Origin of the sequence: Sphingomonas sp. SRS2, from assembly GCF_000971055.1 — a bacterium.
GTDB lineage: Bacteria > Pseudomonadota > Alphaproteobacteria > Sphingomonadales > Sphingomonadaceae > Rhizorhabdus.
Window position 1 is genome coordinate 1 of sequence record NZ_LARW01000116.1, and the last position, 41,415, is coordinate 41,415.

The window sequence follows — 41,415 nt, forward strand, 5'->3', positions numbered from 1 at the left end:
GGCGTGGCCGCTGCGGTGGGGGGAGCGGGGGTGGCGGGGGCCGGGTCGCCGGGCGTGGCGCTGCTCGCCAAAGCGGCTTCGACCGCCAGCGAGAGTTCGATATCGGCGTCGGACTCGGCCACCGTCTCCGGCACTTCGGTCTTGGGCTGGAGCGCGGCGATCAGCAGATGGTCGTCGGCGTCGGAAATGACGTGGCCAGTCTCGATCGCGTCGGTCAGCTCGGATATCCGGTCGAGCATGGCAAGGACCGCGCTGACCAGCCGGGAATCGGGCCGGCGACGATCGGCGCGAACGTCGGCCAGCACATCCTCGGCGGCATGGCTGAGCTTCTCGAGTCGGGGAAGGTCGAGAAAGCCGCAGCTTCCCTTCACCGTGTGGACGAAACGGAAGATGGCATCCAGCCGTGAGCGATCCTCGGGCGCGGCTTCCCACGCGACGATTTCGCCGGCCAGAGCTTCGAGCGTCTCGCGTGTTTCCGCGACGAAATCGCCGAGCAGATCGTCCATCTCATCCTTCCCGAACCCAAAGTCGGAGAAGTCATGGCATCGATATGGTTAAGAGCGCGTATACGAGGCCCGGCAAAGGGCGGAAAGTTCACACGCCGGGCAGGTTGGCCCCGATCATCAGCACGCCCTCTTCCGGCTGCGACAGCTGGACGCTGCCGCCATGATCGCTGACCATCAGATGGACGAGCCAGCCAGCCGCCGCACGCGGGCTGATCATGTCGGGGTCGGTCTCGCCAAGCAACGCGTTCCTGATCTCCGTATCGAGGATCAGGCGCGGCCCCTCGGCACGGATGACGATCTCGCCGCCCTCGGCCCCGATATCGAGCTGCCCGCCGCGCACCAGCGCGTCGCCCGCGATCAGCGCGAGATTGAGCAGCACTTTGAGCGCGACCTTGGGCAAGGTCGGCGCCTCGACCATCCAGCCCAGCTTGACCTTGCCACCCGCTCCATGCAGCCCCTCGAGCGCGGTCAGCGCCTCGCGGCTGTCGACCTGCTCGGCGAAGCCACCGGCCGCCCCAAAGGCCAGCCGGAAGAATTTGAGCTTGTTCGCCGAAGTCCGCGCGCTTTCCGCGAGCAATTCCATGCAACGTTCGCGCATCTCGGGATCGGTCTCGTCCGCCAGCAGCTCGATGCCATTGTTGAGGGCGCCGATCGGCGACAGCAGATCGTGGCACAGCCGCGAACAGAGCAGGCTCGCAAACTCGGCCGAACGATTGACCATGAACACTTCCTTATACGCGGCGGGTCGGGTCTTTTGGCAAGCGCCGGGGAATAGCGCAATCAGCGATTACCGGGTGAAATGATGGTCATGGGGACGAAGCGCCCCGCTTCTGCGGCGAACCAGCCGCGCAGATCGTCGCCGGCCGTTATGATCCAGCAGCTGCCCGCTTCGGCCGCCTCGGCATCGCGCGCCGATGGCGTCGCGAGCCCGCGGGGATGCGAATGATAATGGCCGATTATGGCCGGCCCGCCGGCTCGCGCGGCACGATGCGCGGCTATCAGCGCGGCGGGATCGATCTCGAAACTGTCTTGTGGCGCAGGCGCGACATTGGCGCAGGGCAACACCGCCTCGACCACCCTGCCCCGCCCCAGCAAAAGCCCGCAAATCTCAAGGTTGGGGCTTACGGCAGCCGCCTGTCGTATTTCCTTCTGCAAGGCTCTTGATATCGTCAGTTCCATCGCCACATCGCTACAGGATGACCGGGGGGAAATCGACATTGCAGGCGATCATGCCTCAGGACGCGCAAGGCTGGCGGCTCGACCGCGCCCTCGCGGTCGCCATCCCCACCCTGTCGCGCGAACGGCTGAAGGCGCTGATCTCGTCGGGTCAGGTCAGTAACGAAAGCGGCGCGCTGGCTCGCGATCCGGCCATGAAAGTCACGCCCGGCGCGCGCTTCGTCGTGGTCGTGCCCGATCCTACGCCGGCCCATAATGAAGCCCAGGATATCCCGCTCGTCATCGCTTATGAGGACGAGCATCTGATCGTCGTCGACAAGCCCGCCGGGCTGGTCGTCCATCCGGCGGCAGGCAATTTCGACGGCACGCTGGTCAACGCCCTGCTCCACCATTGCAAGGGCAGCCTTTCCGGCATCGGCGGAGTCGAGCGGCCCGGGATCGTCCACCGCATCGACAAAGACACATCTGGCCTGATGATCGCGGCGAAAACCGATCCGGCGCATGTCGGCCTCGCCGCGCAATTCGCCAGGCACAGCATAGATCGGCGCTACAAGGCGATCGTCGCGGGCCAGCCCCGCCCCGCCGAGGGTGTGGTCGACGCCCCGCTCGCGCGTTCCAGCGCCAACCGCAAGAAGATCGCGATCGTCGCCGACGGGCGCGGAAAACGCGCGGTGACGCATTACAGCACGATCGAACGACTCAGGGCCGCCGCACTGGTCGAATGCCGGCTGGAGACGGGACGTACCCATCAGGTGCGGGTCCATATGGCCTCGCTGGGACATCCATTACTGGGTGATCCGGTTTATGGGCGCCCTCGTCCGGAACACCGTGAGCTCCTCAACCGTTTGAATTTCAAGCGCCAGGCGCTGCACGCCGCCCGTCTGGGGTTCATTCACCCGGTGACAAGCGCGGCTTTATGTTTCGAAAGCGAAATTCCGCCGGATATGTACGAATTGTTCAGCGAACTGACAATTTCGGTGGTATAGATGTTACAGATCGGTACGGGATGATTCTCCGCACCGATATGGCAAAGGTTCCGATGCCAATCCGGGCATCGGTTTGGAAGGTTCGGATGCCCATGCCGGGTATCCAGATGGGAGTAGATGATCATGGCAAGCGGAAAGAACGTGCCCGCCACGATTCCCGCGCTGGGCGGGGAGCAGAGCCTCAACCGCTATCTGGCCGAGATCCGGAAGTTTCCGCTGTTGAAGCCGGAAGAGGAATATATGCTCGCCAAGCGCTTTCAGGAGCATGGCGATCCCGAGGCGGCGACCCGCCTCGTTACCTCGCACCTCCGCCTCGTCGCGAAGATAGCCATGGGCTATCGCGGCTATGGCCTGCCGGCGAGCGAGCTTATCTCCGAAGGCAATATCGGCCTGATGCAGGGCGTTAAGAAGTTCGAACCCGATCGCGGCTTCCGCCTCGCCACCTATGCGATGTGGTGGATCAAGGCGTCGATCCAGGAATATATCCTGCGTTCGTGGAGCCTCGTGAAGATGGGCACGACCGCGGCGCAAAAGAAGCTGTTCTTCAACCTGCGGCGGATGAAGTCGAAGCTCGACGCGTTCGAGGACGGTGACCTTACGCCCGAAAATCTTCGCAAGATCGCCACGGACCTAGGCGTTTCCGAGGAAGAAGTGACCAATATGAACCGCCGCATGTCGATGGGCGGCGATGCGTCGCTCAACGTCTCGATGCGCGAAGATGGCGAAGGCGAATGGCAGGACGCTCTGGTCGATCAGGGCGCGCTCCAGGACGAACGGATTGCCGAGGCCGAAGAAAAGAGCGTGCGTCACAACATGCTCAACGAGGCGCTTGCCGCGCTGAACGACCGGGAAAAGCATATTCTGGTCGAGCGGCGGCTGGTCGATGATCCCAAGACGCTCGAGGAACTGAGTCAGGTCTATGGCGTCAGCCGCGAGCGCGTGCGCCAGATCGAGGTGCGAGCCTTCGACAAGCTGCAAAAGGCGATGATGCGGATCGCCGGCGAACGGCGCTTGCTACCTGCCGCCTGATCGACGGGCGCTGCCTCGGGGCGGCGCCCTTCTTTCTTTTCAGCCCCATTGTGACGAGCACCACTGACAGCCGTGTTTCGCGCTGTTAGGGTGCCTGGCATGACGGGGGTCAAAAACACGCGGGTGGGGCCGCGATCATTGGGTAGAGGTGCGCCAATCGCGCTTGCGATTGTCTGCGCGGTGCTTGTCGCTTCGGCGCTGATCACGGGGCCCTCACTCGACGATTTCTGGACCTTGTATCTCTCGGATTCGACGCGCGGATGGCCGGCGCTGGCGGGGGGGCGTTGGGTCAAGGACATCCACCCACCCCTGTTCAACGGATGGGCGACGCTGCTGTCGATGGCCGGAATAAGCTCGGCGCCGATTGCCCGGCTGCTCTCGAATCTCCCGGCGCTGCTCTTACTGCTGTACACGGCCAAGCTGTTTCGCAGGCGGTTGCCCGACGAAGCACCCTTCTACACGATATTCCTGCTGCTGATGTTGTCCGCCCCGGCGACGATCACGGCCTTCGGCATATATCGCGGCGATTTCTGGCAGCTCGCGGCGTTCGCGATCCAGATGATGCTCGCCCGGCACATCATCTTCGTACAGCAGGACTATCGCAGCAGTCGCGACGGCATCCTCTTACTGATCACCATGCTGGCCGTGATCGTTTCGATCACGCTGGATTATGGCGGCGCGTTGTTCGGCGGCATCGTCGCGATGGCGACGATGCTCGCTGCGATCGCGCGCGGCCTGCGCCGCTGGGCCCGGTCGCTGTTCATCGCGCTGGCGATTTCGGTGACGGCGGTGGTCTATGTCATCTCCTGGCAGGCGCCGGCCTGGAACGAGATGTTTGATCTCTATCAGAACTGGATAGAGATGGGCGACGCCACGGCCGGCGGCATCCTGTTCGGGCTGGTGTTCAGCACGCTGTTCCACAATCCGATCGCGGTCGCCGGCGGCTATCTGGGCCGTCAAAAGTGGAACAAGAGCGACAGCGCCTTCGCCGCGATGACGGGAGCGACGCTGCTCGCCGCGCTTGTCGCGATCAGCCAGATCGACGCACAGCGGCGGCTGATCACCGACAGCAACACCGCCGATATCGCCGTCATGGTCACTGCGCTGATGGCAGCCGCCGGCGCAAAGATTGCCAACCGGCGACTATGGATGAACGCACTCGCCGCCATGGCCGTGCTGTCCGGCGTCATCGCATTGGTCGTGATCAACCTCCACGGGGGCTGGCAAACGGCGGGCAAGAAAATCGCGCGCACCATTCAAGACTGTCCCTCCACCAGGGTTTATGCCGCCTCGGGCTGGCGGCTCGATGACGGCGCAAGTTCGAATGCGGCGCGCCGCGAGGAGCCAGTGTTCGCGCTGGGCTACCGGCGGGTCGGCAGCGCGCACGGCTTCAATCCGCCAATGGTCAGCACCGAGAAGCCGGTCAGGTTGATCCGCAACCAATGCCCTGTGCTGTTATGGATCGAGCAGGTTCCCGCCCGGAAGGTGGTCAAGCCGGCGATGGCGGTGAAAGCCGCCGGGCTTCAGGGCCTCGAAGCGGCGCGGTGGAGCGTCGTCCGCACCGAAACGGGGCTTATCCTGCGCGCCGCCCCCTGATATCGCCAGGACATCATGGCCAAACAGACCTTCGCCCGCCGCGCCGCCCGCTGGTTCATCAAGTCACTCGTAATCTTCGTCGTCGGCTCGGTGATCTGGGTCGGTCTTTACCGGTTCCTGCCTCCGCCGATCACTGTCACGATGATCGCCAACGCCGTCGACGGGCGCGGCATCACCAAGGACTGGATGGCGCTGGACGATATGTCGCCCAATATGGCGCGCGCGGCCATCGCGGCGGAAGACGGCAATTTTTGCAGCCACTTCGGCTTTGATTTCAAAGCGATGCAAAAAGCCTTCAAGAGCAATTTACAGGGTGAGCGGCGCATCCGCGGCGGCTCCACAATCAGCCAGCAAACCGCCAAAAATGCCTTCCTGTGGCAGAATGGCGGCTATCTCCGCAAAGGGCTCGAAGCCTGGTTCACCCTTCTGATCGAGGTGATGTGGCCCAAGAAGCGGATCATGGAAGTCTATCTGAACGTCGCCGAGACCGGGTTGGGCACCTATGGCGCCAACGCCGGATCGATGCGCTACTTCGGTCACGACGCCTCTCGCCTGAGCCGCGCCGAGGCGGCGCGGATCGCGGCAGTCCTCCCGCTTCCCAAGAAACGCGAAGCGGTTGCGCCGACCGGACAGACGAGACGCTATGGCAACACGATCCAGCGGCGCGTGGGACAGGTCAGCCGCTACGGGCTGGATAGCTGTCTGAAGTGATCAGCTGAACGGTAGCTTGAAGCCCGCCGGTAGCGGCAGGCCCTGCGTCATCTTCTGCATTTCCGCGTTCGAGGCGGCATCGGCCTTGGCGCGGCAATCGTTGATCGCGGCGGCGATCAGATCCTCCAGCATCTGCTTTTCCGACACGGCCATCAGCGAATCGTCGATCGCGACGCCGAGGATGCGGCCCTTGGCGGTCGCCCGGATCTTCACGAGCCCACCGCCGGCGGCGCCCTCGACCTCGATCTTGTCGAGGCCTGCCTGCGCCTGTTCCATCTGTGTCTGGATCGTCTGCGCAGCATTCTGCGCGGCGGCGATCATTTCCTCAAGGCTTTTCATGATGCGAGACTCCGTGGTTCGGGCGCGCTGTAGCTGATCAGCTCGGCATCGGGAAAGGCCTCGCGAGCAGCCTTGATCAGCGGCGAGTTGAGAATGGCGGACTTGGCGGCGTCTTCCCCGGCGAGCTCCTGATCGCGCAACGACGGAGCGCCCGTTTCCGGCACAGCCCCAACCGTCCAGCGTTCACCGGTGATATCCTTCAACGCGGCAACGAGATTGCTGTAGAAATCCGGCTTCAGCTTGTCGGTTTCGGCGATCAGCAGCTCGGTCCCGGTCAACCTGACCAGCCGGGCATGATCGTGCAGCTGAAGAGCAAGCAGGGCCGACTTCGGCTTGAGCAACTCATGAAGCGCCTCGATGCTGTCGGGCAAAGCGAGCGGCGCGGGCGGTGCCTCGATCGCTGGCGGCGCGGCGGGCTGGACCTGCGCGACCGCGGGCGCCGCGGATGGAGCAGCCGGGGCCGAGGCCGGAGCACCTGCGCCGATACTGATCTCGCCTGAAGCCAATTTTCGCGCCAGTTCGCCGGGATCGGGTAGCTGGCTGGCATGGACGACGCGGAGCAGCGCCATCTCGGCGGCTTCGATCGGCATCGCTGCGGTCTGCACCTCGCCATGACCCTTGAGCAGAAGCTGCCACAGCCGGTGAAGCGTCGCAAAGCCGAGCTTGCCCGACCATTCTGCAAACGCCTCCCGTTCCTCCGCCGAAAGCGCGGGGTCACCGGTGCCCGCGACCTTGGCGCGGGTCACGCCATGGCAGGTTTCCAGCAATCCGTGGAGCATCGCGGCGGGTTCGACCCCCAGGTCATATTGGCCGCGCACACCCGCCAGAACCGCCGACGCGTCGCCCTTGAGCAATTCACCGAACAGCCTCCGGATCGCACCACGGTCGGACAGGCCCAGCATGTCGCGCACCTGTGCCGCATCGACCTGGCCGGATCCGTGGGCGATCGCCTGGTCGAGGATCGAAAGGCCATCGCGCGCCGACCCTTCGGCGGCGCGGGCGATCAGAGCCAACGCTTCGGGCTCGGCCTCGACGCCTTCGGCAGCGACTACCGACGTGAAATGCGCGGCGAGCTTGTCGGCCGGAATGCGGCGCAGGTCGAATCGCTGGCAGCGCGACAGCACCGTGATCGGCACCTTGTTCACCTCGGTCGTGGCGAACAGGAATTTCACATGCGCCGGCGGCTCTTCCAGCGTCTTGAGCAGCCCGTTGAAAGCCGCCTTGGACAGCATATGGACTTCGTCGATGATGTAGATCTTGTAGCGCGCCGAAACCGACGCATAGCGCACCGCCTCGATGATCTCGCGGATATCGTCGATGCCGGTGTGGCTGGCGGCATCCATTTCGACCACATCAATGTGCCGTCCCTCGGCGATCGCGACACAGGGCTCGCAGACACCACAGGGATCGATCGTCGGGCCGCCCTGCCCGTCCGGGCCGATGCAGTTCAACGCCTTGGCGATCAGCCGCGCGGTCGATGTCTTGCCCACGCCGCGAACGCCGGTGAGCAGGAAGGCATGGGCCAGCCGGTCGCGGCGGATCGCGTTGGCGAGCGTCGTCACCATCGCATCCTGGCCGATCAGCTCGCCAAAATTCTGTGGCCGGTATTTGCGCGCGAGAACGCGATAGGGTTGCGGAGATTCGGACATCAGGATGAGCTTAGCCAGCCCCGCTCCGCTTGTCTTTGATTCTTGATGAGGTGGGAGCCGGAACGACCCGATACGAAATCGTTGCGGCTGCTTCCTTCCGGATCTGACCGGGTTGGCGACGGCACCGTCCGCCCGACTCCCGCGGCGCATATGGGGGAAGCGCTCGCATGATGCAAGCCGGGGCGGCGGCGCTATTTGTCCTTCATACCCCATAGGCCGTTCCACTATGCCGGCGGGTCGGCCGCCAGCAGATGAACGCGATCGAGCATGGCGCGCGCCGATTCCGTTGCGATCCCAGCTTTGATGGCGGCCACCCCCCCGCCTACCGGCCCTGCATGTTCCGCGCCGTCCCCGGCATCCGCACCGTAAGCTTACCCAGTGCATCATCCAGATGTATCTGACAGGCGAGCCGCGACGTCCGCGTTACATGACTGGCGAGGTCGAGCAGATCCTCCTCCATCTCCGACGCGCGCGGAAGCTTGGGGAAATCGGCCGCGTCGACGATGACATGGCAGGTCGAGCAGGCCATCTGCCCCTCACAGGTGCCTTCGAGCGGCTGACCGTCGGCCTGCGCCACTTCGAGCAGCCGCTGACCGGCGATGGCGTCGACTTCGCTGCGTTTTTCCCCATCGGCGGAAACGAACACGACTCTGGTCATACGGCCCACATCAATTGCCGCTCTGCCGCTTCGAGGATCATGCCCGCTGCCTTTTCGATGTCGTCCTCGCGTGTATAGCGCCCGAAGCCCAGCCTGATGCTAGACCGCGCCTCGGCGTCGCTCAGTCCGATCGCCTTGAGGACATGGCTCGGCCGGCCCGACCCGCTGGCGCAGGCGGACCCCGCCGAGAAGGCGAGACCGCGCAGATCGGATATCAGCCGCGCCGCATCTACACCGTCGCAATGAAGATTGAGATTGCCATGATAGCGGTGCGCGAACGACCCGTTGATCGTCCATTCGGGCCCGAGCCGCTGGGTCGCGATCTGCCATAGCCTGTCGAGATGATCGGCGTCGGTATCGCCGCGCTCCTGCATCAGTTCCGCCGCCACACCGAAGCCCGCGCACAGCATCGGTGCGAGCGTACCCGATCGCCCGGCCACCTCTTGCCCGCCGCCATGCAGCAGCGGTTCGATCGAGACGCCGTCGCGCACCCACAAGGCGCCAATGCCCTTGGGGCCATGTATCTTGTGCGCGGCGATGGCCACCAGATCGACATTGTCCGGGATCGGCAGGCGGCCATAGCCCTGCACCGCATCGCACAGGAACAACGCGCCAACGGCATGCGCGATATCGGCGAGCTCGCGGATCGGCTGGATCACGCCGATCTCATTATTGACCAGCATCGCCGCAACCAGACCTGCACCGGGCCGGATCGCGGCCCGAGCGGCTTCGAGATCGACCAGGCCATCGCTGCCGACTGGTAAGATCTGCACATCGCGCCCCGTCCGGCCTGCCGACCGTGCGCTGTCGAGCACCGCGGCATGCTCGGTCGCCAGCGTGACGATCCCGCCGCCGCTGCCCTTGATCGCCCAGTTGAGCGCTTCGGTGGCGCTGCCGGTGAACGCCAGCGTCCCGCCAGGCGGGCACAGCGCGGCCACCTGCTCGCGCGCCACCTCCACCGCCGCCGCCGCTTCGCGGCCCATGCGATGCGGTGAATGAGGGTTGCCGAAGCGTTCGTCGAGATAGGGCAGCATCGCGGTGCGAACCTCGGGCGCGATCGGCGTCGTCGCCTGATAATCGAGATAGATCATGCTGCCTTCTCCCGCGCTGTGGCGGCTATAGCCTGCCATGTCGACACCACCCGCTCGATATCGTCCGCGACGGTATCGGGGCCGAAGCTGATCCGGATCACCTCGCGCGCCGCATCCTCGCTCCACCCCATCGCCGCCAGCACATGGCTTGGCTTCAGGCTGCCGGACGAACAGGCGCTGCCCGCCGATACCGCGATTCCCGCCATGTCGAAGCGGATCAGCTGGGCGGTCGCCGCCACTCCGGGCATATGATAGCTGGCGATGGTCGGCAGCCGGTCGGCGCCGTCCGCGACGATCGCGCCGCCGAGATCGCGGATCGCGGCGTCGAGCCGGGCCCGCAGGATTCGGGCACGATCGATCCATTCGGTCCCCGCTTCGAGCGCCGCGGCGAAGCCCAGCACCGCAGGTAGATTTTCGGTGCCGGCGCGATAGCCCTGCTCCTGTCCTCCGCTCGGCGTCAACGTCGCGAGATCGCGCACCAACAGCGCGCCGATTCCCGGCGGACCGCCCAACTTATGTGCGGACAGCGTGATGAAATCGGCATCAGGTAGCGGCAGCTTGCCCGCCGCCTGGGCGCAATCGGCCAGCAGCAGCCCGCCGGCATCGCGCACCGCGGCGATATGCTCGCCGAGCGGCTGGATCACGCCGGTCTCGTTATTGACCGCCTGGATCGCGACCAGCGGCCTGTCGTCGATCGTCGCCGGGAGCCGGACGATGCCGCCTTCGGAAACCTGCAGCACAGCCGCATCGGCGGCGGCGCGGCGAACCGCGTCATGCTCGACCGCGGAGATCAGGCGCGGCCCGGCCTTTGCGCGGCTCAGAGCGATCGCGATCGCTTCGGTCGCGCCGCTGGTGAAGAAAATCGTGCCGTCATAGCCGAGCGCGTGGCCGATACGCGCCCGCGCATCTTCCAGCGCAGCACGCGCGGCGCGCCCCTCGGCATGGGGCGACGATGGATTGGCCCAACGCTCCAGCCCCTCGGCCACGGCCAGCCGCGCCGCCGGAAACAACGGCGTGGTGGCGGCATGATCGAGATAGAGGCGGGCTATCGCCAAGGCTTCATGCTCCATTTGATTGCACGCGATGCGCGCCTCCTTATATAGACTTTCGATCCGCTGCGCGCCACCGGTGCGGCAGACCTAGCCTGTCCCGAAGGATATCGATGCCCGAAGTCATTTTCCCTGGCCCCGAAGGCCGCCTCGAAGGCCGCTTCAACCCCGGCCCGCGCCCACGCGCGCCTGTGGCGATGATCCTCCATCCGCACCCGCAAGGCGGCGGCACGATGAACAACCGCATCGTCCAGTCGCTCTACCAGACTTTCGTACGGCGCGGATTCGCGACGCTGCGCTTCAATTTCCGGGGTGTCGGCAAGAGCCAGGGCACTTTCGACAATGGCATCGGCGAACTTTCCGACGCGGCGTCGGCGCTCGACTGGGTTCAGTCGATCCATCCCGAGGCGCAGACGACCTGGATCGCCGGATTCAGCTTCGGCGCGTGGATCGGCATGCAGCTGCTGATGCGGCGGCCCGAGATCAAGGGCTTCATCTCGATCGCCCCACCCGCCAATATGTACGACTTCACCTTCCTGGCGCCCTGCCCCTCCTCGGGCATCATCATCCAAGGGGACAGCGACGAGGTGGTGACGCCCGGCGCGGTCCAGAAGCTCGTCGACAAGCTGCGCACCCAGCGCCACATCACGATTCATCACGACACCGTTCCCGGCGCGAACCACTTCTTCGCTGATGAGATGCCGCAGCTGATGAAATCGGTGGACGATTATCTCGACATGCGGCTCACCGGCGACCGGTAGAAATCAACACCGCTCATCCCTGAGGAAGGGCTGAGCCTGGCGAAGACCCGTCTCGAAGGATTCCTCGAGATGTCATTTCGACCGGCTCAATGTCTCTTCAGGATGAGCGGTGGCGAGATCAGCTTAGCGGCAGCGCCCAGATCGCCACATTCCCGAACATCACGATTCCGGCGGCAAGCATCAACAGGCCGCGCGTGCGGTCGCGGCGGCGGACGAGCAGCACGCCTCCTCCCACGGTCAGCAGTACCCCGGCAAGCATTAGCAACGACAAGGTCAAGGCTGCGGGGCCTGTCATCCGTCCTCTCTCCAAAAGCTGGGCGGTAATCCTATGGTGCGCCGGGATTTGCAACCCTGGCGACGGTCGTTCATCCTTGCCGCTGGAGCAGTCATGCACAGGCGCGATTTGAAATCTCTGATAGCCAGTGGCGAAAGCGCCGATGTGATGCGGCTGGGCAACGGCAAGGTGCTCAAGCTGTTTCATGCCGGTGTCGAGGACGGCGTCATGCGCCGCGAACTCGATGTCGCGACCCGCGCGAGCGAGGAAGGCCTGCTCGTGCCGCGCGCGCTGGGCTGGCAGAACATCGAAGGCCGGCGGGGCATCGTTTTCGAGGAACTGGACGGAGCTCCGCTGCTCGACCCCAAATCGCGGTGGCGCAGCCTTCGCGCCCGCGCGGCGCTGCGCAAGCTGGCGGAATGTCACGCCCGCATCCATCAATGCAGCGCGGAGGGCCTGATCCACCATCAGCACGACATATTGTGGGTGCGAATATTGTCGGCCGAGATCGACGAGACGCTCCGCCGCGAAGCGCTCGACCGGATATTGGTGACGCCTCGCGGCCACATTCTGTGCCATGGTGATTTTCACCCCGGCAACGCGGTGGAAACTCCACGCGGCGTGGCGGCGGTCGACTGGTCGAGCGGCTGCGCGGGCGACCCGGCCGCCGATGTCGCGCGCACCGAGATGTTGCTGCGCTATGGCCAGATGCGGGGCCCGTCACGCATAGCCTTATGGTTCCGCCAGTTCGCCGCCGAGCTCTACCTCCGTCACTATCAGCGGATCACCGGCATGTCCGATGCGGCGCTCGATTACTGGCGGCTGCCGGTCGCGGTGTCGGGCCTGAGCAAGGGCAGCAAGATGCATCGTCCGGCGCTTATCAAGGCGGTGGAGCGGTATCGGAACAACGCGAAGTGAGGGATCAGAGTGGTGGGCGCAGCAGGGATTGAACCTGCGACCCCACCCGTGTGAAGGGTGTGCTCTACCGCTGAGCTATGCGCCCACTCTGATCCAATCGCGGGCCATGCCCGCGACGGAGGTGAGCGGATAGGGCGGGACATTCCTGCTGTCCAGCCCAAAACGAAGGCCGCGACGCCAGGCGACATCGCGGCCCGTTCATCGTCGCCCGGCCCCATCGCCGGACGGCGACGCGATCAGTTGACGGCATCCTTCAGGCCCTTGCCCGGCTTGAACTTGGGCTGGCTCGATGCATTGATCTTCATCGGTTCGCCGGTGCGTGGATTGCGGCCCGTGGACGCCTTGCGCTTGCTGACCGAAAAGGTGCCGAAGCCGACGAGGCGGACTTCGTCGCCATTTTTCAGCTGCGAGGTGATCGAATCGAACACGGCTTCGACCGCCTTCGACGCGTCATTCTTGGTCATGCCGGTCGTCTCGGCGACAGTGCCGATAAGCTCCTGTTTATTCATGCCTTCATCCCCTACCAGACTATATATCTATTTTGCGGCACGACCGGCGCCGCCAGCTATGACGGCCGGCGTTGCGGCCGCGGGCGCGATGCTGCAACAAAGGCGTCATATCCGCAAGGGGCGTCGATGGGCGTGCGGGCCCAGTATTACGGCTTTTTGGGCGAGCCAAGCTGCGCACGGGCGTAGCGCTCGAATTCGGGATCGAGCGCAGGAGGCTCCGCCGGCATGTTGCGCTCCAGAACGTCCGCGATGTGGGTCAACGCGGCGATGCGCGCAGCCTTCTTGTTGTTGCCGTCGATCAGCTTCCAGGACGCCCAGCGCGTATCGGTCTCCCGGAACATCTCCTTCACCGCGTCGAGATAATCGTCGCGCCGCGCGCGGTTGCGGAAATCTTCGGGCGTCACTTTCCAGCGCTTCCAGGGGTGATCGAGCCGCGCCGCGAGGCGCTTGTCCTGCTCCTTCTGGGTGACATGGAGGAACAGCTTGATGATGATCACGCCGTCGGCCTGCTGCTGCGCCTCGAACTCGTTGATCTCGTCATAGGCGCGCCGCCACAGCTTTTCGCTGGCATAGGCCTCGACCCGCTCGACCAGCACGCGCCCGTACCAGCTGCGATCAAAGATCGCGATATGGCCGCCGCCGGGAATCTTCTGCCAGAAACGCCACAGGAAATGGCGGCTGCGCTCCTCCTCGGTCGGCGCCGAAATCGGCCAGACATGGAAATGGCGTGGGTCCCAGCCCATCGTCAGCCGCTGGATAGCGCCGCCCTTGCCGGCCGCGTCCCACCCCTCGAACAGGATCATGCTGCGCTGCTTGCAGACCATGTGCGCGACCTGCAGCCGCGACAGGCGCTTCTGCACGTCGGCGAGCGCGGCGGCATAGTCGCCGTAGAACGCCTCGCCGCTCTCATAGTCTGACAGATCGATCGCCAACCGACGCAACTCCCCACACCTGACCCTCCCCCATAAAGCTTTGGGAGGGACGGTTTAAGCGCAGGACATGCTTAATAGTTTCGCATCCGTCCGGAAATGGCACATTTTGGATCGATGAGGCGGCCCCGCCATCCCGTCATGCCAGCGAAGGCCGGCATCTCAGGAGGACGGGTCGCGCCGTTGCCGCACGAGATGCCCGCCTCCGCTGGCATGACGGCAAAAATTCAGCTCTTCTGCTGCTCGACAACCCGAATGTTGAGCTCGCGGAGCTGCTTGAGCGACACCGGCGACGGTGCGTTCATCATCAGGTCCTCGGCCTTCTGGTTCATCGGGAACAGCACGACCTCGCGGATATTGGGCTCGTCGGCCAGCAGCATGACGATACGGTCGATGCCCGGCGCAGAGCCGCCATGCGGCGGCGCCCCATATTTGAACGCATTGATCATGCCGGTGAAATTTTCGTCGACCTGCTCCTTGGTGTAGCCGGCGATTTCGAACGCCTTGTACATGACATCGAGCTTGTGATTCCGGATCGCGCCCGATGACAGCTCCACGCCGTTGCAGACGATGTCGTACTGATAGGCAAGGATATCGAGCGGATCCTTGGTCTCCAGCGCTTCCATCTCGCCCTGCGGCATCGAGAAGGGATTGTGGCTGAAGTCGACCTTCTTCGCCTCTTCGTCATATTCGTACATCGGGAAGTCGACGACCCAGCAGAACTTGAACACCCCCTGCTCGATCAGGCCCAGTTCCTCGCCAACCCGGGTCCGCGCCGCACCCGCCAGCTTGGCGGTGGGCAGTTCCTTGCCGGCGGCGAAGAAGACGCCGTCATCGGGGCCGAGGCCCAGCGCGGCGACCAGCTTCGCAGTCGCCTCTTCGCCATGATTCTTGGCGATCGGGCCACCGGGCTCGCCGGCCTTGATGTTGATATAGCCGAGGCCCGCATGGCCCTGCGAGCGGGCCCAGTCGTTCATGTCGTCGAAGAATTTGCGGCTCTTCGCCCCTGCCGCCGGCGCCGGGATCGCACGGACCACGCCGCCGCCCTCTACGATCCGGGCGAACAGGCCGAAGCCCGATCCGACGAAATGATCAGTGACGTCGGTGATCTCCAGCGGGTTGCGCAGGTCGGGCTTGTCCGAGCCGTAACGCAGCATCGCGTCGCGATAGGCGATGCGCGGAAACGGCGCAGGGGTCACCGCCCGGCCGCGCGAGAATTCCTCGAACACGCCGTGCAGCACCGGCTCGATCGCCGCGAACACGTCCTCCTGCGTCACGAAGCTCATTTCGAAATCGAGCTGATAGAACTCACCCGGTGAACGGTCGGCGCGGGCGTCTTCGTCGCGGAAGCACGGAGCGATCTGGAAATAACGGTCGAAGCCCGCGACCATCAGCAGCTGCTTGAACATCTGCGGCGCCTGCGGGAGCGCGTAGAACTTGCCCGGATGGACGCGGCTCGGGACGAGATAATCGCGCGCGCCCTCGGGCGAGGAGGCGGTCAGGATCGGCGTCTGATATTCGGTGAAGCCCTGGCCGATCATGCGCTGCCGGATCGATGCGATCACGTTCGAGCGCAGCACGATGTTCGCGTGGATACGGTCACGGCGCAGATCGAGGAAACGATAGCGCAGGCGGATATCCTCAGGGTAATCAGCCTCACCCGCCACCGGCAGTGGCAGCTCCTGCGCCGCCGACTGGACCGAGACCTCGCGAGCGCGGATCTCGATATCGCCCGTGGCGAGGTTAGGATTGACCGCCTCGGCGGAGCGGGCGACGACATCGCCGGTGATCGTCACGACCGATTCGACGCGCAGCTTGTCGAGATGCTTGAAGGCTTCCGACTCGATGTCGGTCACGATCTGCGTCAGGCCGTGATGATCGCGCAGATCGACGAACAGCAAATGGCCATGGTCGCGCTTGCGGTGCACCCAGCCCGACAGGCGGACCTGCGATCCGACGTCCTGGGCGCGGAGCTGGCCGCAATGATGGGTGCGATAGGCGTGCATTGCTGTTCAACTTTCAGGTGGAAAATGCGAGCGGTGCGCTTCGCGCGAGCGCGCGGCGCTTGTCAAGCGTTGTGACCCGGGATGGTGTCGATCCATAGGCCCGGAAGCACGCGTACGCGGGCCATGGCGATCACCCGCGCTTCTCCGCCGTCCGGTCCTAAGCTTCTAGCTAGCGGCTCCTGCGCCAACTTGATAAGCCTTCGGCCAGCAAGGGGAAATCTCATAATGCTCACGTCGAACACCGAATGGGAAAAGCTCGCCAAGGCCGACCCCCTGTTTCACATTGCGTCCGTCAAGGGAATGGAGGGCGGCAAATGGGAGCATGAGGCCTTCTTCGCCAAGGGCGAGACCTATGTTGGCGTCATCGACGAGTATTTCACCGGCAAGGGCTCCGCACTCGACATAGGCTGCGGTGCCGGCCGTATCTCACGCGCGTTGGCGAAGCGATTCGATCATGTGACCGGCGTCGATGTCGCTCCGACCATGGTGAAGCTGGCCAGCGAGATGTGCGCCGATGTGAAGAATGCCGAGTTCAAGGTCGGGGAAGGTGTCCGCCTTCCCGCGGCCGACCACAGCATGGATGCGGTCGTCTCTTTCCAGGTCCTGCAACATATTGACCGTTCGGCGATCCCCGGATTGCTGCAGGAGTGCTATCGCATAAAGAAGCCGGGCGGCGTGGTTATCCTGCATATTCCTGCGCACTATGCACGTTCGTTCATTCAGCGGTGGACGCGCCTCATCCCCGCTCGCCGGTTTCTGACATTGGCCGCGATGGCGCTAGGGATCGAACCGCGCAGCCGTTTCTGGATACCTAATCAGTATCATAGCTACAGCCTGAAGACCGTCACCGGCCTTCTCAGGGCAGCCGGCTTCAAGGATATCCGAATAGTGCGGCGAGACCCCGGCAACCCGCTGACCACCCTCTACATCGCCGCATAGTCCGGTCGGGAGGGCATGACGCCCGCGCACCTTCAAGGATGGCACTTTCTGGCCATCTGGCCAAGATCGCTCTCTACACACGACATTGGCGAACCGTTGGGCCGCGCGTGTGGAACAACCTCGTAGCATCGCGGGGCCGGCTCGGATTCCCGGCGTGGGCCCGCCCCCGCCATCAACGGAGCGCGAAGCGCTTCCACCTTGGACGATCACGTTCTATGCAGCACGCTATGCATATTCACCCCTTGATTACAGACAGTGCGACGCTCGCCAATCTCTGTGCCAGACTCTCGAACTCACCTTTCGTCACGGTCGACACCGAATTCATGCGCGAGAGCACCTATTGGCCGGATCTCTGCCTGATCCAGATCGCCAATAGCGAGGAAGCCGCCGCGATCGACCCGAAGGCCAGGGATATCGATCTGAAGCCCCTGCTCGACCTGATGACCGAGAATGACGAGGTGCTGAAGGTTTTCCACGCGGGTGGGCAGGATCTCGAAATCGTCCACAACCTGACCGGCAAGACCCCCTATCCGTTGTTCGACACCCAGGTGGCGGCGATGGCGATGGGGCTCGGCGAGCAAATCGGCTATTCGAACCTGGTCGAGACGCTGATCGGCGAGAAGCTCGACAAGGGTGCCCGCTTTACCGATTGGGCGCGCCGCCCACTCGACAAGCGGCAGATCGACTATGCGATCGGCGACGTCACCTATCTCGCCGAACTCTTTCCGAAAATGCTGGAGAGGCTGCGCAAGACGGGGCGCGGCGGCTGGCTCGACAATGAGATGGAGCGCCTCGGCGATCCCGCCAGCTATGCCAACTTGCCCGAGCTCGCCTGGACGCGCATCCGCATGCCCAGCCGTAAGCCCGAGGTGCTGGGCCGCCTCAAGGCCATCGCCGCCTGGCGCGAGCGCGAGGCCCGGTCGAAGAACCTGCCGCGCGGCCGCATCGCCAAGGACGAGACGATCGCCGACATGGCGTCGCATCCGCCGCGCGAGCAGAGCGATCTCGCTCGCGTGCGCGGCCTCTCGCCAAACTGGGCGCAAAACGACATCGGCGCGCGGCTGATGAATGCCATCGCCGAGGCGCAACCGCTGAGCGAGGCGGAGATGCCGCCACGCGAGGACCGCAAGCCGGGTCTGGGTAAGGAGGGCGCGCTGATCGCCGACCTCCTCAAGCTGCTGCTCAAGGTCCGCTCGCGCGATGCCGATGTCGCCCCGCGCCTGATCGCGCGCGCCGACGATCTCGAGCTGCTCGCCGCCGGGGTGCGCGATCTGCCGCTGCTCACGGGTTGGCGCAACGACATCTTCGGCAAGGATGCCCTGGCGCTGGTCGAAGGCCGGCTGGCGTTCAGCGTCCGCAACGGCAAGATGGTGATGTCGGCACTGGAGGCCGAGTAGCCCCACCACCTCGCTACGGTCAGACCCTCATCGAAACGTCACACCTTCCTGTTCGCCAGGAGGTAGCGCGCGCCGGCGATGCTCAGATGGGCATGGTCGAAATACAGCACGCCGGGGCCGGGCATATAGGCCGGGCATAGGCTCTCGCTGCACAGTCGCTGCGACGGCACGATCCGCGTGGCCCCGGTCGCTCGCGCGATCCGGTCGAGCCGCGCCGACACCATCGCGTCATGACGGTCGAAATCGGATCGTAGCTGGCCAAAGCTTGCGGGATCGCCGCCGCGCAGCCGCTCCATCGCCAGCGCGGTCGGCGCGACAAAGGGCATGCGCGGGATCGAATAGACCAGCGTCACCGCCTTGCCTGCCGCATGAAGCGCCCTTGCGGATCGCTCGACGCCGTCGAGCAGCGCCATTTGCTGCCGCGGCGAATCAACCATGAAGCCCTGATAATTCACCACCAGGACGATCTCGCGCAGGCGCCGGTCCGCTCGCAGCTCGTCGAGGCGGGCATCGTTATAGGCGACACAGGCGGGTCGATGCGGCGCGGTATAGCCGAGCGACGGTGGACAGCCCGACGCGGTAATCTGAAGCACCGAACGTTTCTCCGGCGCGAGCTTCTCCCCCATCGCCACAACCAGCTCTGCCCCGAAGCTATCGCCCCAGACCGCCACGCTCGGTGTCGCGGCCCGATCGCCAAAAGCGCACAAGCGATCATAGGCGATGACATCGTGCTCGCCCGAATGGCAGTGGGTTCGAAACCCGCTGCTGTCGCGCGCCGCCGCGACCATCGTCCGACCGAGCGGATCGAGCCGCTGGGGCAAGCCATTGCCGAGCACGACCACCGCAGCGACCGCCGCTGCCACCGCCATCGTCGCCGCACCGCCGATCAGGACCGGACGATGCGGCAGGCGCCATTGCAAAAGCGGGCGCTCGACATAGCGCCACGACGCCCAGGCCAGCGCCAGAGCGACGAGCATCGCCGCCACGGCCTCGGCCGAGGTGAGCGGTCGCAGCACGAGATAGCGCCCGAACACGAGCGCGGGCCAGTGCCAGAGATAGAGCGAGTAGGAGAGCGAGCCGATCAGCACCAACGGCGCGAAGCCGAGCATCCGCCCCGCCACCGACTCCTTCTCCTCGCCCGCGGCGATGATCAGCGCCGCGCCGATGCAGGGCGGCAGCGCAGCCAATCCGGGAAAGGGTTGCTTCTCCGACAGCAGCAGCAGCGAACCGCCGATCAGCAGCAGCCCAAGCAGCGACAAGGCATTGCGCGCGGCATCGTTGCCAATTTTGGGATGCGCGCCGACCGCGACGATCGCGCCGATCAGCAGTTCAAACGCGCGCGGCCAGGGATAGTAGAAGGCCCGCGAGGCATCGACGCCCAGTTCGCGCACGCTCCACGCCAGCGACAGGCCCGCAGCGGTCCACAGCAGCGCCGGCAGCCAATTCGGCCGGATACGCCACATCGCCAGCAGCGCCAGCGGGAAGACGAGGTAGAACTGCTCCTCCACCGCGAGCGACCAGGTGTGGAGCAGCGGCTTGAGTTCGGCCTGCCCGTCGAAATAGCCCGAGAGATTGTAGAAGAAGATGTTCGCGAAAAAGCCGATTGTCGCGAGGCAGGTCTTCGCCAGCTCACGCAATTCCGCGGGGGGCAGGAGGATCAGGCCGAGCAGCATCGATACGGCCAGCATCAGATAGAGCGCGGGAAAAAGCCGCTTGATCCGGCGCACGTAGAATCCAGCTATGCTGAATCGCTCCTCGCGCAACTCCGCATGGAGAATGCGGGTGATCAGATAGCCCGAGATGACGAAGAAGATGTCGACCCCGACAAAGCCGCCGGGCAGCAAGGCTGGAAAAGCATGAAAGAGAACAACGGGTAGCACGGCAAGCGCACGAAGACCCTGGATGTCGCGCCGGAAACGGTGCGCTTTGTCCATAGTTGCTCCCCACAGTGGCCCTCCCTCAACAGGGTCACAGCCGCGCGCACCGCTCAAGTCACTATCGATAAAGTGCCGGAAAAACGGGAGAAATGGATCAGTCTACGATGAACTGATGTCCGGCGCCGAAGGCCGACGCCAGCGTCTTGTGCCGCCGCTCGACCGACTCCCCGTAGAGGATCGCATTGTCGCGTTCGCAATGGAGTTCGAGCACTGAGCCGTTGAGCGCGAGCCGGCTACCGACCAGCGCATCGGCGACCCCGCCTGAAAAGCGCTGGCCAAGGCGTAGCGCATAGCCCCAGCGCTCGGCGATGATGATCTCCTGCGGTGAGCAGATGCTGCTGATAACCGGCACCATCCCCTGCCCGCCAAAGCTGGTCCACAGCGCATGCGCCATCATGCCCCGACCGCGCGAATCGATCCCGACCCAATTGCCGTGCAACGCTGTCTCGACACCGCGATCGGCGCGAAATTCCGGATGTGCGCGCCAGCCCACATCGGCGAGCAGACAGGTCGCGTGGCGGATCCGTGCGTCAGCCGGGCCCTCATGCTCGAACAGCGGTGCGATCCAGCGTTCGAGAAGATCGCCATGCTCGGGGAAGCGCCCCTGCCGGGCGCCCTCCTCGCGCGCCGAAGCGATCAGCGGGTCCTGCGCACGCTGATATTCGGACAGTTCGTCATAGAGCAGCCCTTCGCGCAGGCCGTAAGCCGAGACGATCAGCTCGCTCGACCCCAGGTTGCGGACGACGTGGCTGAGCAGCGAAGCCGCGCTCGCCAGGGTCGGGATACGCGCACCTGACAGGCCGACCACCTCGCGCAGCCGCTTGCGATCGAGATGCGCGAGGACACGGACGAGATGCTGCGCATTTTCGGGTGGCATCCAGTAGTGATGGACGATCGGCAGCGGATAACCGGTCAGATGCATGTCGAGCCGGGCGAGCGAGCGCCACGACCCGCCGACCATGTAGAAAGGCAGCCCCTGCCCGCGTCCTTTCCATCCGGTTTTCTCGATGGTCTTGGCGACCAGTGCGCCCAGTGCGCGGGGCCCCTTCGCCTTGACCGCGCCGATGCGGAGCACGCCGAGGGGAAAGGAGCTGGTCTCCCGTACCTTGCCGTCGATGACACGCGCCAGTTCGAGACTGCCGCCACCGAGATCGCCGACGATGCCGTTGGCCTGCGGAATAGAAGCGATCACGCCGAAGCCCGCCAGCCGCCCCTCGTCATCGCCCGACAGCAGCTCCACCGCGAGACCGAGGTCGAGCACGCGATCGATGAACAGCTTGCCATTGGCGGCGTCGCGCACCGCGGCGGTGGCAACCGTCCGCGGGTGCGGCACGCCCATCTGCTCGGACAATCGCTGGAAGCGCGCGAGCGTGGCGATCGCGCGGTCCATCGCGCCGGGGTCGAGTGCGCCATCGCGCGACACCCCCTTGCCGAGGCCCGCCATCACCTTCTCGTTGAACAACGCCGCCGGAACCCGCGCCGGGCCATCATAGATGACGAGGCGAATCGAGTTCGAGCCGATGTCGATGATCCCCATGCGGGTGTGGCCGGGCGCAGGGCTCTTGGCGCGGCGGAACATCGAGATAGCTGGCATGATGTTCCGCTGTAGCCGATTTCGGTGGTGGATCAAACGCCGCGAGAGTCGGTTGGTGCCTCGCCGGACTTCGTCTCATCCCGCGGAAAAGCGCCGCTTGCCGCACAGCATCGCTTCATGCGACGTCATGGCATGAACCGAAGTAATTTCATGGCGCCGGTACTAGCCGCTTGCGGTTTGCTCGTCATCGTTGCCGGGCTCATGCTTTGGCTGTTCCTTCCCACGCTCGACCTCCGGCTGTTCGAAGCGGCGCGATTGGCGAGCGACGGCGGGCTGGTGATCGCCTTCACCCGGCTCGGCGGCTTTGCGGTGCTGGCGCCGGTGGCGCTCGCGGTCACGGGTTGGTTGCTCGTCCGCCGCCGAACGGCGGAGGCGATATGGCTGTTCGCGACGATCCTGTCCGGTCGATTGGCGGTCGAGGGCCTCAAGCTGCTGTTCGAACGGACCCGTCCGCCGCTGTCCGGCCGGCTGGATATGGTGACGTCATGGAGCTTTCCCAGCGCCCATGCGGCTAACACGATGCTGACGCTGCTGGCGCTGGCCATACTGGCGCGGCGGCCTGCCTTCCTGCCGTTCGCGGTCGCGCTGGCATGCGTGATGGGATGGACCCGCATCGCTCTCGGCGTTCACTGGCCGGGCGACGTGCTGGGCGGGCTGGGGTTCGGCATGATCTGGACCGGCCTGGCGACGCGCTGGCTACCGGAACGCGCGCACTACTCTCCCGACTGAATCGCCATCCTGGCTTTCGCCGGTATGACGTGACCCGCTACGCCCCCCGCCGCAGCGACAGTTTCGGCACCTGCCCGCTCTGGCGCAACGCCGCCCCCCGCCCGGACAGCGACGGGTTGGTCATGAAATATCGGTGCAGGTTGAACGGACGCTTGCCCGGCACGATCCGCTCATATTCGCCATTGGGCAGCAGCTCCCAACTCTGCTCGTCGTCGATCAGGTTGGCGACCATCACCTGATCGAGGATCTGGGCATGGACGGTCGGGTTCTCGATCGGCAGCAGATATTCGACGCGCCGGTCGAAATTGCGCGGCATCCAGTCGGCCGAGCTGATCAGCACCTTGGCGTTGCGGTTGGGCAGCGGGCCGCCATTGCCGAAGCACATCACCCGGCTATGCTCCAGGAACCGCCCGACGACGGACTTGACCCGGATATTCTCCGACAGGCCCGGAACGCCCGGCCGCAGGCAGCATATGCCACGAATGATGAGATCGATCTCCACCCCCGCCGCGCTGGCGCGATAGAGCTTTTCGATGATCGCGGGATCGACCAGCGAGTTCATCTTCACCCAGATCGCCGCCTCGCGCCCGTCTCGGGCATGGTCGATCTCGGCATCGATCAGCCGGCACAGCTCGTCGCGCATCCCATGGGGCGATATGGTGAGCTTCTGCAGGTCGGTCGGCTCGACATAGCCGGTGATATAGTTGAACAGCTGCGCGGCATCGTGACCCAGCCGCGGATCGGCGGTAAAGAAGCTCAGATCGGTATAGATCCGCGCCGTGATCGGGTGATAATTGCCTGTGCCGAAGTGACAGTAGGTCCGGTGGCCCTCCGCCTCGCGACGCACCACCATCGAGACTTTGGCGTGGGTCTTCCATTCGATGAAGCCATAGACGACCTGCACCCCGGCGCGCTCGAGCTGCGACGCCCACATCAGGTTCTGCTCTTCGTCGAAACGCGCTTTGAGCTCGACCACCGCCGTCACGGACTTGCCCGCCTCCGCCGCGTCGACCAGCGCGCGGATCACCGCCGACTGCTTGCCGGCGCGATAGAGCGTCTGCTTGATCGCGATGACATCGGGATCCATCGCCGCCTGGCGCAGGAAGGCGAGCACGACGTCGAACGTTTCATAGGGATGATGGACGATGATGTCCTTCGACCGGATCGCCGCGAAGCAATCCCCGCCATGCTCGCGCACCCGCTCCGGAAAACGCGGCGCGAAGGGCGTGAACTTCAGGTCGGGACGGTCCTCGTCGACCAGTTGTTCGAGGTCGGCGATACCCAGGAAATTGCCCGATTCGGTGATGAAGGCGTGTGCGCCGCTGATCTTGTCCTTCCACAGCGGTTCGAAGGACGAAGACATGCCGCCCTCTAGTTCCAGCCGGATCACCCGACCCCGCCGCCGCCGCTTGATCGCTGTGCGGTAATAGAGAACGAGATCCTCGGCCTCTTCCTCCACCTCGATATCGCTGTCGCGGATGATACGCAGGGCCCCCTGCCCACGCACCACATAGCCGGGAAAGAGCAGCCCGGTGAATCGCCGCACCAGCGTCTCGATCGCGACATAGCGCGCGCCGTCGCCCGGCATGCGTACGAATCGCGGCAAGGTCGACGGCACCATCAGCAGTTCGAATATCTGCTCGCCATCCGACTGCCGGGTCAGATCGAACAACAGGCTGAAACCCTTGTTCGGGATGAAGGGAAACGGATGGGCGGGATCGAGCGCCTGTGGCGTCAGCACCGCGAAGATATGATTGCGGAAATAGGTTTCGAGCCATTCGGCGTCGCGGCCTTCGATGTCGCCTTCTTCCAGCACGACGATGCCGACGGCGGCCAGCTCGTCATGGAGGCGATCCCAGACAAGTTGCTGATCGGCCATCAGCTGATCGGCGCGGCGGGTCGCCCCTTCGACCTGCTGGACGACGGTCAGGCCATCGGGCGACAGCGCCTCGACCCCTTCGAGCAATTGCCCCTTCAGACCAGCGAGCCTGACCATGAAGAACTCGTCGAGATTATTCCCCGAGATCGACAGAAAGCGAAGCCGTTCGAGCAAAGGATGCGCCTGGTTGCAGGCCTCGTCGAGCACACGCTGGTTGAAAGCGAGCCAGCTCAGTTCGCGGTTGAAATATCGGTCGCGCAGGGCGATCGGATCGGTCGGTGCGATGCCTCCGACCATATCTTCAACCTGCGCCGTCTGTTCGATCGATTCCATAAGCACCTACTATAGCAGCTTATAGTTATCTTCGGTGATACCTATTGTCGCAAGGGCCTCGCGCGCAACTTTCACGCTCACCGCCTTGCGCCGCGCCAGCGCCGCCTCGTCGAGCGCATCGACGATCCGCCCAACGCCGATATAGCTGCGCTCGATCCGCGGCACGACATAGCGGATCACCTCGGCAGGCGCGGCGAGGCCGCGTGCGTTGAGCAGCTTCTCGACCAGCCCGGCCATCAGCTGCATATCGGGCTCCTCGATCGCGATATGCGGGCTCGCCAGCAGCCGCGACTTGAGATCGGGCAGCTTTATCCGCCATTTCGCGGGCGGCAGATCTGCCGCCATCAGCAATGGCTTGCGATCGGCCTGCGCCGCGTTCCAGGCGTGGAACAGCTTTTCCTCGTCCTGAGCATCGGCATTGTCGACGAAGCGGCCGCCACTCTTCGCCGCGAATATCCGCCCGAGCAGGCTCCGCCCCGATTTACGCGGGCCCGTTAGTATCGTCGCCATCACCGGCCATAGCGACCAATGTTCGAGATGCTTCACCGCGATGCGATTGGCGTCGCTGATGATGAAGTCGCGCTCGTCTTCCTCAGCCGGCCACTGGAAAGGCAGCGCGATCTGATCGGTCATCGCGCGGGCTGGCTGCCGCGCCGGATGCGGACCCCGCCCGCGGCATCCTCGACCTGCCAGCCACGCGAGATCAGCGCCTCACGGAAGGCGGCGGGCGGACCCGAGAAGCTGACCCGGAAGATCGACGTGCCGCCGAGCGCCAAGCTGCCGGTCTGGACGGCCGTCACCCCCGCCATGCCGCGCAGCGCGGCTTCGTCGGCGCGCAGGGCAGCGGCATCCGGGGTTTCGGCCTGGACCATGATCGTCGATGTCGCCGCGACGGCGAGCTGGCTGAGCACATCCTCGATCGGCACTTCCTCGACGGGGGTCTCGATCACCAGCGATTTGTCGGCCCGGAACGCGCCTTCCTGCAACGCGCGCACATAGGCGGCGTCGATCCGCTCGATGCCGCGATCGAGCATCGCCGGCAACGCATCGCCATTTTCCGCGGTCAGCGCGAACTGGTCGATCACCGCGGCATCGGGGCCGTGCCGCGCGACGAAGCGGGCTAGTACCGGACCACCCGGCCATTGGCGGAAGAGGGTGACTTCGGGAACCACGATATCCGCCGCGCCATATTGGTCGAGCAGCATCCGCCACCAGCCGCGCCCCGGCCGCCGCGTCTGGGCGGCGTTGAGCAACACCGGGTCGGCCCCGGTGCCCGAAACGCGGACATAATCGATCGGACTGTTGTTCGAACGAAAGCGCGCCCAGGCCTTCTGCCATTCGGTGCGCGATTCGAAACTGACCGGGGTGCCGCCGCTCCACTGGATCGGGATCACCAGCATTGGCGCGGACCGGCGCATCGCGCCCTTCACGCCCAGCAATTCGCCCGCCCGTGCGCGGTCGAACAGCACGCCGAGGGTGGCGATATAACGATTGGGGCTGATCTGCTCACGCTCGACGACGATGCCGCCGCTGATCGAATCGAGAGTCGAATCGGGCAGGCCCGGCGCATTCTCCACCGGCTTGCCGTTGACCCTCGCCCACAGCATCTTCCAGCCCTTGCGCTGCGCCTCGCGCCAGCCGCCGCTGCGCGCCGCTTCAGCGTTGCGCGCCGCAACGTCGACCTTCACGCCAGACACTTCATAGCTGCCAGACCCATCGATCGGCGGCACGCCGCGCTCGTCGGCACGCTCCAGCTGCGCGAAGGCCAGTGCCGCCGCGAACAGCGTCACGCACAGAATCGACAGCGGTACGGGACGGAAAAGACGGTCTGCGAAGGTCACGATGTGCCTTTTGGCGACTTGGCCGTGGAAATCCAAGTCCGATATGTCTAGGGCGGCGTCCATGGTGAACAGCACGCACAATGAAGAGCCCTATACCTACGCCAAGGCCGGCGTGTCGATCGCGGCGGGCAACGCCCTCGTCAAGGCGATCGGGCCCCTCGCCAAATCGACGCGGAGGCCCGGCGCGGATGCCGATCTCGGCGGCTTCGGTGGCTTCTTCGACCTCAAGGCTGCGGGCTATAAGGATCCGCTGCTGGTCGCCGCCAATGACGGCGTCGGTACCAAGCTGAAGCTCGCGATCGACAGCGGACGGCATGACGGAGTCGGCATCGATCTCGTCGCCATGTGCGCCAACGACCTTATAGTCCAGGGCGCGGAGCCGCTGTTCTTCCTCGACTATTTCGCAACTGGCAAGCTCGACAACGGCGTTGCCGAGCGGGTGATCGCCGGCATCGCGGAAGGCTGCAAGCTCGCCGGCTGCGCGCTGATCGGTGGCGAAACCGCCGAGATGCCCGGCATGTACGCCGCCGGCGACTATGATCTGGCCGGCTTCTGCGTCGGCGCGGTCGAGCGCGAAGAGGCGCTGACCGGCAACCGGGTATCGGCCGGCGACGTCATCCTCAGCCTCGCCTCGTCGGGCGTGCATTCGAACGGCTTCTCGCTGGTCCGCCGCCTCGCCGCCGACAAGGGCTGGAAGCTCGACCGACCGGCCCTGTTCGATCAGGACGTACTGCTGATCGAGGCGCTGCTGGCGCCGACCCGCATCTATGTGAAGTCACTGCTGCCGCAGGTCCGCTCTGGCAAGGTGCGGGCGATGGCGCATATCACCGGCGGCGGCCTGCTCGAAAATATCCCCCGCGTGCTGCCCGAAGGCCTGCACGCGCATGTCGACGCCGACGGGTGGGAGCAGCCACGGCTGATGGCCTTCCTCCAGGCACAGGGCAATATCGAACCCGAAGAGATGGCGCGGACCTTCAACTGCGGCATCGGCATGGCGCTGATCGTCGCCGAAGGCGATGTCGCGGGCGTCACCAGCGCGCTCGAAGCCGCCGGAGAGACCGTGCTGCGCGTCGGCCATATCGCCGCGGGCGACAAGGGCTGCACCGTGACAGGCTCGACCGAAACGTGGAGCGCGCGGTCCGACTGGTCGGCGACGCATCTGGGGTGATGCTCAACCTTCCCGTCGCCCCGGCGGAGGCCGGGGCCGTCATCGCTGGTAAATCGACGTTGCCCCAAGGGCATGGCGGCCCCGGCCTCCGCCGGGGCGACGGCATATGACCAAAGCCCCTCTCGGCATCCTGATTTCGGGGCGCGGCAGCAACATGGCGCGACTGATCGAGGCTGCGCGGGCGGACGACTGCCCCTATGAGGTCGTGCTGGTCGCCTCGAACAATCCCGAGGCCGCCGGCCTCGCCACCGCGCGAAATGCCGGCATCGCCACCTTCGCGCACAGCCACAAGGGCCTGCCCCGCGCCGAGTTCGACATGATCATGGATGGGGCGCTACGCGACGCCGGGGTCCGCTATATCGCACTCGCGGGCTATATGCGGATATTGAGCGACGCCTTCGTCACCGGCTGGACGGGACGGATGCTCAACATCCACCCCTCGCTGCTGCCGCTCTACAAGGGCCTCGACACCCATGGCCGGGCGATAACGGCGGGCGATGCGGAGGGCGGATGCTCGGTCCATCTCGTCACCCCCGAACTTGACGATGGCCGGGTGATCGCCCAGGCGCGCGTTCCGATCCTGCCCGGCGATACCGCCGACAGTCTCGCCGCCCGCGTTCTCGTCGAAGAGCACCGGCTTTATCCCGAGGCGCTGGCCGCCTATATCCGGGATCATGGCTGACGAAGTTTCCGAAGGCGCGATGCGCCGGCGCTGGGTGCGATGGCTGACGCTGGCGGAGATATTGGGCGTCGCCGCCCTGCTCATCTCCGCGCTGACCCTGTGGAACAACTATAGCGAGCGCCGCGCGGGCGAGGAAAGTCGCACCGCCGAGGACCGCAAGGCAAGCACCCGCGCCCGCGCGCTCGTGCTCAAGGCGACTCGTGAGAAGGATGGCGACCGGCTGGCGCTTACTGCCGGGTCGGCCGACCAGATCATCCAGGGCCAGACGATCGCCTTTCCAAAGGCGCTGGGCGTCGACCCCGTCGACAGCACCGATCCGCGCATCGAAGCGAGCTGGTTCGCCGATGGCCTGAAACAGGCCCGCCATGACGCCGGTGAGGAGGAACGCGTGCGCGGCGATGCGCGCCTGCCGGTCGCCATCACCACCCGCTTCACCGTCAACGGCGACCTCGCCGAAGATGTGACGCTGTACGATGTCGGCTACACGACCGAGAGCGGGGGTCTGCTCGGCGGCACCTCGATCAAATTGCGCGGACTGTCGCTGATCGGGCGGAGCAGCGCCAAGGCCGCCCCGGGGCGCATCGACGCGCTGTGGAAGGCCCGGCATAAAGGGAAAAGCTGATGGCGGCGGCCGATCCTCGGCAGGTCCACGCCCGGATCGGCAAGCTGGCGATGGCGTTGCCGCAGGTCGAGGAGAAGCTATCGCATGGTTCGCCCTGCTGGCGGGTCGCCGACAAGCGGATGTTCGCTTACTTCTGGCACAATCATCATGGCGACGAACGCACGGCCCTCCTGATCAAGGCGAGCGGGATCGAGGAGCAGGAGATGCTCATCGAGATGGACCCTGAAGTCTATTTCAAGCCGCCCTATCTCGGCCCGTCGGGCTGGGTCGGCCTGAGGCTCGACCAGCCCGATACCGACTGGGAGCTTGTCGAACATCGTTTGCGCGAAAGCTGGCGGCTGAATGCACCGGCGAAGTTGGTGGCGATGCTGGAATTCTGAAGTGTAGCGCGCGCTACAGGTCCATGCCGAAGATCAGATCGTTGAACGTCGCGTCGCCAATCTGGAAGGTGCGGGTCCCGATCAGGTCGCAGCCGATCCGCCGGTAGAAGGCGATCGCGCTCGCATTTTCGGAATAGACGCCGATCAGGAAACGGCGCTTGCCCATCGCGCGGGCATAGCCGATCGTCTGCTCGATCAACCGCCGGCCAAGGCCGCCCCCCTGCCATTTGGACAGGAGGTAAATGCGCCGCAGCTCGATATCTTCGGGCTTCAGCTCGATCGGCAGGTCGGGCGTAGTGAGCAGCGCATAGCCGACCGGAACGCCCGTCACGGGCATCTCGGCGATCCATATGGCGGCATCGGGGTGGCGGGCGAAGCCGCGCCAGGCATCGAAGCTGTTCTTCGCGCCGTTATGCGCGACCATGTCGGTGATGCCGATCATGTGCGCATAGGTTTCGAGGAAGGTCGCCGCGCCGATCATGCTCAGCGCGGCGGCATCATCCAGCCCCGCTCGTCGGATGACGATGGCGGGGCTTTCCATTTTTAGCCGACGATCTCTTCCGGCTTGAAGAAATAGGCGATCTCGATCGCCGCATTTTCCAGGCTGTCCGACCCATGGACGGTGTTCGCCTCGATCGACTCCGCGAACTCCTTGCGGATCGTGCCGGCATCGGCGTTGGCGGGGTTGGTCGCGCCCATGACTTCGCGGTTGCGAGCCATGGCGTTTTCGCCTTCGAGGACCTGGACCACGACCGGGCCCGAGATCATGAAGCTGACCAGCTCGCCGAAGAAGGGCCGTTCCTTATGGACGGCGTAGAAACCCTCGGCCTGTTCCTTGGTCATGTGGATGCGCTTGGAAGCGACGACGCGCAGGCCCGCCTCCTCGAGCTTGGCCGTGACAGCGCCGGTAAGGTTGCGACGCGTGGCGTCGGGCTTGATAATCGAAAAGGTACGTTCGGTCGCCATGGCCGAGCGGCTCCATATCTTGAGTTTCGTTGGAAGATGGGCGCGCCTTTAGAACGTGCGCTGCGATATGGCAAGGCGCGCGGGTCATGGCGCGTCCGCCGTTATTCCTGGGTTCAGCTTGGCCGGCCCATTGTCCACACTGGTCGAGTCCCGTGCGGGCCGGCCGGGTAAGGAGGATGAAATGCGTAAGATCTTCAAGGGACTTGCCGTTGCGCTGGCGTTCACCAGCGTAGTGGCGGCGTCGGTTCCGGCCGAAGCACGACGCGGCGATGACCGACATGGCTATCGTGGCGATCATCGCGGCTGGGACGGCAATCGCGGCTGGCGCGGCGATCGCCATGATCGTGGATATCGCTATGATCGTGGATATCGCGGCTATTATGGCGGCCGCGGCTATTATAGTCCGCGCCGCTACTATTATGCGCCGCGCTATGGCTATGGCTATGGATATGGTTATGGCCATCCCCGCTATCGCTATCATGGTCATCGCCACGGCGATGATGCCCTGATCGCGGGCATTGCGGGTCTGGCGATCGGCGCCGCGATCGCATCAAGCAACGACTACTGAACCACTCTCCGGCGATGCATCCAGCCTTGGCCGATATGGCCTCGGCATCGCCGGAAATGCCTGGCTGCCCCGACACCCTCTGATCCCGCGCCCGATCGCGCGACATACCTAATTTATTCTCCCGCCGTCACAGACTCTTGTGTCTCGCGCTGGTGCGGTGCAACATTGCGTGAAACTGTATCCACATTATACAGCCGCAATTTCCACCACCCGCGAACATCAAGAGGTTCATGATGGCCCGCCCGATCCGCCGCCTGCTCGTCGCCAACCGGTCGGAAATCGCGATTCGGGTCTTCCGCGCGGCGACCGAACTCGGCATCACCACGGTCGCCATCTATGCCGAGGAGGACAAACTGTCGCTCCACCGCTTCAAAGCGGACGAGGCCTATCATCTCGGCGACGGCGTCGGCCCGATCGCGGCCTATCTCGACTATCAGCGGATCATCGACATCGCGGTGAAGGCGAAGGTCGACGCGATCCATCCGGGCTATGGCTTCCTGTCCGAAAACCCGGATTTCGCCGAGGCCTGCGCCGCGGCGGGGATCATCTTCATCGGCCCCTCCCCCAATACGATGCGCCAGCTGGGCGACAAGGTCTCGGCGCGCCACATCGCCGAGCAGGCCAAGGTGCCGGTGGTGCCCGCAACCGAACCGCTGCCCGACGACGAGGACGAGATCGCGAAGCTTGCCGCGAAGGTCGGCTATCCGCTGATGCTCAAGGCGAGTTGGGGCGGCGGCGGGCGCGGGATGCGGCCGATCGAGAATGAGTCCCAGCTCATCGAATCGGTACGCTCGGGCAAGCGCGAGGCCAAGGCCGCCTTTGGCCGCGACGAGGTCTATCTCGAAAAGCTGATCCGCCGCGCCCGCCATGTCGAGGTCCAGCTGCTTGGCGACAGCCACGGCAATCTCTTCCACCTGTTCGAGCGCGACTGCTCCATCCAGCGCCGCAACCAGAAAGTGATCGAACGGGCGCCCGCCCCCTATCTCGACGAGGCGACCCGTATCGCGCTGTGCGGCGCGGCGATCCGCATCGGCGAAGTGACCGGCTATTGCGGCGCGGGCACGGTCGAATTTCTGATGGATGAGACCGACGGGGCCTTCTACTTCATCGAGGTCAATCCGCGCATTCAGGTCGAGCATACCGTCACCGAGACCGTCACGGGCATCGATATCGTCAAGGCGCAGATCAAGATCGCCGAGGGTGGCCGGTTAGGCCTTACCGAAGAAACGGGCGTGCCGCCACAGGCCGATATCCGCCTGAACGGCCATGCCCTTCAGTGCCGGATCACCACCGAGGATCCCGAGAATAGTTTCATTCCCGACTATGGCCGGATTACTGCCTATCGCGGCGCTTTCGGCTATGGCATCCGGGTCGATGGCGGCACCGCCTATTCTGGCGCGGTCGTCACCCGCCATTATGATCCGCTGCTGGAAAAGATCACCGCCTGGGCCCCGACTTCGGACGAGGTGGTGGCCCGCATGGTTCGTGCGCTCCGTGAATATCGCATCCGTGGCGTCGCGACGAACCTCAACTTTGTCGAGAATGTGCTGACCCATCCGGATTTCCGGGCGAACCGCTACACCACCAAATTTATCGATGACACGCCCGAACTTCTCGCCCCCGCCCAGCGCCAGGACCGCGCGACCCGGCTGCTGCGCTACATCGCCGATGTCACCGTCAACGGCCATCCCGACGTCACGGGCCGCGCGAAGCCGCCCGCCTCGGCACGCCCGCCCAAGGCCCCAAGGCCGGTCGCCAAACCCGCGCCGGGCACTCGCCAAATCTTCGAGCGCGACGGCGCAGCCGGCCTCGCCCGTTGGATGCGTTCGCAAAGTCAGGCGCTGATCACCGACACGACGATGCGCGACGCGCACCAGTCGCTGCTCGCGACGCGGATGCGCTCGGCCGACATGATCGCGGTGGCGGAAACCTATGCCACCGGCCTGCCCCAACTGTTCAGTCTCGAATGCTGGGGCGGCGCCACCTTCGACGTATCGATGCGCTTCCTGCAGGAAGACCCGTGGGAACGCCTCGCCGCGATTCGTGATCGCGCGCCCAATCTTCTCACCCAGATGCTGCTGCGCGGCGCGAACGGGGTCGGCTACACCAATTATCCCGACAACGTCGTCCGGCATTTCATTGCCCAGGCGGCGCAGGGCATCGATATCTTCCGCATCTTCGACTGCCTTAACTGGGTCGAGAATATGCGTGTCGCCATCGACGCCGTGGTCGAAAGCGGAAAAATCGCCGAAGGAGCGCTCTGCTATACCGGCGATATCCTCGATCCCAATCGCGCCAAATACAGCCTGGCTTATTATGTCGATCTCGCCCGCCAGCTCGAAGCCGCCGGCTGTCACATCCTCGCGATCAAGGACATGGCCGGCTTGCTCAAGCCCGCCGCCGCGACCGTGCTGGTCAGGGCGCTGCGCGACGCGACAGATATGCCGATCCACCTTCACACCCATGACACGTCGGGCGCGGCGGCAGCGACGCTGCTTGCCGCGATCGACGCCGGGGTCGATGCGGTCGACGCCGCGATCGACGCTATGTCGGGCACAACCTCGCAACCCTGCCTCGGCTCGGTGGTCGAGGCGCTGCGCCACACGCCGCGCGACACCGGCCTCGACGGCAGGACGATCCGCGAGCTGAGCTTCTACTGGGAAGCGGTGCGCACTCAGTACACCGCCTTCGAAAGCGACCTGAAATCGGGAGCTTCCGAAGTCTATCTGCACGAGATGCCCGGCGGCCAGTTCACCAACTTGCGCGAACAGGCACGCAGCCTTGGCCTCGAAACCCGCTGGCATGAGGTCGCGCGCGCCTATCATGACGCCAACATGCTGTTCGGCGACATCGTCAAGGTCACCCCCTCGTCCAAGGTGGTCGGCGACATGGCGCTGATGATGGTCGCGCAGGACCTCGCCCCAGAGGACGTGCTCGATCCGGCGCAGGACATCGCCTTTCCCGGATCGGTGGTGGAAATGCTGCGCGGCGACCTGGGCCAGCCGCCGGGCGGGTGGCCCGAGGCGATCTCGAAGCGCGTTCTAGGCGACGAAAAACCCTATACCGATCGGCCTGCCGCCCTGCTGCCGCCGGTCGATCTCGCCGCGACCCGCAAGACCGCCGAGGAACAATGCGGCCGCCCGCTCAGCGAACAGGAATTCGCCAGCTATCTGATGTACCCCAAGGTTTTCGCGGGCTTCGCCGAGGCGCAGCGCCAATATGGCCCGGTGGCCGCACTGCCTACGCCGATCTATTTCTATGGCATGTCGCCCGGCGACGAGATCACGGTCGAGATCGATCAGGGCAAGTCGCTGGTCGTCACGCTGCAGGCGATCGGCGACACCGAAGAGGACGGCAGCGTCCGCCTGTTCTTTGAGCTGAATGGTCAGCCGCGGATCATCACCATGGCCAACCGCCGCGCCAGCGCGACGAGGCCTCAGCGGCGTGTCGCGGACCCGGCCAATGACGGCCATGTCGCGGCCCCCATGCCGGGCGTCGTCTCGACCGTGAACACTGCGGCGGGCCAGCACGTCGAGGAAGGCCAGCTGCTGCTGACGCTGGAGGCGATGAAGATGGAAGTCTCGGTCTTCGCAAAGAAGGCGGGCACGGTGGCTGAGCTGACCGTCGCCCCCGGACAATCGGTCGACGCGAAGGACCTTCTGGCGGTCTTGAGCTGAAACAGCGCGACCCTATAATCGTCATGCTGACCATGTTCAGCATGACGCTCTATTTTCAAAGGCTTGATCATGTCCTCTCCCAGCCCGTGGCAGCATCATCGCAAAGCCGGCATCGCCGACGATATTGATTTCGAGAGCAACGGGCAGGAGCTCCAGTTTGTCGAGATCGAGCTCGATCCCGGCGAGAGCGCGGTCGCCGAAGCCGGGGCGCTGGTCTGGAAGGATGCGCCGATCGGCATGACCACCGTGTTCGGCGACGGCAGCGGCGGCAGCGACAACGGCTTCATGGGCAAGCTGCTTGGCGCAGGTAAAAGGCTGATCACCGGGGAAAGCCTGTTTACCACCGTCTTCACCCATAACGGTCATGGCAAGGCGCGGGTCGCCTTTGCTTCCCCTACCCCCGGCGCGATCCTGCCGCTGCGGCTGGGCGATTATGGCGGCAGCATCATCTGCCAGAAGGATAGCTTCCTTGCCGCCGCCAAGGGCGTTTCGATCGGCGTCCATTTCCAGCGCAAGGTAATGACCGGCCTGTTCGGCGGCGAAGGCTTCATCATGCAGCGGCTCGACGGCGACGGCTGGGTGTTCGTGCAGATGGGCGGCACCGTCGTCGAGCGCGAGCTGGCGGCGGGTCAGGAACTCCACGTCGATACCGGCTGCCTCGCGGCCTACACGCCCAGCGTCGAGTTCGATCTCGTCGCCGCCGGCGGGGTGAAGAGCGTGTTCTTCGGTGGCGAGGGACTGTTCTTCGCGCGGCTAACCGGTCCCGGCAAGGTCTGGATCCAGTCGCTGCCCTTCTCGCGCCTGGCCGGCCGCATGCTCGCCGCGGCGGGCAGCCGGGGCGGCCAGAATCGGGGCGAAGGATCGGTGCTCGGCGGCCTCGGTGATCTCATCGGCGGCAATAACTGACCGCTTTTCCGGTCTGGGGGGATTGAATCGGCGCGGGGTCTGACGGATTATCGTTCCGTAAGCTGAGAGGATCGCGCCATGGACACAACCGAGAATCGAAAATTTCGCGAGTCCGTCGATCTGTTAGGCCTGCGCGCGCAAGTGACCGCCGTCGGCTTCGTCCAGCTCGCAGTCGAACTGAAGCAGGCCGGCATTCTCGACGAGGCGGCGCTGGGCAGAATAAAGGATGCCATTTGTGGCGATCTCATGCTGTCGAGGCCGGCCGCGGTCAACCGGGAGGAATATGAGCGCTCGATTCGTCGGCGGCTGGACGCTCTATTTCAGGGAAGAGAACCCGTTGGGAAAACTCCTCCGGGATTCCTGCCGCAATCCGCCGCGTGAATTTTGTTGCAATGCAGCACCAACCCGGCGCTACTCATGATGTACGATCACAACGGAGCCACAAGGCCTCACCCGCGTGCGGCCCCATCGTTGCTTCACAATTGTAATATATTTGAACTATGAATTTCTTGTTCAGCGCTCGGTAAAAACTAATGTAGGTTAATCCACGGTTCATCAGGCTATAGATGAACCGATCACCTACCCGATAGGCTGTCATATACAGTCGACTTCCTACATTTTTAATAATCTAGCTAAGGGATTCTACGGAACCTCTGAGCTTATATGTGGTTTTACCTAGCAGTCGATGGTGCACCCATCGTCGGCTTGTAACAGGGAACCCATCGGTCACCGCCCCCCGACTGATGGGTTCTTTGATTCCACGTTGCATTGCGAGAGGATTATGAACGATTGGTTCGCCCGGCGTATTGCCGCGACGTTGCCGGCTGCCGACGCCATGTCGCGCCGAAGCAAAGCCGTCCGGGGAGCGCTGGAAAAATTCCATTGCCGTGACCGCGCGATGAAGTTCCTCAATATGCCGGATCCGTCGCATGGGGGCATGCGCCCTATCGATATCGCCGCTCGCGACGAGCATGGGCTTCAAACCGTGCTCGATCAGTTGCGAGCCGATTTACGACCGTGCCAATGACGGTCCGCCTTTCCTCCGAAACGCGCCCTGATGCGAACCGAAAGACGGGCATATGGCGCGCGTCATGATTGCCGCGGCCCTGCTGGCATCGTTTTCGTCGGGCTGTCCGGCATCGGCCCGGGTGCCTGACCGCCCCCCCTCGCCTTCGGCAATCGCCGACAGCGAACCTCGCGCGCGTATCCGCGCCGATACCATGTCCAATGGTCTGTCGCGAAATGCCTTCACGCTATGGCGAAAGAACAATGCTGATCTTGCCGGAATATCGCGACGCGATCGCGATCGGCCGGATCGATCATCTGATGATTTCGCGACCGCGGATGTGAACCGGGACCGGTTGATATCGCCCGCCGAACTCGCCGACTGGATTTCTTCACGACACCCGGCCCCCGTCCGCAAGCCACGTACGCCGCCCGGTAGCTGACGAGCTGCGCCAGCCGATGACTACCGCAGGACAATATTAAATCTTGCCTGACCTGACCGACAGGATTCTCCTGAACCTCTCCAAACGTACTGATACGGATGTTCCACTACTCGTCGCACGGCCGAAGACGCGTCGGCGCTCCAGCGTGACAGCTGCGCGGTGATCCAGCAGCTTCGGCAGGCTCAGCAGGGCCGCAAGCGCGGCCAGGGGAACGCGTAATATCGGAAAGCTGAATTGGAGGAGCCATCGGCGATGGGTCCACAGGCCATCACGCGCCTCATCGTCCCCCAGTTTGATATCGCCCGCAAGCCGTTGCATCGAAACGAGAACCGCGTCGAACGCCATCCGCACCAGCGGCGTTCCGCAGGCATTTCGCAACCAGCGCCGGTCGGTCGCGCTGACTTCCGATGCCAGCGCCCTGAGGTCGATCAGGTGCCTCAGGTCGAATCCGCCGCGCCAGAAGCCGCCGTCATGAAACTGGTCGTGCAGCAGCAGATAGAAGATCTGGCTCGCGGCATCCGGCACCAGGATCGACCGGCCGTTCAGACTAATCTCGCGGCGCCGCATCGCCAGTTCGGGAGTCTCGCTAAGCCCCGGAGGGCCGGGCGGGCGCTGATGAAGATCTATGTAGCCGGGATCGCCTGGCCGGCCGAGTTCGGCAACGACATGAACCTCCGCGCCTTGATAGCGTGCGGCCAGGCCGAAGCCCGCGCTCGACAACGCCGTCAGCGCCGCATCCACCTCGGCAGGCTCGACCAGAAGGTCGATGTCGCTCAGCATCCGGTCGAACGGCTGGTCCTCGGGCCATGTTGCCCGGCGGGCCGCGCCCTTCAACAGGGTCGGCACGATATTGACCGCCGTCAGCGCTGCCACCGCATCGTCCAGCGCTCTCCAGAGGCGCCTGTTCCGTTCGCGATTCCGCTGGCGCACATCCTCGAGAAATTCCGCCACATCGATTGGCAGAAGATTACGATGGCCTTCCAGGGCCGCCGTCAGTTGCGGCGTAACGAGGCTCTGATTGGCCAGCGCGAGCACATCTTCCCATCGGCAGTCGGCCGGCGGATCTCCACGGAGACAGGCCATGAGCTGGCGAAGCGCCCGGGCCCTACGCATGCACCGTTTCGCGCAGCAGGCGAACCGCCCCCGCCAGGTCCGAATAGATCAGCCGGCGGCAGGATATCCCCGAAAGCCGGTCAACCAGCGCCCGCAACGCGTCTCCTTGCAGATAATGGCGCGCCGAGAAGGCGCCCTGCAGCAATTCCCCCAGAAAACTGAGCGGCTCGATCGGCTCCAGCGTCGCAACCGCGCCTTCGCGTCGTGCGAGCAGGACGCCCCAACCAAGCCGTTCGATCTTTGGGCGAATCCAGCCTTCGATGGGTAGATATCGCACCTTCTGTCCGTCCCGGCGGATATGAACCGGCAGGCTCGACAGCCGGGGGACATAGTCGTGCAGGAGCGTCCATGCCCCGGACTTCGATGCCGGACTGAAGCTCACCCCCTCAAACCCGTGCCGGGGCGACACCCGGACGACGTCGTCCGCCGCATAGCCCCAACCTTCGGCCGCCAGCGCGACCGAAAGCGTCGTCTTGCCGGCGCCCGGTGGCCCGGACAGCAATATCCCCCGATTGTCCTGCGCCAGCAGCGCGGCATGGACGATAAAGCTGCTCCCATCGGTCGACTTGGCCAGCCGGTCGGTCAGCAGAGCCTTGATTTCAGGAATGATACGGTCGGCGGGAAACATCCCGATCACGGCGTCCTCGAACAACAGGAAATATTGGCCCGCCTCGGCCATCACCGCTACAACCGGCGCACGGACATCCGGTATCGTAATGAACTGCGCGAACAGCGAATGGATGATGCCGGCCAGAGGGTCCGACGCGCCGGCATGAATATCCAGCCGGCATTCGAATGCCCCGATCCGGAGGCTTAGCCGGGCACCAGGTACGTCGTGCGATGCGGACACCAGACCGCGCGGCGTCAGCAGCCCCGCTATGACCCATCCGCGGATCGCCTCGGTCACGAAATCCTGAGCATGGCGTCGCGCGATACCGGAGCGGACGAGACTGTCCTCCACCGCCTGAGCGCTGTCTCCCGCCGCCAGCGCGCGCCAGATCGCCGCGGCGCTATCATTCAGCTCGAAAAGTTGTTGCAATCGTTCGCTGAACAGGACCGATCGTTCGCCGACGGCGAAGCAAAGCACATCGGGCGCCGGCTCCATCCGCCGCTGGAGGATCGAGCCACTCTGGCGGACGCCGCTTTCCCGGAACTCGACTCCCATCACGCTCCCCCCATCGCGGCGAGCAGCGCCGGGTCGCGGCGATAGATGTCGGGATAGAAGACGATCCCGTCCTCCGTCGGCGCGGCGGTAAGATAGGCGATGTACACCGGTGTGGCGCGGGGAAGATCGACGCGCTGGTCGGGCCGGGCACGATCGGGAAGTTCCCGTCCCAGCAGCCATCTCGTCACCCGCTCGGCGTCTTCCAGCCGGATGCACCCGGCGCTGAGCCACCGCTGCTCCTGCCCGAACAGCGAACGCTCCGGCGTATCGTGCAAGTAAATGCCGAGTTCGTTGGGCAGCATGAACTTCACCCGGCCCATCTCGTTCCCGCCGCCCGGCCGTTGGCGCACGCGCAGGCTGACATCGCCCCGCGCGACGGCGCGCCAGTTGACCGCGCGCGGATCGAGGCGATGCGGCGCTTCGCTCCAGTCGGACAGCAGTTCGAGATTCCGTGAGGCGACATAAGCCGGTCCCCGGCGCAGGACATGCGGCGCCAGCCGGTCGCGGACCAGATCGACGGGCACGTTCCAATAGGGATTGAACACGGCATAGCGGATGTTGCCCGCCATCGCCGGGGTCTGCATGGCGGGGGAACCCGCGACGATGCGCATCGTCGACCGGATCTCGCCACCCTCGACGATCGATAGCCGGGCAGCGGCGATGTTTGCGAACAGCAGCCGGCCATCGAACGAAGTCGGCAGCGCCCTGGCCCGCTCCAGATTGGCGCGGATCAGCCGCTCATAATGGGCAGCGCCGCGATTGAGGGCGGCGATGGTCGCGGCATCGGCCCGGCCCGTGACCGGCAGGCCGTGCACCGTCTGGAATGTTTCGACTGCCGAGGCCAGCGCCGCATCGAACGGCATGCCGGTCGTGGCGGGCAGCCCCAGCCGCTGTCGCAAGGCCGATACCCGCCCCCCCTGCGCGCCGGTTGCGAGCATCGCTCCTTCGGTGATCCGGGTCTGCGGCAGGCGGGACCATGTCGCGCGATAGCTTGCGAGACGCTGACGGAGGGCATCGTAAATGGGGTTCACCCGGTCGATCACGTCGAGATAGCGGCGGCGCGAGGGCGCACGCGCCACTTCCTCCAGGACGCCCGCGGAATCCGACGGCGGCGCCAGCGCGGGATCGAGCCACGCGAGGCGCGCTGGCGCAACGCTATGGTGGAGGCGCCGCCGATAATCGCTCAGCGACAGCGACAGCAGCAGCTCCGCCCGCGCGACATCGCCCACATCGCCACTGCGTGCTGCGCCGATCGCGGCGGAAAGCCCGCTCCGCCGTTCGGGGATAGTCCGGGCGATCCGGTCCGCGAGTAACCGCGCTTCGGGAATGAGGCGCGCCCTCGGCCGCAGCAGCCAATGTCCGGCGGACTCGGACCAGAGCGGCTCGAAATCCCGGCTGCGATAGAAGGCCTCGACTGCCGCCGGAGCATCGCGGACTTCACCGGCCAGCGCCGACCGCAACGGCGATCCCTCATGATCGGCGGAACGCTGGCTCCAGAACAGCAACGCCATGACAGCCAGGAGCAAGAACGGCGCGACGAGGCGCGACATCCTGTGCGAAGGGAGCCGCCACGACCCGGTCGGCGAGCGCCAGGCCGCTGCGGGCATGGCTCAGCCGCGCTCGCCGGCCATGGCGATCATGCGAACTCGGGTTTTGGGAGCAGCCAATGCGCGCGGCGACGCGCCGCCGCCGCCCGCCGCCGGCATGCTGGCGACCGGCGCGGGTGCGGCCCCGCCGCCGCCGACCGGGCCGATACCCGATGGTGGAACGGCAGCCACACCGGTCGGCTGATCGAAATAGGGGTAGTTTATGTTGGGAGAGGACGGGCCACCCCCTCCTCCGCCGCCGCCGCCGCCGGGGCCTGGACCGGGGTAGCTGTCACCC

Annotated in this window: 40 protein-coding genes, 1 tRNA gene, 1 other RNA gene and 1 pseudogene; 19 read left to right on the plus strand and 24 right to left on the minus strand. The window is 64.9% G+C overall.

Annotated features, from left to right (window positions below; all coding sequences use genetic code 11):
* The 3 genes from WP12_RS18700 to WP12_RS18710 form a co-directional block, all read right to left on the minus strand.
* Positions 1 to 506 (minus strand): Hpt domain-containing protein (locus WP12_RS18700; RefSeq protein ID WP_046195213.1); only part of this gene is annotated, 506 nt, incomplete at its 3' end.
* A gap of 88 nt (positions 507 to 594) precedes the next feature.
* Complete coding sequence (locus WP12_RS18705) at positions 595 to 1,227, minus strand: histidine phosphotransferase family protein (RefSeq protein ID WP_046195214.1); 633 nt, start codon at positions 1,225 to 1,227, stop codon at positions 595 to 597.
* A gap of 59 nt (positions 1,228 to 1,286) precedes the next feature.
* On the minus strand, positions 1,287 to 1,685 hold the full coding sequence (locus tag WP12_RS18710) for a Mov34/MPN/PAD-1 family protein (protein ID WP_046195215.1): 399 nt from the start codon (positions 1,683 to 1,685) through the stop codon (positions 1,287 to 1,289).
* Between the two features lie 17 nt (positions 1,686 to 1,702).
* On the opposite strand from WP12_RS18710, the gene WP12_RS18715 reads away from it, so the two are divergent.
* From WP12_RS18715 to mtgA, 4 genes are all read left to right on the plus strand, one after another.
* Positions 1,703 to 2,668, plus strand: coding sequence for an RluA family pseudouridine synthase (locus tag WP12_RS18715; protein WP_046195216.1), 966 nt, complete (start codon positions 1,703 to 1,705; stop codon positions 2,666 to 2,668).
* Positions 2,669 to 2,791: 123 nt separating this feature from the next.
* Entirely contained in the window at positions 2,792 to 3,697 is a 906-nt protein-coding gene (gene rpoH / locus WP12_RS18720) for an RNA polymerase sigma factor RpoH (protein WP_046195244.1), read from the plus strand.
* 99 nt (positions 3,698 to 3,796) lie between these two features.
* Entirely contained in the window at positions 3,797 to 5,293 is a 1,497-nt protein-coding gene (locus tag WP12_RS18725; protein ID WP_046195217.1) for a hypothetical protein, read from the plus strand.
* A gap of 15 nt (positions 5,294 to 5,308) precedes the next feature.
* Positions 5,309 to 6,004 carry a monofunctional biosynthetic peptidoglycan transglycosylase gene (mtgA, locus tag WP12_RS18730; protein ID WP_046195218.1) on the plus strand — a complete coding sequence of 232 codons (696 nt, stop codon included), beginning with the start codon at positions 5,309 to 5,311 and terminating at the stop codon, positions 6,002 to 6,004.
* On the opposite strand, the gene WP12_RS18735 is transcribed toward mtgA, so the two are convergent.
* From WP12_RS18735 to WP12_RS18755, 6 genes are all read right to left on the minus strand, one after another.
* The gene (locus WP12_RS18735) at positions 6,005 to 6,343 is read right to left on the minus strand and encodes a YbaB/EbfC family nucleoid-associated protein (RefSeq protein ID WP_046195219.1); all 339 of its coding nucleotides are present in this window, start codon (positions 6,341 to 6,343) and stop codon (positions 6,005 to 6,007) included.
* Entirely contained in the window at positions 6,340 to 7,992 is a 1,653-nt protein-coding gene (locus WP12_RS18740) for a DNA polymerase III subunit gamma/tau (RefSeq protein WP_046195220.1), read from the minus strand. Before WP12_RS18740 ends, WP12_RS18735 begins: the two co-directional genes overlap by 4 nt.
* A 46-nt stretch (positions 7,993 to 8,038) precedes the next feature.
* Positions 8,039 to 8,136, minus strand: an RNA gene (gene ffs / locus WP12_RS24330) — signal recognition particle sRNA small type.
* Between the two features lie 178 nt (positions 8,137 to 8,314).
* Complete coding sequence (locus WP12_RS18745; protein ID WP_046195221.1) at positions 8,315 to 8,650, minus strand: 2Fe-2S iron-sulfur cluster-binding protein; 336 nt, start codon at positions 8,648 to 8,650, stop codon at positions 8,315 to 8,317.
* Positions 8,647 to 9,741, minus strand: a complete 1,095-nt coding sequence (locus tag WP12_RS18750) for a cysteine desulfurase family protein (RefSeq protein WP_046195245.1) — start codon at positions 9,739 to 9,741, stop codon at positions 8,647 to 8,649. Before WP12_RS18750 ends, WP12_RS18745 begins: the two co-directional genes overlap by 4 nt.
* Positions 9,738 to 10,796, minus strand: a complete 1,059-nt coding sequence (locus WP12_RS18755; protein WP_046195246.1) for a cysteine desulfurase family protein — start codon at positions 10,794 to 10,796, stop codon at positions 9,738 to 9,740. The genes WP12_RS18750 and WP12_RS18755 overlap by 4 nt, the downstream gene beginning before the upstream one ends.
* A 107-nt stretch (positions 10,797 to 10,903) precedes the next feature.
* Between WP12_RS18755 and WP12_RS18760 the strand changes: the two genes are divergently transcribed.
* Entirely contained in the window at positions 10,904 to 11,551 is a 648-nt protein-coding gene (locus WP12_RS18760) for an alpha/beta hydrolase (protein ID WP_046195222.1), read from the plus strand.
* Positions 11,552 to 11,669: 118 nt separating this feature from the next.
* On the opposite strand, the gene WP12_RS25020 is transcribed toward WP12_RS18760, so the two are convergent.
* The gene (locus tag WP12_RS25020) at positions 11,670 to 11,846 is read right to left on the minus strand and encodes an LPXTG cell wall anchor domain-containing protein (protein ID WP_152664079.1); all 177 of its coding nucleotides are present in this window, start codon (positions 11,844 to 11,846) and stop codon (positions 11,670 to 11,672) included.
* 93 nt (positions 11,847 to 11,939) lie between these two features.
* Here WP12_RS25020 and WP12_RS18765 point away from each other — a divergent pair, with 93 nt between their 5' ends.
* Complete coding sequence (locus tag WP12_RS18765) at positions 11,940 to 12,743, plus strand: phosphotransferase family protein (protein WP_046195223.1); 804 nt, start codon at positions 11,940 to 11,942, stop codon at positions 12,741 to 12,743.
* A gap of 10 nt (positions 12,744 to 12,753) precedes the next feature.
* Here WP12_RS18765 and WP12_RS18770 read toward each other — a convergent pair.
* The 4 genes from WP12_RS18770 to aspS all read right to left on the minus strand — a co-directional run bounded on the left by WP12_RS18770 (position 12,754) and on the right by aspS (position 16,187).
* Positions 12,754 to 12,828, minus strand: a tRNA-Val gene (locus tag WP12_RS18770).
* A gap of 151 nt (positions 12,829 to 12,979) precedes the next feature.
* Positions 12,980 to 13,252, minus strand: a complete 273-nt coding sequence (locus WP12_RS18775; protein WP_046195224.1) for an HU family DNA-binding protein — start codon at positions 13,250 to 13,252, stop codon at positions 12,980 to 12,982.
* A gap of 146 nt (positions 13,253 to 13,398) precedes the next feature.
* Entirely contained in the window at positions 13,399 to 14,184 is a 786-nt protein-coding gene (locus tag WP12_RS18780) for a polyphosphate kinase 2 family protein (RefSeq protein WP_046195225.1), read from the minus strand.
* A 224-nt stretch (positions 14,185 to 14,408) separates the two neighbouring features.
* Positions 14,409 to 16,187 (minus strand): aspartate--tRNA ligase, encoded by a 1,779-nt coding sequence (gene aspS / locus WP12_RS18785; protein ID WP_046195226.1) that lies wholly within the window; start codon positions 16,185 to 16,187, stop codon positions 14,409 to 14,411.
* 225 nt (positions 16,188 to 16,412) lie between these two features.
* On the opposite strand from aspS, the gene WP12_RS23585 reads away from it, so the two are divergent.
* On the plus strand, positions 16,413 to 17,126 hold the full coding sequence (locus WP12_RS23585; protein ID WP_052730499.1) for a class I SAM-dependent methyltransferase: 714 nt from the start codon (positions 16,413 to 16,415) through the stop codon (positions 17,124 to 17,126).
* A 227-nt stretch (positions 17,127 to 17,353) separates the two neighbouring features.
* Positions 17,354 to 18,523, plus strand: a complete 1,170-nt coding sequence (rnd, locus tag WP12_RS18795) for a ribonuclease D (RefSeq protein ID WP_046195227.1) — start codon at positions 17,354 to 17,356, stop codon at positions 18,521 to 18,523.
* Between the two features lie 38 nt (positions 18,524 to 18,561).
* On the opposite strand, the gene WP12_RS18800 is transcribed toward rnd, so the two are convergent.
* Complete coding sequence (locus WP12_RS18800; RefSeq protein ID WP_046195228.1) at positions 18,562 to 20,457, minus strand: acyltransferase family protein; 1,896 nt, start codon at positions 20,455 to 20,457, stop codon at positions 18,562 to 18,564.
* A gap of 97 nt (positions 20,458 to 20,554) precedes the next feature.
* A complete protein-coding gene (locus WP12_RS18805) occupies positions 20,555 to 22,054 on the minus strand; it encodes a Ppx/GppA family phosphatase (protein ID WP_052730501.1) in 1,500 nt (499 codons plus the stop codon).
* A 132-nt stretch (positions 22,055 to 22,186) separates the two neighbouring features.
* On the opposite strand from WP12_RS18805, the gene WP12_RS18810 reads away from it, so the two are divergent.
* Positions 22,187 to 22,783 carry a phosphatase PAP2 family protein gene (locus WP12_RS18810; RefSeq protein WP_235399205.1) on the plus strand — a complete coding sequence of 199 codons (597 nt, stop codon included), beginning with the start codon at positions 22,187 to 22,189 and terminating at the stop codon, positions 22,781 to 22,783.
* 37 nt (positions 22,784 to 22,820) lie between these two features.
* On the opposite strand, the gene WP12_RS18815 is transcribed toward WP12_RS18810, so the two are convergent.
* From WP12_RS18815 to WP12_RS18825, 3 genes are read right to left on the minus strand one after another with little or no spacing between them, the layout of a single operon-like run.
* A complete protein-coding gene (locus WP12_RS18815) occupies positions 22,821 to 24,959 on the minus strand; it encodes an RNA degradosome polyphosphate kinase (protein ID WP_046195248.1) in 2,139 nt (712 codons plus the stop codon).
* Between the two features lie 45 nt (positions 24,960 to 25,004).
* The gene (locus tag WP12_RS18820) at positions 25,005 to 25,628 is read right to left on the minus strand and encodes a DnaA ATPase domain-containing protein (protein ID WP_046195231.1); all 624 of its coding nucleotides are present in this window, start codon (positions 25,626 to 25,628) and stop codon (positions 25,005 to 25,007) included.
* Positions 25,625 to 26,836 carry a hypothetical protein gene (locus WP12_RS18825; protein ID WP_084691241.1) on the minus strand — a complete coding sequence of 404 codons (1,212 nt, stop codon included), beginning with the start codon at positions 26,834 to 26,836 and terminating at the stop codon, positions 25,625 to 25,627. The genes WP12_RS18820 and WP12_RS18825 overlap by 4 nt, the downstream gene beginning before the upstream one ends.
* A gap of 61 nt (positions 26,837 to 26,897) precedes the next feature.
* On the opposite strand from WP12_RS18825, the gene purM reads away from it, so the two are divergent.
* The 4 genes and pseudogenes from purM (at position 26,898) to WP12_RS18845 (ending at position 29,688) form a co-directional block, all read left to right on the plus strand.
* Entirely contained in the window at positions 26,898 to 28,004 is a 1,107-nt protein-coding gene (purM, locus tag WP12_RS18830) for a phosphoribosylformylglycinamidine cyclo-ligase (protein WP_046195232.1), read from the plus strand.
* Positions 28,005 to 28,110: 106 nt separating this feature from the next.
* Positions 28,111 to 28,671: pseudogene (gene purN, locus WP12_RS18835) on the plus strand (phosphoribosylglycinamide formyltransferase); the annotation flags it as partial.
* Between the two features lie 7 nt (positions 28,672 to 28,678).
* Entirely contained in the window at positions 28,679 to 29,308 is a 630-nt protein-coding gene (locus WP12_RS18840; protein WP_046195234.1) for a hypothetical protein, read from the plus strand.
* The gene (locus WP12_RS18845) at positions 29,308 to 29,688 is read left to right on the plus strand and encodes an MmcQ/YjbR family DNA-binding protein (protein WP_046195235.1); all 381 of its coding nucleotides are present in this window, start codon (positions 29,308 to 29,310) and stop codon (positions 29,686 to 29,688) included. Before WP12_RS18840 ends, WP12_RS18845 begins: the two co-directional genes overlap by 1 nt.
* A gap of 13 nt (positions 29,689 to 29,701) precedes the next feature.
* On the opposite strand, the gene WP12_RS18850 is transcribed toward WP12_RS18845, so the two are convergent.
* The gene (locus WP12_RS18850) at positions 29,702 to 30,229 is read right to left on the minus strand and encodes a GNAT family N-acetyltransferase (RefSeq protein ID WP_046195236.1); all 528 of its coding nucleotides are present in this window, start codon (positions 30,227 to 30,229) and stop codon (positions 29,702 to 29,704) included.
* A gap of 2 nt (positions 30,230 to 30,231) precedes the next feature.
* Positions 30,232 to 30,654 (minus strand): nucleoside-diphosphate kinase, encoded by a 423-nt coding sequence (ndk, locus tag WP12_RS18855; RefSeq protein WP_046195237.1) that lies wholly within the window; start codon positions 30,652 to 30,654, stop codon positions 30,232 to 30,234.
* Positions 30,655 to 30,835: 181 nt separating this feature from the next.
* Between ndk and WP12_RS18860 the strand changes: the two genes are divergently transcribed.
* The 5 genes from WP12_RS18860 (at position 30,836) to WP12_RS18880 (ending at position 36,832) form a co-directional block, all read left to right on the plus strand.
* Positions 30,836 to 31,222 carry a hypothetical protein gene (locus WP12_RS18860; RefSeq protein WP_046195250.1) on the plus strand — a complete coding sequence of 129 codons (387 nt, stop codon included), beginning with the start codon at positions 30,836 to 30,838 and terminating at the stop codon, positions 31,220 to 31,222.
* Positions 31,223 to 31,455: 233 nt separating this feature from the next.
* A complete protein-coding gene (locus WP12_RS18865; RefSeq protein ID WP_046195251.1) occupies positions 31,456 to 34,899 on the plus strand; it encodes a pyruvate carboxylase in 3,444 nt (1,147 codons plus the stop codon).
* Positions 34,900 to 34,968: 69 nt separating this feature from the next.
* Complete coding sequence (locus tag WP12_RS18870; protein ID WP_046195238.1) at positions 34,969 to 35,805, plus strand: AIM24 family protein; 837 nt, start codon at positions 34,969 to 34,971, stop codon at positions 35,803 to 35,805.
* Positions 35,806 to 35,883: 78 nt separating this feature from the next.
* The gene (locus tag WP12_RS18875) at positions 35,884 to 36,186 is read left to right on the plus strand and encodes a hypothetical protein (protein ID WP_046195239.1); all 303 of its coding nucleotides are present in this window, start codon (positions 35,884 to 35,886) and stop codon (positions 36,184 to 36,186) included.
* Positions 36,187 to 36,586: 400 nt separating this feature from the next.
* Positions 36,587 to 36,832, plus strand: coding sequence for an antitoxin Xre/MbcA/ParS toxin-binding domain-containing protein (locus tag WP12_RS18880; RefSeq protein ID WP_046195240.1), 246 nt, complete (start codon positions 36,587 to 36,589; stop codon positions 36,830 to 36,832).
* Positions 36,833 to 37,289: 457 nt separating this feature from the next.
* On the opposite strand, the gene WP12_RS23590 is transcribed toward WP12_RS18880, so the two are convergent.
* From WP12_RS23590 to WP12_RS18895, 3 genes are read right to left on the minus strand one after another with little or no spacing between them, the layout of a single operon-like run.
* Positions 37,290 to 38,366: a nucleotidyltransferase family protein gene (locus WP12_RS23590; protein ID WP_084691239.1), complete on the minus strand. Its 1,077-nt coding sequence runs from the start codon at positions 38,364 to 38,366 to the stop codon at positions 37,290 to 37,292.
* Entirely contained in the window at positions 38,359 to 39,531 is a 1,173-nt protein-coding gene (locus tag WP12_RS18890) for a PqqD family peptide modification chaperone (RefSeq protein WP_046195241.1), read from the minus strand. The genes WP12_RS23590 and WP12_RS18890 overlap by 8 nt, the downstream gene beginning before the upstream one ends.
* Positions 39,531 to 41,042 carry a L,D-transpeptidase family protein gene (locus tag WP12_RS18895; protein ID WP_046195242.1) on the minus strand — a complete coding sequence of 504 codons (1,512 nt, stop codon included), beginning with the start codon at positions 41,040 to 41,042 and terminating at the stop codon, positions 39,531 to 39,533. Before WP12_RS18895 ends, WP12_RS18890 begins: the two co-directional genes overlap by 1 nt.
* Here WP12_RS18895 and WP12_RS25400 point away from each other — a divergent pair.
* Positions 41,041 to 41,322: a hypothetical protein gene (locus tag WP12_RS25400; protein ID WP_046195243.1), complete on the plus strand. Its 282-nt coding sequence runs from the start codon at positions 41,041 to 41,043 to the stop codon at positions 41,320 to 41,322. The two genes, WP12_RS18895 and WP12_RS25400, sit on opposite strands and share 2 nt — an antisense overlap.
* The last annotated feature ends 93 nt before the right edge of the window (positions 41,323 to 41,415 follow it).

Excerpts from the sequence above, each read along its gene's own strand:
- WP12_RS18705 (WP_046195214.1), bottom strand. The coding sequence starts at position 1,227 with ATGGTCAATCGTTCGGCCGAGTTTGCGAGCCTGCTCTGTTCGCGGCTG.
- WP12_RS18710 (WP_046195215.1), bottom strand. The coding sequence starts at position 1,685 with ATGGAACTGACGATATCAAGAGCCTTGCAGAAGGAAATACGACAGGCG.
- WP12_RS18715 (WP_046195216.1), top strand. The coding sequence starts at position 1,703 with ATGACCGGGGGGAAATCGACATTGCAGGCGATCATGCCTCAGGACGCG.
- rpoH (WP_046195244.1), top strand. The coding sequence starts at position 2,792 with ATGGCAAGCGGAAAGAACGTGCCCGCCACGATTCCCGCGCTGGGCGGG.
- WP12_RS18725 (WP_046195217.1), top strand. The coding sequence starts at position 3,797 with ATGACGGGGGTCAAAAACACGCGGGTGGGGCCGCGATCATTGGGTAGA.
- mtgA (WP_046195218.1), top strand. The coding sequence starts at position 5,309 with ATGGCCAAACAGACCTTCGCCCGCCGCGCCGCCCGCTGGTTCATCAAG.
- WP12_RS18735 (WP_046195219.1), bottom strand. The coding sequence starts at position 6,343 with ATGAAAAGCCTTGAGGAAATGATCGCCGCCGCGCAGAATGCTGCGCAG.
- WP12_RS18740 (WP_046195220.1), bottom strand. The coding sequence starts at position 7,992 with ATGTCCGAATCTCCGCAACCCTATCGCGTTCTCGCGCGCAAATACCGG.
- WP12_RS18745 (WP_046195221.1), bottom strand. The coding sequence starts at position 8,650 with ATGACCAGAGTCGTGTTCGTTTCCGCCGATGGGGAAAAACGCAGCGAA.
- WP12_RS18750 (WP_046195245.1), bottom strand. The coding sequence starts at position 9,741 with ATGATCTATCTCGATTATCAGGCGACGACGCCGATCGCGCCCGAGGTT.
- WP12_RS18760 (WP_046195222.1), top strand. The coding sequence starts at position 10,904 with ATGCCCGAAGTCATTTTCCCTGGCCCCGAAGGCCGCCTCGAAGGCCGC.
- WP12_RS25020 (WP_152664079.1), bottom strand. The coding sequence starts at position 11,846 with ATGACAGGCCCCGCAGCCTTGACCTTGTCGTTGCTAATGCTTGCCGGG.
- WP12_RS18765 (WP_046195223.1), top strand. The coding sequence starts at position 11,940 with ATGCACAGGCGCGATTTGAAATCTCTGATAGCCAGTGGCGAAAGCGCC.
- WP12_RS18775 (WP_046195224.1), bottom strand. The coding sequence starts at position 13,252 with ATGAATAAACAGGAGCTTATCGGCACTGTCGCCGAGACGACCGGCATG.
- aspS (WP_046195226.1), bottom strand. The coding sequence starts at position 16,187 with ATGCACGCCTATCGCACCCATCATTGCGGCCAGCTCCGCGCCCAGGAC.
- WP12_RS23585 (WP_052730499.1), top strand. The coding sequence starts at position 16,413 with ATGCTCACGTCGAACACCGAATGGGAAAAGCTCGCCAAGGCCGACCCC.
- rnd (WP_046195227.1), top strand. The coding sequence starts at position 17,354 with ATGCATATTCACCCCTTGATTACAGACAGTGCGACGCTCGCCAATCTC.
- WP12_RS18800 (WP_046195228.1), bottom strand. The coding sequence starts at position 20,457 with ATGGACAAAGCGCACCGTTTCCGGCGCGACATCCAGGGTCTTCGTGCG.
- WP12_RS18805 (WP_052730501.1), bottom strand. The coding sequence starts at position 22,054 with ATGCCAGCTATCTCGATGTTCCGCCGCGCCAAGAGCCCTGCGCCCGGC.
- WP12_RS18810 (WP_235399205.1), top strand. The coding sequence starts at position 22,187 with ATGAACCGAAGTAATTTCATGGCGCCGGTACTAGCCGCTTGCGGTTTG.
- WP12_RS18815 (WP_046195248.1), bottom strand. The coding sequence starts at position 24,959 with ATGGTCGGAGGCATCGCACCGACCGATCCGATCGCCCTGCGCGACCGA.
- WP12_RS18820 (WP_046195231.1), bottom strand. The coding sequence starts at position 25,628 with ATGACCGATCAGATCGCGCTGCCTTTCCAGTGGCCGGCTGAGGAAGAC.
- purM (WP_046195232.1), top strand. The coding sequence starts at position 26,898 with ATGGTGAACAGCACGCACAATGAAGAGCCCTATACCTACGCCAAGGCC.
- WP12_RS18840 (WP_046195234.1), top strand. The coding sequence starts at position 28,679 with ATGGCTGACGAAGTTTCCGAAGGCGCGATGCGCCGGCGCTGGGTGCGA.
- WP12_RS18845 (WP_046195235.1), top strand. The coding sequence starts at position 29,308 with ATGGCGGCGGCCGATCCTCGGCAGGTCCACGCCCGGATCGGCAAGCTG.
- WP12_RS18850 (WP_046195236.1), bottom strand. The coding sequence starts at position 30,229 with ATGGAAAGCCCCGCCATCGTCATCCGACGAGCGGGGCTGGATGATGCC.
- ndk (WP_046195237.1), bottom strand. The coding sequence starts at position 30,654 with ATGGCGACCGAACGTACCTTTTCGATTATCAAGCCCGACGCCACGCGT.
- WP12_RS18860 (WP_046195250.1), top strand. The coding sequence starts at position 30,836 with ATGCGTAAGATCTTCAAGGGACTTGCCGTTGCGCTGGCGTTCACCAGC.
- WP12_RS18865 (WP_046195251.1), top strand. The coding sequence starts at position 31,456 with ATGGCCCGCCCGATCCGCCGCCTGCTCGTCGCCAACCGGTCGGAAATC.
- WP12_RS18870 (WP_046195238.1), top strand. The coding sequence starts at position 34,969 with ATGTCCTCTCCCAGCCCGTGGCAGCATCATCGCAAAGCCGGCATCGCC.
- WP12_RS18875 (WP_046195239.1), top strand. The coding sequence starts at position 35,884 with ATGGACACAACCGAGAATCGAAAATTTCGCGAGTCCGTCGATCTGTTA.
- WP12_RS18880 (WP_046195240.1), top strand. The coding sequence starts at position 36,587 with ATGAACGATTGGTTCGCCCGGCGTATTGCCGCGACGTTGCCGGCTGCC.
- WP12_RS23590 (WP_084691239.1), bottom strand. The coding sequence starts at position 38,366 with ATGCGTAGGGCCCGGGCGCTTCGCCAGCTCATGGCCTGTCTCCGTGGA.
- WP12_RS18890 (WP_046195241.1), bottom strand. The coding sequence starts at position 39,531 with ATGGGAGTCGAGTTCCGGGAAAGCGGCGTCCGCCAGAGTGGCTCGATC.
- WP12_RS25400 (WP_046195243.1), top strand. The coding sequence starts at position 41,041 with ATGACAGCCAGGAGCAAGAACGGCGCGACGAGGCGCGACATCCTGTGC.
- WP12_RS18895 (WP_046195242.1), bottom strand. The coding sequence starts at position 41,042 with ATGGCGTTGCTGTTCTGGAGCCAGCGTTCCGCCGATCATGAGGGATCG.